Below are 57,671 nucleotides of genomic sequence, written 5' to 3'. Positions count from 1 at the left end.
TACGAGTCGACACGCTCGCGGCTCGGGCTCGCGACCTGGATGAGGGTTGCGTCCTCGACCGCGATGCGGCCGTCCTCCACCAGCTCGCCGAAGGCCTTGATGCGGTGGCGGATGCCCTTGGTGTAGTCGAGCCGGTCGACGCCGAGCAGCACCGTCTTCGGGTTGCCGAGGCTCTCGCGGATCTCGCGCGCACGCTCCTGCACCTCGGGCTTGCGGGCGATCGCCTCGAAGCTCTCGGCGTCGATCGAGATCGGGAAGTGCCTGGCCTCGACGTGGCGGACCGTGATGCCCTTGCGGCTGCGCGGGGCTGCCGGGTCGTCCACCGGGACGTCGATCGTGGTGCCCTTGGTCGTGTAGCCCTTGATGTGGCGGACCGCTCGGAGGAAGTCGCTGGCGTCGTCGTGGCGCTGGAAGCCGATGACGTCGGCGCCGAGCAGCCCGTCGAGGATCTGCGCACGCCACGGCAGCTGCGCGTAGATGCCGACCGGCGGGAACGGGATGTGGTTGAAGAAGCCGATCGTCAGGTCGGGGCGCTTGGCACGGAGCAGGGCCGGCACGAGCTGCAGCTGGTAGTCCTGCACCCAGACGATGCCGTCCTGCTCGACGATCTCGGCGATCTGCGCGGCGAAGCGCTCGTTCACGCGCTTGTACGCGTTCCACCAGTCGCGGTGGTAGCTCGGGTGCTCGATGACGTCGTGGTACAGCGGCCAGAGCGTGTCGTTGCTGAAGCCCTCGTAGTACTCCTCGACGTCGTCGTCGGAGAGCGGGACGGGGACGATGTGGATGCCCTCGTTGTCGAACGGCGCGACCTCGACCTCGGCCTGCCCCACCCAGCCGACCCAGGCTCCGTCGTTCGCGCGCATCACGGGTTCGAGGGCGGTCACGAGGCCACCCGGCGAGTGCCGCCAGCCCTCGTTGCCGTCCTGGTCGACGACGCGGTCCACCGGGAGTCGGTTGGAGGCGACGACGAACGAGTAGCGGGTCTGTTCGGTGCGGTCTGCAGGCATGGGGTGGTGTGATCTCCGTTCCGCCCGGCCGGGGCCGGGTGCGTCGGGTGCGACGGTGCGTCGGGTTCGACGGCCGGCGCGGTGCGCCGGGTGGTCCGGCGTGCTGCGCCGGGTGCGCTGCCGAAGTTACCAGCGTGGGGACAGCGCATTCACGGCGGATCGGCGGTTCCGCTACGCTGCAGGCACGTGTCGGGGGGACACGGGTGCTGGAGTGCGGCGCCGGCCTCCCGGTCGGAGAGGACCCCCAGCCGTGAGCGAGAACCCGCCCAACCAGCCCGTCCCGCCGTCGCAGCCCGGTCCGGGCCAGCCCGGTGCCGGCCAGCCCGGATCGGGCCAGCCCACTTCGGGCCAGCCCGCCTGGAACGGCCAGCCCGCCTGGCAGCAGCAGCCTGGAGGCCCGCAGCAGTGGTCGGGTCAGCCCGCCCCCGCCGCGCACCCGTCCGATGCGTTCGGTCGCTTCCTGCGGTCCGTGTCCGGTCGCGACTGGCTGGCGGCCGTGCTCGCCGCCGTCGGCGGCTGGGTCGCGGCGTACGTCGTCGCCGGGCTCTCGCTGCTCATCACCGTCGGACTGCTCGCGTCGGGCGGCAGCGGGTCGGCCGCTCCGGCCACCGGGTCCGGCACCGACCTCGGCGCGGGCTCGGCCCCCGACGTGGAGTCCCTGCTCTCCGGCGTGAGCGTCCTGCTCGGCGCGCCGGCGCAGCTCGTGGCCCTCGCCGACCTCGGCCGACTGCACCTGTCCGGGTCGATCGGGTTCCTCGGTTCCGGCTCGGGCTCGCTCGCCGTGGTGCCCGCGCTGGTGCTCGCCGCGCAGGTCGTCCTCGCCGTCGTGCTCACCCGCCGGATCCGCACGCGTGGCCTCGGCCGCACGCAGGTGCTCGTCACCGCGGTGGTCTCCGGCCTCGTCACCACCGTGCTCACGAACGTCGCCGCTGGCCTCTTCGCGATCCGGTTCCCGTCGGTGTCCGGTGCGGTCATCGAGCCGGTGCACGCCGTCGGCGCCGGCAGCATCATCGGCGCGTTCGTCATCGGGGCCCTGGCGGCACTCCTCGCCCGGCCCTCCGTCCTCGCCGGGCGCAACGTCTTCGCCGCCCGTCTGCTCGGCACGCTCCGGGTCGCCGCGTCGCAGCTGACGGTCCTCGTCGTGCTGGTCGCCCTCGTCGTCATCGTCGTCGCCCTGATCGCCCAGCCGTCCTACGGCTCCGCGTTGCCGCTCCTGCTCGGCAACGTCGCGATCGGGCTGACCGCGCTCGGGTTCTTCGGTGGTGTGGGGACGTCCGGCTTCGGGTCCGCCAGCGACACCGCCTCGGTGTTCGGCGGAGCCGGTGGCTGGACCTGGCTCGTCGTGCTGTTCGTCGTCGTCACCTCGGTCGCGGCCGGGCTCGCCCTCGCCGTCCGCCGCAACGACCGGATCCGCACCACGCTCGACTGGGTCGTCACGCCGCTGGTGTGGTTCGCACTCGGTCTGCTCTGCTTCGTCCTCGGCACCGGCGTCGTCTCGTACCAGGTGAGCAGCACGAGCTCCGTGGACGGCTCGGGGTCGATCGGCATCGCGCCGTGGACGCCGATCGTCTTCGCCCTGTGGGGCGGCGCGATCGAGGTCGTCGCCCGGTACCTCGCCCCGGTGCTCCTGCCCCGCCTCGGCGGAGCCGTGGTGCTCCGGACGTCCCGCCTGGTCGGAGCGGACCCCCGCCCCGTCGTGCCGCCGGCGTTCCCGGCCGGGCCCGCTGCCGGCCAGGGTGCTCCCGTCGCCGGTCAGGGCGCTCCCGTCGCGCCCACCGCGACGGTCGACCCGGCCGCGCCCGGTGCTCCCGTCGCGCCCGGCGCTCCCGTTGCGCCCGGCGCGCCTGTCGCCGCGGACGCGCCGGCTGCCGCCGCGTGGAACACTCCCCCGGCCGCTGACCAGCACGTGCCGTACCCGCCGGCCGGGCCTGCCCAGGAGCCCGCGTACGGCGTGCAGTCGATCTCCGGCACGCAGCCGGCTGCCGGGTCGCAGCCGCCCTACGGCACGCTGCCCCCGTACGGCGCACAACCGGCCGACGGGTCGCAGCCGTTCATCGGCGGTGGTGCCCCCGCTCCCGCACCGATGTCCCCGCGGGCCAAGAAGATCCTGGTCCGTTCCCTCATCGCCGGTGGCGCCGTGATCGTCGTCGTCATCGCCGGTGCGGTCACGACGAGCGTCCTCCGCGCCAACGTCTGGGGTCCGGCACCGACCGTGAAGTCCTACGTGCAGGCCATCGCCAGCGGTGACGCCGACACCGCCGCCGACCTGAGCGAGATCCCCGACGACGCGGCGATGCTCGACTCGAAGGTGCTCGGGAGCGCGAAGGACCGCCCGTCGGACATCCGCGTCGGCCGGGTCGCCCGGACCGGTGACACCGCCATCGCCACCCTGAGCTACACGCAGGACGGCAAGAACCGCTCCGGCCAGGTGTCGTTGCGGCGCACGGGCACCTCGTTCCTGGTGAAGGACGAGTGGCGTGTCACGCAGCCCCTCGCCCAGCAGGTCACCCTGACGGCCTCCGACGTGCTCGAGGGTGCACCCGTGACCGTCGGCGGCAAAGAGATCGGGGAGATCAGCGACGGCAAGTTCACGTCCCTCGCCTACCCCGGCACCTACCAGGTCTCGGTCGGCGGGACGAAGTACTTCACCGGCGGCACCGAGCAGGTCGCCGTGGGTGCGGTCACGTCGGGCTACGTCGACTTCGCGCCCAAGGCGACCAAGGCACTCGAGCAGGACGCCGAGCAGTACGTGACCGACCTCATCGACGACTGCGCCGAGAAGACCGAGCTCCGGGCCCTGAGCGGCTGCCCCTGGTACGGGCCCTACGACGCCGACGGCGGCGTGCAGTACGACGTCACGTCGATGCCCGAGCTGGAGGTCGAGGCGTCGCGCGCCGGCACCGTGATGGTGACGAGCACGAAGGACGGGAGCGTCTCGTACGGCTACACCTCGTACCTGGGCGACAAGAAGCGCGGCGAGGACTCGTTCAGCGTGAACCAGTACCTGAAGGTGCAGGACGGCAAGCTCGTCTCCGCCTACTGAGCAGGAGCCGACCGAGCGGCTCCGCAGCACCACGACGGCCGACCCGGATCTCCGGGTCGGCCGTCTCAGTAGGCTGACGAGCATGGTCAGGACACGGGCGTGGTGCAGGGGCGACACGGTCGAGCGGGACTTCCCCGTCGACCGGATCTCCGACCTCGTCGCCGATCCGGACACCTTCGTCTGGATCGACTACACGGACCCGACGTCGGCGGACCTCGAGCAGATCGAGGAGGAGCTCGGCATCCACGCGCTCGCGGTCGAGGACGCCGTCGAGCACGGACAGCGACCGAAGCTCGACCGGTACCGGGACAGTCTGTTCCTGGTCGTCTACGACGTGGGCGGCACGGACGACGAGGGTGACCTGATCACGCACGAGGTCAAGGCCTTCGTCACCGAACGGGCGCTCGTCACCATCCACGGGTCCGACGTCGACACCACCCCGATGGAACACCGGCTCACGGCGAACTCCGACATCGCCGAACACGGCGTGCCCTGGCTCGTCTGGGCGCTGCTCGACGCGGTCGTCGACCGGGCCACCGACACCGTCGAGGACCTCGAGCGGCAGATCGATGCGCTCGAGGACGACCTGTTCGAGCCGGGCGACCCCCGCGAGCAGCAGATCCAGCGGCGGTCGTTCCGGCTCCGCAAGACCCTCGGGGTGCTCCGGCGGCTGGTCGTCCCGACGCGGGACAGCGTCGCCTCGTTGCTGCACGGTGACGCGGAGACGATCTCGAACGGCATCCGGCCGTACTTCCGCGACGTCGAGGACCACCTGGTCTCGATCGCCGACTCCGTCGAACAACTCCGTGACGCCGTGTCGAGCGTGCTCGACACGACCCTGAACCTGGCGTCGAACCGCCAGAACACCGTCATGAAGAAGGTCACGAGCTGGGCGGCGATCATCGCGATCCCGACCGGTGTGACGAGCTTCTTCGGGCAGAACGTGGAGTTCCCGGGCGAGGGCGCCTGGAGTGGTCTCTGGGCCTCGCTCGCGATCATCACCGCGTCGTCGCTCGTGCTCTACCGCGTCTTCAAGACCCGCGACTGGCTCTGACCGCGCACGGCACCGGCACCGGCTCGGCACCGGGCTCCGCCGGCGTCAGAGCGCGAGCGCCAGGACCCCGGCGACGACGGTGAGCGGCGCGACGACGCACCCGAGCGCCATGTACCGACCCCACGACAGGTGCACGCCCTCGGCCGACAGCCGCGCGTGCCACAGGAGCGTCGCGAGCGAGGCCCACGGGGTGATGAGACAGCCGGCGTTCACGCCGATGAGCAGGGCCGCGTACCGCACGGCCTCGTGCCCGGCGGCAGGTTCGAGCACCAGGTACGCCGGCAGGTTGTCGATGCCGTTCGCCGCGACCGCGCCCGCACCGCCGAGCAGCAGCAGCGGACCGGTCCCGGTGCCGCCCTGCAGCGCGTGCACGATCGGGTCGGTGATGCCCGTCGTGTGCAGCGCCTCGACCACCACGAAGAGCCCGGCGGCGAACAGCAGGGTCGACCACGGCACGCGGGACACCCGGAGTTCTGACGGGGACCGGAACGCCGCGACCACGACGAGCACCACGGCGGCCAGGACCGCGGCGATCCACACGGTCACCCCGGCCGTCAGGGCGACGACGAGCGCGACGAGCACGGCGGAGGCCGCCCAGAAGAACACGGGGTCGCTCGGTGTGCGGACGGACACCGGCGAGTAGCGGCCGAACAGCTTGCCCCGGAACACCACGAGCAGGACGACGCACGGCACGACCACCCCGGCGACCGCGGGCCAGGCCATCAGCCCGGCGAACGGCAGCGGGCCGCCGAGCCCCATCCGGTCGACGGCGAGCAGGTTCGTCAGGTTCGACACCGGCAGCAGCATCGAGGCCGTGTTCGCGAGCCAGACCGTGGTCAGGGCGAACGGCATCGGGGGCAGTCCCACACGCCGTGCGAGCGAGATGACGATGGGGGTGAGGAGGACCGCGGTGGTGTCGATCGACAGGAAGACGGTGCAGAGCACGGCGAGCACGACGACCGCGCCCCAGAGGCCGATGGTGCGCCCGCCACCGACCCGGGCGGCGACGTCGGCGAGGCGGTCGAACACCCCGGCGTCCGCGGCGAGCTCGGCGACGACGGTCAGCCCGAGCACGAACCCGAGGACCGGCAGGACCCGGTCGGCGAGCACGGCGAGGTCGTCGAGGGGCAGCAGCCCGAACACGACGCAGACCGCGCCGACCACGAGCAGGGCCGCTCCGATGACCGCTTGACGCACGAACACTCCTCCGGCAGACACCGCGGCAGGGTGACCGGCGGCGCTCCAATGTACGGGCCGGTAGCGTTGTCAGCACGACGACAGGAGGCCTCTGTGCGCAAGTTCATGTTCAACGGTGCGGTGTGGAGTTCGCTCATCAGCGGCTACAGCGTGCTGCAGACCACCCGCCAGGGACCGCGTGACTGGCGGCTCGCGCTGACCTGGGTCGCGTGGATCGCCACGACGATCGTGGCGATCGGCACGGTCGTCGAGGACGACCGCGCCGTCAAGGCGCGCCAGCCGTAGGTCGCGAACGCGACCACCGAGATGACGGGAGGCCCGTGGCGGATCCGCCACGGGCCTCCCGTCCGTCGTCCGTCCCGTGCACGGCACGCGGTCACGTCACCGGGTCAACGCTCGGACTCCGGGATGCCGGACGTCTGGATCGGTCCGGTGAAGAGCGCGCCGCGCTCGTCGTCACCGAACAGCTGCGAGTCCCCCTCTGCCGGGCGTCCGCGGCGGCGCGGTACCGCCGCACCCGGCTCGGTGAGCTGCACCCGCTGGACCGGCAGGGCGTCCGGGTGGGTGCGCTGGATCCACTCGACCATCTCCTCGCGGACGTAGCAGCGGAGGTCGAACAGGCCTCCGGCGTCGGGTGCCGTCACGAGGATGCGGACCCGGACCAGTCCCCCGACGGCGTCCGTGACCTGGAGCACCTTGACCCGGCGGTCCCAGATCGTCGAGGTGTCGAGGATCCGGTCGAGCTCCGCCCGCATGTCGGCCGGGCTCACCCGCCAGTCGAGGTCGAACTCGACGGCACCGAGCAGTTCGCTGCCGGTCCGGGTCCAGTTCTCGAACGGCGTGCTCGTGAAGTACGTCGACGGCAGCACGAACCGACGGTCGTCCCACAGGTGCACGACGACGTAGGTCAGCGTGATCTCCTCGATCCGTCCCCACTGCTGCTCGACCACGACGACGTCGTCCACCCGGATCGACCCGGAGAACGCCAGCTGCATGCCGGCGAACACGTTGCCGAGCGTGGACTGCGCGGCGAGGCCCGCGACCACGGAGATGAGGCCGGCGCTGGCGAGCACGCTCGCGCCCGCGGCCTCGACCCCGTCGAAGGTCAGCAGGATCGCGCCGACCGCGATGATGACGAGCACGGCGACGGTGAGCCGCCGGATGATGAGCACCTGGGTGCGGATGCGACGCGCCTGCCGGTTGTCGGGCACGTCGATGCGGAAGCGGTGCAGCCCGAGGTCCTCGAGGAAGATCGCGACCTGGCACGCGAGCCAGCAACCGGTCGCGAGCGTGACGATCAGGAACGCGTGCGCGACCTCGTCGCGCCACGGGTAGGCGTCGGGGTTCCGCGGGATGCTCGACGTGAACGCGATCCAGAGCAGGACCACCAGCAGCACGGTGCGGAAGGGGTGCTTCGTCCGTCGCGAGAGCACGCCGGCCCAGCGTTCCCGGCGCGCGATCGCCCGGAGGACCAGGTGCAGGACGAGGGCGACGACGGCGGTGACGAGCAGGGCGAACCCGATCGCGACGAGGAGTCGGAGGAGGATGTCCATCCCTCCATGCAAGCAACGGACGACGGTCGTCGTTCAGGTTCGGGCCGCCGTCGGCTGTGCGGACGTTCAGTCGCCGCGGTTCGACCGAACCGGGTTTTGCGTGACGCCCCGGTCCGGTGCGCATGTAGGTTCTCTCGCATGACAGCGCAGAACGACACGGGTGGCAACCGAGCGCCGGCGAACGACTTCTCGCACGAGCAGGAGGGCTACCAGCACGGTCTGAAGCCCCGGCAACTGCAGATGATCGCGATCGGCGGCGCGATCGGCACCGGCCTCTTCCTCGGTGCCGGTGCACGCCTGCACACCGCGGGCCCCGCGCTCGCGCTGACCTACCTGGTCGCCGGGATCTTCGCCTTCTTCATCCTGCGGGCCCTGGGCGAGCTGGTGCTGCACCGCCCGTCCTCGGGATCGTTCATCTCGTACGCCCGCGAGTTCTACGGCGAGAAGTTCGCGTACGCCGCCGGCTGGATGTACTTCCTGAACTGGGCGATGACCTCGATCGTGGACACCACCGCGGTCGCGATCTACCTGCAGTACTGGTCGGCCTTCACCGCGGCGCCGCAGTGGCTGCTGGCGCTGATCGCCCTGATCGTCGTCCTCGCGGCGAACATGGTCGCCGTGAAGGTGTTCGGCGAGCTCGAGTTCTGGTTTGCCCTGATCAAGGTCGCCGCACTGGTGGCGTTCCTCGTCGTCGCGATCATCTGGCTCGTCTTCGCGTTCCCGGTCGAGGCCGGTGGCGAGGCCGTGCGCACCGGCTTCTCGATCTGGGGCGACAACGGCGGGCTGTTCCCGAACGGGCTGCTCCCCGCGGTCATCGTGATCCAGGGTGTCGTCTTCGCCTACGCCGCGATCGAGCTCGTCGGCACTGCATCGGGTGAGACGCAGAACGCCGAGAAGGTCATCCCGCGCGCGATCAACTCCGTCGTCTTCCGCATCGCGGTCTTCTACGTCGGGTCGATCGTCCTGCTCTCCCTGCTGCTGCCGTACACGGCCTACAAGGAGGGCGAGAGCCCCTTCGTGACGTTCTTCTCGTCGCTCGGCAACCCGCACGTCGGCGCGATCGTCGGCGGCATCATGAACTTCGTCGTGCTCACCGCCGCCCTGTCGTCGCTGAACGCCGGCCTGTACTCCACCGGACGCGCGCTCCACTCGATGGGCATGAACGGTTCGGCGCCGAAGTGGACCACGAAGATGTCGAAGGGCGGCGTCCCCTACGCCGGCATCCTGCTCACCGCGGCGTTCACCGTCGCGGGCGTCGTGCTGAACTACTTCGTCCCGAAGCAGGCGTTCGAGATCGCCCTGAACATCGCCAGCCTCGGCATCATCACCGCGTGGGGCACGATCATCCTGTGCCAGATGCGGCTGCGCCAGTGGGCCAAGCAGGGGCTCGCGAAGGAACCCTCGTTCAAGCTCCCCGGGGCGCCGGTCACGGCGTGGCTGACCCTGGCGTTCCTCGCCTCGGTCATCGTCCTGATGGCGATCGACTACCCCGTCGGCACGTACACCATCGCGTCCCTCGTCATCATCATCCCGCTGCTCGTCGTCGGCTGGTTCCTGCAGCGTGACCGCATCCTGCGCATCGCCGCCCTGCGCGAGGGCGTCACCGGCCCCTACCCGATCGGCGTCCGCGACCCCGCCGCCTCGGTGCGACGCGACGGCGACGGGAGCTAGCGCTCCGCTTGTCCCCGGAACGCAAGGCCCCAGCGCCGAACACGAGCGGTCCGGCACCCGTCGCTACCATCAGCGGGTGCCGGACCGCTCTCCTTCTCCCACCCTCGACCTGCAGCTCAGCTGGCGAGGTGCCTACGGACGCCTCCGGGTGTTCGCGGATCGTCTCGAAGCCGAGACCGACTACCAGCGCGAGACCCGCACCGTGGTGCCGATGGACGCGGTGCAGGGGTGGCGCCTCGGACCGTGCGACGAGGACGCCGTCTGCGTGGAGTTCCTCGCCGGGCAGGACACCTACCGGGTGCTGCTCGACACCCCGGACGAGCAGCTCGCTGCGCTGGCGATCCGGAAGGTGCTCGGCCCGCCGCTGGAGTCCTGAGGGCGCGGGCGCCGGGCCCCGGGTGCCCGGGTGCCCGGGTGCCCGGGTGCCCGGGTGCCCGGCTCAGTCGTCGGTGTCGACGCGGTCGGTGACGACGTCACCGGAGCCGGCGTCGATGCGCACGCTGTGCTTGGTGCCGGACGAGTCGAGCACGTCGCCCTCCCAGACGACCGTGCCGACGTGGTCGTCGAGGCCGAGCTCGGTCACGGTCCCCGCGTGCAGGTCCTGGAAGGCGTCGACGGCCTGCTTGACGCTCAGGTCGGCGGCGGCGACGAAGCGCTCGTGCTCGGCCTTGTCGTCCGCGTCGGCGGCCTCGGTCTGCGGGGTGCCGGCGACCGAGGTGCCGTCGGCGTTCGTGTGCACCTCGTGCTCGGTGCCGTCCTTCGTCACGACGAGGACCTCGTAGGCAGAGGCGCCCTGCTCCTGCTCGACCGACATGACGGTGCCCGAGCCGACCTCACCGCGTGCGGTCGCGACGGCGGCGAGCAGGGCCTTGTTCGAGCCGGAGGACGCCGAGCCGGACGATGACGCGCCGGTGCCGGTGCCGGTTGAGTCCGTCGCCGACGAACCGACCGAGCCGGAGCCGGCCGAGCCGGTGTCGTCGTCGGAGTCGTCGTTGGCGCACCCGGTGAGTGCGAGCGCCGCGACGATCGGCAGGGCGGCGAACGCGGCGATGCGGCGGGCGGAGGGCTTCTGGTGCTGGGTACGGGAGTTCATGTGGACGAGCATCGCGTCGGGGTGCTGAAGCAGCCCTGAAGCCGCCTGTTCAGCCGCCGAGTGCGATGCGGACGACGAACCGTGCGCCACCGAGCGGGGACGCGACCACGGTCGTGTCGCCGCCGTGCGCCCGCACGGCATCGCGGACGATGGCGAGGCCGAGCCCCGCACCGCCGGCGTCCCGGCTGCGGGCCTCGTCGAGACGGACGAACCGCTCGAAGACGCGCTCGCGCTCGTCCTCGGGGACGCCGGTGCCGTCGTCGTCGACCGTGAGCACCGCGGACCCGTCGTGCTCGGAGAGCGAGACGGCGACGCGTGTGCTCGCGTGCCGGACGGCGTTGTCGACGAGGTTCCGGACCACCCCCGCCAGCACGCGCTCGTCGCCGAGGACCCGCGCTGCCGAGATCGCCGAGCCGTCCACCCGCACCACCGGGGCGTCGCCGTGCCGCTCGGGCGCGACACCGTCCGTCGACCGTGCCCGCGCGCGGGCCACCGCGTCGAGCGCGAGGTCGTCGAGGTCGACGGGGCGCCGCGTGCGGATCCCGCCCTCGTCGAGGCGGGAGAGCTCGAGCAGTCCGGTGACCAGGTCCTGCAGGCGCACCGCCTCGGACCGGACGACGTCGGCGAGGTCAGCCACCTCGGTCCGCTCCGGGTGCGCGACCGCGACCTCGGCGTGCTGCCGGATCGACGCGATCGGTGAGCGGAGTTCGTGGGAGGCGTCGGACACGAAGCGCCGCTGGCTCTCGGCGGACCGTTCGAGGCGGTCGAGCATGGCGTTCATGGTGCTCGCGAGCCGTGCGACCTCGTCGCCGGTGTCCGGCACCTGGACCCGGGCGTCCGGACGGGCCGCCCGGATCGTCTCGACCTCGGTGCGCATCCGTTCCACCGGCCGCAGCGAGCGCCCGGTGACGGCCCAGGTCACCGCGACCAGCAGGAGCACCAGCACGGGCACCCCCACGGCGAGGAGCACGACGGCGGTGCGGACCGCGGTGTCGGCCTGGTCGAGCGTGGCGCCGTAGACGAGCGTCGCCTCACCGCCGCCGGGCAGGTCCACGTCGTCCGCCACGAGCAGCCAGCGTTCGCCGTCGTGCGTCCACCGGGACTCGTCGGCGGTCGGGAGGGCGTCCCCGTCGGCGTCCTCGCCGTGTGCGAGCACCGCCCCGCCGTCGCCGATCACCTGCACCAGGACGTCCTCGTAGCCGGTCACCGCGGCCGCACCGTCCGCCTCGACCCGGGAGGACACCTGCTCGAGACCGGCCTCGGCCGAGGTCCGCACGCCGTCGAGCAGCACGAGCCGCAGCACGACGACGAAGGCGACGGCACCGATCACCAGCGCAGCGAGGACGACGAGCCCGGCGCCGAGGGTGGTGCGGGCCCGGACCGACCGGGCGCGCCGTGGCCGGACCGGTGCGACTCCGCTCGCACCGGGCTTCGGCCGCTCAGCCACCGTCCGCCGCCAAGCGGTACCCGGCGCCACGGACCGTCTCGATCGCGGTACGCCCGAACGGTCGGTCGAGCTTCCGGCGGAGGTGTCCGACGTACACCTCGACGATGTTCGGGTCGCCCTCGAAGTCGACGTCCCAGACGTTCTCGATGACGTCGCGCTTCGACCGGACCTGTCCCGGGTGCCGTGCGAGGTACTCGAGCACGGCGAACTCGCGGCTGGTCAGCTCGACGGTGGTCTCACCGCGGGCCACGGTGCGCGCCGCAGGGTCGACCACCAGGTCGCCGAGCGTCAGCACGGTCGGCCGCTCACGGGCACCGCGTCGGACGAGCGCCCGCAACCGTGCGACGAGCACCGGGTGCGAGAACGGCTTGGTGACGTAGTCGTCGGCCCCCGCGTCGAGCGCCTCGACCTGGTCCCACTCACCGTCCTTGGCCGTCAGCATGAGCACGGGGGTCCAGTCGCCGTCGGCGCGGAGCTGCGCGCACACGGCCCAGCCGCTCAGGCCGGGCATCATCAGGTCGAGCACGATCGCGTCGTAGCGGAACTCACGCGCGTGCCACAGACCGTCCACGCCGTCGTTCGCGACGTCGACCGCCCATCCCTCGGCCTCGAGGCCGCGGCGCACGCCGTCGGCGAGCCGGACCTCGTCGTCGACCACCAGCACACGCATGGGGTCGATCCTGCCGTGCCCCGCTGAAGCAGGGCTGAAGCGGCCCGCCAGCGCGGCTCGCGACGGTGCCCGGGCGGACGGGAGGCCCGTGGCGGCGCCGCCACGGGCCTCCCGTCCGGCGGTGGTCCGGACCAGGGCCGCGCCGACCCGGCGGGCTCAGACCAGCAGCAGGATCCCGGCGATCACGGACGCGACGGCGATGGCGAGCGCGATGAGCAGGAGCACGAGGTGCACCGTGTAGAACGTCGTCGGCTTGCCGGCGGCGTCGCGGGCACGGGAATCCTTCGCGACACGCTGGAAGAAGCGCGGCCAGGTGACGACGTTGAAGACGGCGCCGATGAACAGGACGACTGCGGCGAAGACGAGCACGGGACGATCCTAGTGAACGTCGGCGACGACGATGCCGGGCGGGTGGTGCTCGGCCGCCCCCAACGCGGCCGAGTCCCGACCCGGCAGGCCACAGGATCTGTAGCACTTGCTACAGACTGTACACGGCCTGTCCGGCAGCGTCGAGGGACTACGCCGTCTCGAGCGCGGCCTCGGCGTCGGCGAGGGCGGCACGCTCGGCGTCGGTCAGGGACGCCCGTGCACCCCGGACGCCGTCGTTGATCTCGACGATGCGGCGGCTGAGCCGGGTCGCGGGGTCGTCGGTCGGCGGGTAGGCGTTGTCCACGCCGATCCGTTCGTGCAGCGGTGCCAGGCGGCGGAGCGCATCGTCCACACGGCGGGCACGGCGGCGGCGGGAGATCCGGTGCCCGACGACGAGCAGGAGCATGCCGGACGCCACGCACAGCACGGCCCCCGGCGTGGTGATGTCGTAGGGCAGCGAGAGCGCGTGCGTGACGTCCAGGTCGCCGGCGACGTGGGCGACGTCCATCACGACCACCACGACCATGCGGACGACCCCGAGCACCCCGCCGAGGACCAGGACCCACAGCCCCACCAGGTCGGTGGTCGTCCGGGCCTCGCGCAGCCGGAGCACGCATATGAACCCCGTGGCGCCGAGGGCCACGCCGAGGTACACGGTCTGCGCGATCGAGTAGACGGTGGCAGCCGGGTGCGAGCCGGCGTCGAGCATGAAGGTCGTCGTGGTCGCGGGCTTGTCGAGCACGGTGAACGCGACGACGACCACCACGACGACCGCGGCGAAGGACATCACGACCGCGTTCCGGAGCCAGGGCCGCGCCGCGCCGACCGCCTTCGCCACGCCCCACAGCAGCGTGCTCGTGCCGGCCACCATGAGGCAGTCGCTGATGACGGTCACGACGTTGAACCCACCGAGCAGCGGGTCGAGCCACCGGTACAGCGGGTCGACGTTCGTCACGATGGTGGCGGCGAAGAGCAGGAACGTGAACGCCAGGGTGCGGTCCTGCCCGCGTTGCAGGACCAACAGCACGATCGTCCCGACGATGAGCAGCACCGCCTGGACGACGGCGATGATCACCCGAAGACCCCGCGGAAGGCGCTCGGGCGGCCGCGGTGCTGGCGGATCACGGTGGCCAGGCGGTCGGCGAAGACCTCGGCCTCGTGCTCGTAGGTGTTCGAGAACATCCCCCGGGCCAGCGCACGCTCGACCTTGTACTCGGGCAGGTCGGGGATGACGTCACGGATGTAGGCGCTCTGCGGGGCGTGCTCCTGGTGCCGGTGCAGGACGTGTCCGAGCTCGTGCCCGATCACGAACGAGCGGAACGTCGGCGAGGTCGTCGGCGAGATCATCACCAGGTGCGCGTGCTCGAGGGTGGCCACGAAGCCACACACCGGTTCGGCGGCCAGGAACGACTCCTCGCGCACCACGATCGGCTTGCCGACGACGTCAGCGGCGGCGGCGACGGCCTGGTCGACGTCCGACCACCCCTCGGCGGCACCACGAGCCCAGAACGCCTCGACGAGGGCGTCGGTCATGCGACGCTCCCCCGCTGTGATTCCTCCTCGAGCACCTCGGCGATGCGCCGCAGCGCGTCGGGTGAGAGTTCACCGGGGAAGGTCCGGGCCGCGAAGCCGCTCACGCGGGCGGACCGCAGGGACCGGACGAGGGCGAGCTGGGCACCGATCCGTTCCGGTACCTCGCTGTCCTCGAGCAGGAAGCGTTCGTCGACCTCGAAGTACCCGGCCAGCAGGCGCAGGAGCTCGGTGTCGCGGTTGCGGCGGCCGTCGCCGGAGAGCATGTAGGTCCACTTCGCCCGCGACAGCGACCCGCCGTGCGCCGCGACGTACTCCTCGATCGAGGAGAACGGCACCGGAGCGCCACGCTGCGACTCCTCGAAGTCGAGGAGCAGGTTGAGGCGGCGCGCGAGCTCGGCGGCGTCGAGCGCCCCGCCCTTCAGATCACCCGTGTTCATCTCGGACTCCTCCCCAGCCGTGTCCGCGCGACCTGTGGGTCCGGCGCGTGGACGCCATGCTAGCGCGGGTGCCCGGCACGCGCGCCGCTACCCTCGTGGGCATGCCCCGCCGCTTCCCCGCCACCGTCGCGGCACCGGTCGAGCACGAGATCGTGATCACGAAGTCGCGGTTCATCACGACCGTCGCGCCGGTGTCCGGGGTCGAGGACGCCGACCGCGTCATCGCCGAGGTCCGCCGGCGGTACTGGGACGCCCGGCACAACTGCACGGCGATGGTCACCGGCGTGCTCGGCGACCAGGCCCGTTCCTCGGACGACGGGGAGCCCTCCGGCACCGCGGGCGTCCCGATGCTCGAGGTCCTGCGACGCCGCGGGCTGACCGACGTCGTCGCGGTCGTCACGCGGTACTTCGGCGGGGTGAAGCTCGGTGCCGGCGGACTGGTCCGGGCCTACTCGACCTCGGTGTCCGAGGCGCTCGACACGGCGGTCCTCGTCCGTCGCGAGGCCCTGACGCAGGTGCGCTTCGACGTCGACCACGCCGACGCCGGGCGGCTCGACAACGTGCTGCGCGACTGGGTCCGGCACCACCACGCGACGCTCGGCCCGACCGAGTACGGGCAGGCGGCGACCTTCGAGGTGTGGGTCCCCCACGAGGCGCTCGGCGCCCTGACCGCCGACCTCGCCGCCGCGTCGGCCGGTTCGCTCGCACCCGTCATCGGCGAGGAGCGGATCGTCGACGTCCGCGCCGGCTGACGTCCGCGCCGGCTGACGTCCCCGCGGACGCAATTCGCGGTTCCTGCACACCTCGGGCGTGTCTCCGCGTCGGCGTGGAAACCTGCCGGGAACGCACGAACGCCCCGACTCGATGAGCCGGGGCGTTCGTCCTGCGGTGCACCCCCTCGGACTTGAACCGAGAACCCACTGATTAAGAGTCAGTTGCTCTGCCAATTGAGCTAGAGGTGCATGTTCCGGCTTCCGTGCCGCAACGGGAATCAACAATAGCATGGGTTTTGCGCGCCCACGACCACTCGCGGGCGCACGACGCGAACAGGAGCACCATGACCGACCGTCTCGTCCCCGGCGACACCGCCCCCGACTTCACGCTGCCCGACCAGGACGGCGTCGAGCACTCCCTCGCTGCCCTCCGCGGCAAGAAGGTCATCGTGTACTTCTACCCGGCGGCGTCCACCCCGGGCTGCACCACCGAGGCCTGCGACTTCCGCGACAACATGTCCTCGCTGCAGGCCGCCGGCTACGAGGTCCTCGGCGTCTCGAAGGACGAGCAGGCGAAGCTCAAGACGTTCCAGCACGAGCAGGCGCTGACCTTCCCGCTGCTGAGCGACCCCGACCTCGCCGTGCACAAGGCCTACGCGGCCTGGGGCGAGAAGAACAACTACGGCAAGATCGTCACCGGCACGATCCGGTCCACGATCGTGGTCGACGAGGACGGCACCGTCCAGCTGCCGCTCTACAACGTCAAGGCCACCGGGCACGTGGCGAGCCTGCGGAAGAAGCTCGGCCTGGTCTGAGGGCCGGCCACGCACTGGAGGCCCGGTGCCGGTTCCGAGAACCGGCACCGGGCCTCCAGTGCGTGGCGGACCAGACCGTCTACTCGGCCGGACGCGCGAGCGCGGCCGTCACCGACCGCGACAGCACCAGCGTGATGCCGAGCAGGGCCGGGACGAGCAGCACCCAGCCGACCGCGGCGACGCGGAAGACGCCCTGGAACGCCCCGATCGCGATGGCGCCCTGCAGGACCTGCCAGACGATGATGCCGGAGCGCACCCACGCCCGGCCCTGCCACAGGCCGTTCAGCAGCGCGCCGAGCCAGAGCGCAGCGATGGCGACGAGGACCGTGAGGGCGATGCCGGAGGCGATGCTCGTGGCCGGGGCGACGACCAGTTCGACGACCAGGACGACGGTCACGACCACCAGCGCGAGGAACTCGAGGCCGACCACGGCGAGCAGCCCCAGCATCGCCGGCGACCGGCGCGCGACGGGTGCGGAGGGTTCGGTGTCGTTCGGGGTGTCGTCGTGCACAGTGATCCTCCAGCATCGGAACCCTTGATTTGGCCCTACCAGTATGGAACGATATTGGAGGTCGTTTGGACGGCACGATGTGGTGTGCGTCTCCCGTGGTTCATCGCTCCTCCCCCGAGCGTCTCGCGGGCGTCAGACACGCTTCCTGCGGACTCCTCCCCACAGTTGTCCCCTCCATGCCGCATGCATGGTCAGCGGTCCGATCCCCCGAACCACGGCCCCGGCCTGCCGTTCGAGCATCGACATCAAGGAGCACCACACATGGACTGGCGTGACAAGGCTGCCTGCCTCACCGCAGACCCCGAGCTCTTCTTCCCCGTCGGGAACACCGGGCCCGCCGTCGACCAGATCGAGAAGGCCAAGTCGGTCTGTGCGCGTTGCACGGTCACCGAGATGTGCCTGCAGTACGCACTCGAGAACAACCAGGACTCGGGTGTCTGGGGTGGTCTCAGCGAGGACGAGCGTCGTGCGCTGAAGCGTCGCGCCGCCCGCGCTCGCCGCGCGTCCTGACCCCGGTCGTCTGACACCACGACGCCCGTCGTCCCTTCGGGGGCGGCGGGCGTCGTCGTGCGTGCGGGCGGCGGTCCTGCAAGACACCGGTGTTCACGCGTCGAACACCGGAACGCGGGTGTTCGACCGGTGAACACCGGTGTTTTGCGATCTCGAACCGCCGGGCGGCGTCAGGCGGCGGGGGCGGTCAGCCAGCGGAACGGGATGGTGATCGTCACCTCGGTGCCGCTGCCCGTCAGGGTGTGCCAGTCGATGGTGCCGCCGAGCTCGCCCTGGATGAGCGTACGGACGATCTGCGTGCCGAGGCCCGAGCCGACCTTGCCCTCGGGGAGCCCCACGCCGTTGTCGCGGACCTCGATCTCCAGGTGGTCGTCGAAGCGGCGGGCGACGATCTCGACCTCGCCGTCGCGGCCGTCCAGCCCGTGCTCGACGGCGTTCGTCACGAGCTCGGTGAGGCCGAGGGCGAGCGGCGTCGCGGCCTCGGAGGGCAGCACCCCGAACTCGCCGGTCTTCTTCGGGTGCACGGTGGTGTTGTGCGACGCGGCGACCTCGGTGACGAGCTTGAGCACCGAGTCGAACACCTCGTCGAAGTCCACGGTCTGGCTGAGCCCGCTCGACAGGGTGTCGTGCACGACGGCGATGGCGGCGACGCGGCGCATGGCGTTCTGCAGCGAGGTCCGCGCCTCGTCCGAGTGCGTGCGACGCGCCTGGATCCGCAGCAGGGACGCCACGGTCTGCAGGTTGTTCTTCACGCGGTGGTGGATCTCGCGGATCGTGGCGTCCTTGGTGATGAGCTCGCGCTCCTGGTGCCGCAGCTCGGACACGTCGCGGCAGAGCACGATGGCACCGATGCGCTCACCGTGGTCGCGGAGCGGGATCGAGCGGAGCGACACCGTGACGCCCTTCGACTCGATGTCCGCCCGCCACGGTGCACGGCCGGTGACGACGAGCGGCAGGGACTCGTCGACGTCGAGCTGGGCGCCGATGAGCTCGGTGGTGACCTCGGCGAGGGACTTCCGCTCGAGCTCGCCCTCGAAGCCCATCCGGTTGAACGCGCTCAGGCCGTTCGGGCTCGCGAACGTGACGATGCCGGCGGTGTCGAGACGCAGCAGGCCGTCGCTGGCACGGGGCGCACCACGACGGGGGCCCGCCGGTGCACCGAGGTCGGGGAAGTCACCGGTGGCGATCATGCCGAACAGGTCGTTCGCGCTCGCGGTGAAGTTGAGTTCCTGACGGCTCGGGGTCCGCATCTCGTCCTGGTTGGAGTGCCGGGTGACGACGGCGATCGGTCGCTCGGTGGTCTCGGCGCTCTTCGCGCTCAGGCGGCGGAGCACCGGGATCGCGCGGACACGGGTCGGGGTGTCCTCGTACCAGTCCGGTTCGGCGGAGTCGACGACCCGGGACCCGGCGAAGCTCTCGGTCACCTGGCCGCGCCACTCCTCGCGGATCTCCTGGCCGACGATGTCCCGGTAGAACAGCGTCGCCGCGGAGCTCGGCCGGGCGTGGGCGACGGCCACGAACGAGCCGTCCTCGGCGGTCGGGACCCAGAGCACCATGTCGGCGAAGGACAGGTCGGCGAGGAGCTGCCAGTCCCCCACGAGCAGGTGGAGCCACTCCACGTCTGCTTCCGAGGAACGGCCTTGCGCGAGGACGAGGTCACTGAGGGTCGACACCCAGCCAGTCTAGGTCCGTCGCCTTGTGGAGAACGTCGCCCTCTCCACAGGGTAGACCGGTGTGTATTTCGTATGTCGCACGCCCCATACGCTCGCTCCAACGACGGAAGGGGCAGGGGTGGCAGAGCAGGCACGCCGCATCGATCACGAGACGACGACGGCGCACCCGCCGCCGCTGCGGATCGTCGAACCGGCACCGGAGCCCGCCGTGGCGACCGCTCCCCCGGACCCGGCGACGACCGCACGGGCGCTCGGGCTCTGCGTCGCGGAGGTGCTCACCGGCGCGCGGGAGGTCGACAGCATCGCCCGCTGGATCAGCGACGACGTGCAGCGCCACCTGCAGCAGCGCGCCGCGGTGGCAGCGCACGCCCGGGGCTCCGGTCGGCGGGCACGCGGACGCCCGGTGCTCCGGGTCGGCAGCGTGCTCGTCTGCCGCCCCGCGGCGGGCGTCGCCGAGGCGACGGTGATCGTGCACACGCGCAGTCACGCTCGAGCGGTCGCCATGCGGCTCGAAGAGCGACACGGACGGTGGCAGGCGACCGCGATCGGGGTCCTGTAGCCGGGGTGCGGACGGACGGGAGGCCCGGTGCCAGCTGGCACCGGGCCTCCCGTCCGTCGGCGGTCACGCTCGGTGAGCAGGAATGGTCGGGTCCCGACGTGGGACCCGACCATTCCTGCTCACGATTCGCTCGCGCGCGGACGCTAGTTCTTCTTGGCCGCCTGGCGACGCTCGGCACGGTTGCTCGCCGCGGCCTGACCGGAGGCGGTGGCCGCGTTGCCGAACGCGGAGCCCTGCTCGGGCTCGGCGGCCGCTTCGGCCTCGGCCTGGGCGCGCTGCGCACGAGCGGTCGCGGCCTGCTCGAGGCGACCCTTCTCGTCGCGGACCTCGACCTCGCCGTCGATCGACGGTGCCGAGTACTCGAGGCCGGAGACCTCGTCCTCGCCGAGACCCTTGGCCTCGATCACCGCGTTCTCGCCGTCGGACTGCACCTGGACCTCGAGGTTGAAGAGGTAGCCCACGGACTCCTCGCGGATCTGCCCCATCATCGTCTGGAACAGGGCGTAGCCCTCGCGCTGGTACTCGACCAGCGGGTCGCGCTGCGCCATCGCGCGGAGGCCGATGCCGTCCTTGAGGTAGTCCATCTCGTACAGGTGGTCGCGCCAGCGGCGGTCGATCACCGAGAGCACCACGCGACGCTCGAGCTCACGCATCGCCTCGTCGCCGAGGAGCTCCTCGCGCTGCTGGTAGGCCAGCTTGGCGTCGGAGAGGATCTCGCGGGCCAGGAAGTCACGCGATGCCTTGCCCTTCGAGCCGGCCTCGGTGATGACCTCGTCGATGGAGATCGAGATCGGGTAGAGCGTGCCGAGCTCGGTCCACATGGCGTCGAGGTCCCAGTCGTCCGGGGAGCCTTCGCCGGTGTGGCTGTCGATCACGTCGTCGATGACCGCCTTGAGGAACGACTGCGCGCGGTCGTGCAGGTCGTCGCCCTCGAGGATGTGGCGGCGGTCGCTGTAGATCGCCTCGCGCTGGCGGTTCAGGACGTCGTCGTACTTCAGGACGTTCTTGCGGATCTCGGCGTTGCGGCCCTCGACCTGCGCCTGGGCGGACCGGATCGCACGGCCGACGAGCTTGTTCTCGATCGCCAGGTCGTCCGGCACGTTCGAGCGGCCCATCAGGCTCTCGGCGGCACCGGAGTTGAACAGGCGCATCAGGTCGTCGGTCAGCGACAGGTAGAAGCGGCTCTCGCCCGGGTCACCCTGGCGGCCGGAACGACCACGCAGCTGGTTGTCGATGCGGCGTGACTCGTGGCGCTCGGTGCCGAGCACGTACAGGCCGCCGACGGCGCGGACCTTGTCGCCCTCTTCCTCGACCTCGGCCTTGACGCGGGCGAACACGTCGTCCCACTCGGCCTCGTACTCGTCGGGGGTCTCGGTCGGCGACAGGCCCTTGGCGTGCATCTCCTGCACGGCGAGGAACTCCGCGTTGCCACCGAGCATGATGTCGGTACCACGACCGGCCATGTTCGTCGCGACGGTCACGGCGCCGAAGCGACCGGCCTGGGCGACGATCGCGGCTTCACGTGCGTGGTTCTTCGCGTTGAGGACCTCGTGCTTGACGCCCTGCTTGGCGAGGAGCTTCGACAGGTACTCGGACTTCTCGACGCTCGTGGTGCCGACGAGGACGGGCTGGCCCTTCTCGTGGCGCTCCGCGATGTCCTCGGCGACCTGCTCGAACTTCGCCTTCTCGTTCTTGTAGACGAGGTCGGTCTGGTCGATGCGCTGCATCGGCTTGTTCGTCGGGATGGGGACGACGCCGAGCTTGTAGGTCGACATGAACTCGGCCGCCTCGGTCTCGGCGGTACCGGTCATGCCGGAGAGCTTCTGGTAGAGGCGGAAGTAGTTCTGCAGCGTGACGGTGGCGAGGGTCTGGTTCTCGGCCTTGACCTCGACACCTTCCTTCGCCTCGATCGCCTGGTGGATGCCCTCGTTGTAGCGGCGGCCCATCAGGATGCGGCCGGTGTGCTCGTCGACGATGAGCACCTCGCCGTTCATCACGACGTAGTCCTTGTCCTTCTTGAACAGGGCGACGGCCTTGATGGAGTTGTTCAGGAACGAGATGAGCGGGGTGTTCGCCGACTCGTACAGGTTCTCGATGCCGAGGTAGTCCTCGACCTTTTCGATGCCGGGCTCGAGGACACCGACGGTGCGCTTCTTCTCGTCGACCTCGTAGTCCTCGCCCGGGGTGAGGCGCTTGGCGATCGAGGCGAACTCGGTGAACCAGCGGTTGGCCTCGCCCGAGGACGGACCGGAGATGATGAGCGGCGTGCGGGCCTCGTCGATGAGGATCGAGTCGACCTCGTCCACCACGGCGAAGAAGTGGCCGCGCTGCACCATGTCAGACGCCTGCCACGCCATGTTGTCGCGCAGGTAGTCGAAGCCGAACTCATTGTTCGTGCCGTAGGTGATGTCGGCGGCGTACTGCTCGCGGCGCTCGGCCGGGGTCTGGTTCGCGATGATGCAGCCGGTGGTCATGCCCAGCGCGCGGAAGACGCGGCCCATGATCTCGGACTGGTACGACGCCAGGTAGTCGTTGACCGTGATGACGTGCACGCCGCGCGACGGGATCGCGTTGAGGTACGCGGCGGTCGTCGCGACGAGGGTCTTGCCCTCACCGGTCTTCATCTCGGCGATGTTGCCGAGGTGCAGTGCCGCGCCGCCCATGAGCTGCACGTCGAAGTGCCGCATGCCCAGGGTCCGCTTCGCGGCTTCACGCACGGCGGCGAACGCCTCGGGCAGGAGGTCGTCGAGGGTCTCGCCGTTGGCGTACCGCTCGCGCAGCTCCTTGGTCTCGTCGTGGAGTTCCTCGTCGGTGAGGCTCGAGAAGTCGTCCTCGAGGTCGTTGATGGCCGAGGCGTACGCCTTCAGCCGGCGGAGGGTTCGTCCTTCGCCGATGCGGAGGACCTTCTCCAGCACGTTTGCCACGTGAACTCCTTACGAGGTCGTCGCGCGCGACCTGCACGCCCGATCGACCAGTCATGCTAGCAACCCGCGAACCCACGGCGCTGTGAGCGGCGCGGCTGCCCGCGGACACGGGTGTGCGCGGCCCGCGAACGGACCGCGCACACGGTGCGGGACCGGAGGCCCCGAGTCGGATCAGGCGATCGCGGCTGCGCGCTCCGCGTCGGTGTCGACCGCGGCCGGCGCCTGGCCTGCGGGCACCTCGTCGATGCCGATCACGCCGTAGTCCCAGCCCTTGCGTCGGTAGACGACACTCGGACGGCGGGTCTCGGCGTCGAGGAACAGGTAGAAGTCGTGCCCGACGAGCTCCATGTAGTACAGGGCGTCGTCGACCGTCATCGGGGCGGCCTCGAAGACCTTGTGCCGGATGACGACCGGGCTGTAGACCTCGTTCTCGTCCTCGGCGGCCTCTTGGTCGACGACCGGGACGGCACCGGTCGCGACGTCCTCGATGAGCTTGCCGTCGGCCGGGACGACGCCCATGCCGTCGAACCCGCTGCCGGCGGCCTCGGCGACCGAGGTGGGGCGGTGCCGGCCGTGGTGCACCTTGCGGCGGTCACGCGCCCGACGGAGGCGTTCCATGATCCGCGCGAAGGCGAGGTCGAAGGCGGCGTACTTGTCCGACGCCGCGGACTCGGCCCGTACGAGCGGCCCCGGTCCGATCAGCGTGAGCTCCACGCGGTCCTCGCCCTGGCTGCCGCTCGACTTCTCGTGGTGGCGGCTGATGCGCACCTCGAAGGCGAGGGCGCGGTCGGCGAGCACGTCGATCTTCTCGGACTTCTGTTCGACGTAGGTGCGGAAACGGTCGGTGACCCCGACGTTCCGGCCCGTGATCGTCACGTCCATGTGGCGGCTCCCATCCAGTGTCGGCGCGTCGCCTCCGTCCGGCGACCCGAACGCCTTGTCGCGAGGCTAGACCCGGCGCACCCTCGGCGTCACGGGGAGGCGGCGAGTCCGTCGGACACTCACCGGACACACAGCGGCCACCGGGTGTTCACCGAGCATCAGTCGTCGACGCTCGCCACGGCGACGCAGCGCACCACCCGACCGCCCGCCGCCCGCACCGCTCGGACGCCCTCGGCCATCGTGACGCCCGTCGTCACGACGTCGTCGACGAGCACGACGTCGCGGCCGTCGACACCGGTCGCCCGCAGGCTCCCGACGGTCGCGGCGACGCGTTCCACCGCCGACCGCTCCTTCTGCCCCGGTCCGGATCGCCGTCGTCCGGCAGGGGTCCGGCCGAGGCGCCCCGTGTGCCGGACACCACCACGGGCGAGCAGCAGCACCACCGGGTCGAACCCACGGCGTCGGGCACCCGCGCGGGACGGCGGCACCCGGAGCACCACGGTGCCGTCCGGGGCCGCGGCGAGCGCCGCGCGGACGAGGACACCGAAGCGGACGCCGAGCGGACGGGCGACGTCGACCCGGCCCCGGAGCTTGAGTTCGAGCACCAGGGTGCGGACCAGCCCCTCGTACTCGAAGGCCGCGTCGAGCCGGACGCCGGCGACCAGCCGGACCCGCCGGGGCCGTGCGTCGAGCGCCGCGCGGCACGGTGGGCAGAGCGCGCGGTCCGGGCGGCCGCAGCCCAGGCAGGCGACCGGCAGGACGAGCCCGAGCACGGCGAGCAGGGCGTCACGCCACGGGGTGGGGGCGTCGTCAGGGGGCATGCCCCCGACTGTGGTGGTGACCGGACGACGGCGGTGGGCCGGCGTGCCGGACGGTGGACGGGCCTCCAGGCAGGGCGGGGTGTGGAGGACGGTGGCGTCAGCGCTGGACGCCGAGCACGTCGGCGGTGACGCCCGTCGAGTCCCAGCCGCCCCCGGTGGACTGCAGGACGTCGCCGCTCGACATCCGCAGCAGCAGCGCGCCGCCGCTGCCGCCGCTGATCGCGGTGGCGCGCCCGTCGGGCTTCGGCAGGGTGCTCGACTTGCCGCCGATGGTGGTGCGGACGATGTTCGGACCGGTCGGCGTCTGCCCGACCGAGGCGACGTCGGTGTCGTTCACCCACGTGGCGTCGACCGCGGTGCCGCTGGCGGCCTGCACCCGGACCGGGGCGCCGAACGAGGTCGGTGACCGGTCGGACCCGCGGATGATCGCCATCACGTACAGGCCGGGGCCGTCCGCGGTCTCGATGAGTGCGAGGGCCCTGGTGGAGTCGCGGGACACCTGGAACGACACGAGGTCGCCGCGCGGCAACGTGGTGCGCACCTGGTGGGGGTCGCCGCCGAGGCCGTACGCGGTGATGTGACGGGTGTCGGACTGCTGCCCCACCCAGACGAAGCCGAGGTCGTCGACGGCGGGGGCGACGAGGTCCTCGCGGGCGTCGACGCGCAGGCGGTCCTTGCCGCGCACGACGACGACGCCGTCCCGGTTGCCGACGGCGGCGGTGGTGCCGGACGCCGACAGGGCGATCGAGGTCGGGTCGAGGCCGGCGATCGCGGCCCCGACGCCGCTGCCGAGCTCGGCGACCTTGCCTGTGCCCGAGGCGGCGTAGCCGACGACGCCGTCCTCGTCGACCAGGGGGCGGGGGTCGACGTCGGGGTTCTGCTGGGCGTCCGCTCCCCCGGAGTCCGGCACCGACAGCGTCGCGCCCTCGATCGTCATCGACACCGACGAGATGGTGGCGACCGAGGCGAGGGACTTGCTGAGCTGTTCGCGCATCCGGACCTTGTCGACCGTGCTCGCACGCAGGGCGTCGCTCGACAGGTCGACCAGGGCGGTGCCGCTGTCGATCGTCACCGCGTTGAGGGACAGCTGGGTGCCCTCCGGGAACGACGAGACGACGGCGCCCTTCAGCCAGTCGGCGGGGCCGGCGAGCAGGGCGCTGGCGATGCGGGTGCTGGTGGAGGACCGAGCGAGGAACCAGCGCTGGTCGGGCACCAGGAAGCGGTAGGTCGGGTCGTAGAAGTACAGGGCGTGCGACTGGAACACCGACTCGAAGCTGACCGGCGACAGGATGATGCCGTCCGGGGCGTAGGCGATGCGCCACTCGCCGTCCTCGCGGACGAACTGGAACGTCAGCGTCGACGAGGTCGGGCGGACCGCCTGGGTGTACTCCCCGTCGGAGTCGACCGTGGCGCTGGCCGTCATCGTGTAGGTGAGCTCGCGGTCGTCGGCGCGCTCGACGGTGCCGCTGCCGTCCCGGATCGTGACGCCCTGCCGCGGGTTCCACCGCTGGGCGAAGTCGGCGGCCAGGAACTGCCGGGCGATCGCGTAGTTGTCCTGGGCACCGGTGGCGGCGGCGATGAACCCGCGGAGGATCGCCGTCTGGTCGGACCCGGTGATCGGCTTGTCCGGCCGGAAGTCGACGCCCGAGAGCGACTCGTCCTTGATCGTCTGCCCGGTGCGCACGGCACCGTCGGTCGGGATGGCCGCACAGGCGGTGACCGCGAGCAGGCTGACCGCGGCGAGCGCGACGGCGAGGACGTGGCGGATCCGGTGGCGCATCAGGACTCCTCTCGCACGGCGCGGGGGCCGTCGTACGACTCGTCGAGCTCGGGCAGCGGGATGGCCGAGGTGGCGGTGGTGCCCTGCTCGTTGCGGGGCAGGGTGAGCACGAACGTCGATCCCGCGCCCGGTCGGGACCACACGTCGATGCGCCCGCCGTGGAGCTTCGCGTCGCCGAGGCTGATCGCGAGGCCGAGGCCGGTGCCGCCGATGGTGCGCTTGCGGCTCGGGTCGGCCCGCCAGAAGCGGTCGAACACCCGTGCGGCGTCCTCCGGCGGCATGCCGACGCCCTGGTCGCGGACGGCGATGGCGACGGTGCGGGCGTCGCTGTCGACGACGACCTGCACGGGCTTCGCGTCGCCGTGCTCGATGGCGTTGCCGACGAGGTTGCGCAGGATCCGTCGGACCCGCTTGGCGTCGAGCCGCATCGTGGTGTGGCCGCCGGGGGTCGCGAGCTGCAGGTCGATGCCGGCGCGCTCGGCCAGCGGGCGGAACTCCTCGACGATGTCCGCGGCGAGGGAGGCCGGCACGACGGGTGCGGTGTCGAGCTGCACCGCCTGGGCGTCGTACCGGGAGATCTCGAGCAGGTCGGCGAGGAGCATCTCGAAGCGCTCCACCTGCGCGTGCAGGAGCTCGGCGGACCGGCCGACCGACGGTTCGAACGCGTGCCGGGAGTCGTAGAGCATGTCGCCGGCGAGCCGGATCGTGGTGAGCGGGGTACGGAGCTCGTGCGACACGTCGGAGACGAACCGCTGCTGCACGCGGGAGAGCTCGGCGAGCTGGGTGATCTGGCGGCTGACCGCCTCGGCCATCCCGTTGAAGCTCCGTGCCAGGGTCGCCAGGTCGTCCTGGCCGCGCACCGGGATGCGCTCGTCGAGGCGCCCCGCGGCGATCTTCCGGCTCGTCTCGGCGGCACCGCGGATCGGCACGACGACGAGCCGGACGACGAGCGAGGTGACCAGGGCGATGAGCACCATGAGCGCCACTCCGCCGATCGAGAGGGTCTGGGAGACGAAGTCCAGGGTCTGCTGCGCGTCGGAGAGGTCGTAGACCAGGTAGAGCTCGTACTGGCCGGCGCTCGGGATCTGCAGCGTGGAGCCGACGGCGAGGCCCGGCACCCGGCGCCCGTCGTCGTCGAGCTCCACGGGCTGCAGGCTGAGCCGACCGGTGTTCTGCGCGACCTCCTTGCGCAGGGCATCGGTGATCACCGCGTCCGGGAAGTCCTGGCTGGCGATGGTCTGCAGCGTCTGCGGCGTGGACTGGTCCGGGCTCCGCTCGATGGCGATGCTCGTGCCGCCCGGACTCGTCGTGTTCGACAGGATCGCCTGCTGCGCCTCGTTCTGCAGGGTCTCGAGCTCGGACTGGTTGTTGTCCTCGGCCGCCGTCGCCGCGTCGAAGATCCCCTGGGCGACGATGGTGGCCCGTGCGGACTCGGACTCGATCTGGTCACGTCGCTGCGAGTAGACGTTCGTCGAGATGCTCACCATGACCGCGGTGCCGATGATCCCCACCGCGAGCCCGGTCGTCATCACGGTGATGGCGACCGAGCGGAACATGAGCGAGCGCCGCCACAGGTAGGCGATCGGACGCCAGGCGCGTCGGAGCCAGCGCCGCATCCGGCGACGGCTGCGGTCGACGACGCCGATCGAGACGGTGGTGCTGCCGGCCCCGCCGGCACCGCCGGACCCACCGGCGCCGGTGGCCCGGCCGGCGCCGCCGACCCGGCCGGAGCGTGCCGAGCCCGGCGGGCGCGTCGAGGGCGGCACGGTGCTCAGGCTCCTCCGGCGCGGTACCCGACGCCGCGGACCGTGGTGACGGTCTTCGGGTTGTCCGGGTCGTGCTCGATCTTCGCGCGGAGCCGCTGCACGTGCACGTTGACCAGACGGGTGTCCGCCTTGTAGTGGTAGCCCCAGACCTGCTCGAGCAGCATCTCGCGGGTGAACACCTGGTTCGGCTTCTCGGCGAGCGCCCGGAGCAGGTCGAACTCGAGCGGCGTGAGCGCGATCACGGTGTCACCGCGGCGCACCTCGTGCCCGGCGACGTCGACCGTGACGTCGCCGACGTGCAGCACGGTGGCGTCGGACGCGCTCGGCCGCAGGCGGGTCCGGATGCGCGCGACGAGTTCCTTCGGGTTGAAGGGCTTCACGACGTAGTCGTCGGCACCGTTCTCGAGCCCGAGGACGACGTCGGCGGTGTCGCTCTTCGCCGTGAGCATGATGATCGGCGTGCCGCTCTCGGCACGGATGCGCTTGCACACCTCGATGCCGTCGATGCCGGGCAGCATGACGTCGAGCAGGACGAGGTCCGGCTTGGTGGCGTGGAACGCGTCGACGGCGTCGTTGCCGTCGGCGCTGAACTCGGGTTCGTACCCCTCGGAGCGGAGCACGATGCCGATCATCTCGGAGAGGGCCTGGTCGTCGTCGACGACGAGGATGCGCGGTGTCATGTGATCTGGACTCCGGGTGGCGTGCGGGTGCCGTGGTCGGCACGTGTCCCCACACGATAGCCGAGGCCCCGCCGCGCCGGGTTTTCCGCCAGGATGGGGGTGGACCGTGCATCGCTGGCTCGGTCCGACACGACGAGGGGGCTGGAGTCATGTCCGATTGGCACACACCGGGCGGTGGGCAGCAGGGTGCGCCGACGCCGCCGGCGTCCGGACCGGCGCAGGGACCAGGACCCCAGCCTGGAGGCCCGCCCCGCTTCTCCGTGCCGCCGCAGCCCGCCCCGGGGCCGGGTCCGGGGCGACCGGGCGGTCCGTCCGGTGGCTCGCGTCCGGTGATCCCGCTGCGCCCGCTCGGTCTCGGGGACATCCTGGCCGGGGCGTTCACGGTCTTCCGCCGGAACGCCCGCGTGCTGCTGCTCTGGAGCGTGCTGCTGAGCGGTGTGCTCGGCCTGCTCTCGACGCTGTCCAGCACCTTCGGGCAGCAGGCGCTGCAGTCGCGGATGTTCTCGGCCCTCGACGGCGGCAGCGGTGCCGACTCGGTGGTCGCTGGCACGCTGACGCTCACGGCACTGCTCTCGGTCGTGCTGCCGTTCCTCGCCTACCTCGGTCGCGGGTTCCTGGTGGCGCCGGTCGCCGCGGACACCGGGCAGCGGGTCCTCGGCCGTCGCGCCACGTTCCGGGGGCTGTGGGCGCTGCTCGCCGGCCGCCGGTGGTCCGTCGTCGCGTGGATGCTCGTGCAGATCGGGGCCGGTGCGGTCCTCGCGATCCTGGCCGGACTCGTGTTCTTCGGGGTGTTCGCGGCCATGGGCGCCGCCGACTCCGGCACCGGGTGGTTCGTGCTGGCGCTGGTGCTGTTCGTGCTCGGCATCGGTGTCGTCGTCGTGTGGCTCGCCACGCGCTTCGTGCTCACCGTCCCGACCATCGCGCTCGAGGGCCGGCCGGTCTTCGCCGCAGCCGCCCAGTCGTGGCGCCTGACCCGCGGGGCCTTCTGGCGGACCTTCGGCATCCTGCTGCTCGTGCAGCTGATGTTCGGGTTCGCGGCGTCCATCGCGTCGATCCCGCTCACCATCGGAGCCGTGCTCGTCGGGGGCACGTTCGACCCGCTCGGGCAGACGGGTGGCACGTCAGGAGCCGGCACCGGTGCCGTCATCGCCATCGTCGTCGGGAGCCTGCTCGCGATCGCGGTGCAGTGCGTCACCGACGTGCTGAGCGCCTCGATCACCACGTTCCTCGCCATCGACCGGCGGATCCGCACCGAGGCGCTCGACCAGCGGATCGCATCGCACCTGGACTCCGGGCAGCCGACCGACCCGTTCGCACCGTCCGAGCCCGTCGCACGCCCGCCGTGGCCGCCGCAGCAGCAGTGGGGTGGCCAGCAGTGGCAGGCGCAGCAGCAGCAGCCGTGGCCGGGGCAGCAGCAGTGGCAGCCGGCCCAGCAGCAGCCGTGGCAGCTCGGTCAGCAGCAGCAACCCTGGCAGCCCGGTCAGCAGCAGCCGCAGCAGCAGCCGTGGCAGCAGGGTCCGGGCCAGGCGCCGCCGAACGGCTCCGCGTGACGGCGGTCGACCCGGACGAAGCGCGTCGCCTGCTCGAGCGCGAACTCGAACGGTCCGCCTACGACGGTGCCCGGCCGACGTGGTGGGACCGTGCCTCGCGCTCCTTCCTCGACTGGCTCGGGTCGCTCCGCGCCGACGGCATCGACTCCCCCGCGGCGGCCCGCACCGCGCTGGTGATCGCGATCGTGGTGCTCGTCGCGGTCGTCGTGCTCGTCGTCGTCGCCCGCGGACTCCCCCGCCGGCGCGCGCGGGCCGGTGACGGTGACACCGGCGGGGTGTTCGACGCCGACGACCTGCGCTCCGCCCGGGAACTCCTCGAAGCGGCCCAGGCCGCCGTCCGTCGCGCCGACTGGTCGGCAGCGGTGCTCGACGGGTTCCGCGCGATCGCCAGGGGCCTCGGCGAGCGCGACCTGGTGCCCGACGTGCCCGGAGCCACCGCGCGGACGATCGCCGCACGGGGCGCCGTGCCGTTCCCCGCGTCGGCCGGTGCACTCGACGCGGCAGCGACCGCCTTCGACGCGGTCCGGTACCTCGGTGCCGAGGCCGACGAAGCCGCGGCCCTGCGCGTGCTCGACACCGAGCGGACCGTCCGGCAGGCCCGGCCCGCCCGGGCCGAGGGACCGGTGGTGCCGGCATGACGACCGACACCGCCACGCGGACGAGCGCCGGACCGACTCCTGCTCGGGCTCCGGCTCCGGCTCCGGCAGAGGGACGCCGGTTCCGCATCGGGTTCTGGGTCGCGATCGTCCTGGTCGGCGTCCTGCTCGCCGCGCTGACCGCCGTCGTCCAGGGCACCGACCCGGACGCACCGCGCGCACTCGACCCGACCTCGACGACGGCCAGTGGTTCGGCCGCGCTGGTCCGGGTGCTCGAACAGCGGGGCACCGCGGTCTCCGTCACCGACACCGTCGACGGCGTCGGCGGGATCGACGGCGGCACGGTGTTCATCGACGACGCCGACGGGGCGCTCGACCCCGCCGTCGCGGAACGCATCGCCCGCACGGCCCGGCACGTCGTGGTCGTCGGGACGAGCGGCGCCGGCCTCGACGCGCTGCTCGGGTTCCCGGTCGACCCGCCCGCCCAGATCGACGGTGACGCCACCGTCTCGACGGCCTCGTGCGGGATCCTGGCGGCGGCCTCGGCGGCGCGGGTGACGACCGCCGGCTCCGGGTACACCGTGCAGGACGCGACCGCCGAACGGTGTGCGCCGACCGGCGAGGGCGGCTCCCGGGTCTGGGGCCTCGTGCGCAGCACGACCCAGGGCGGCGACGTCACACTGCTCGGCACGACCTCGGCGTTCCGGAACGACACGATCGCCACCGCCGGGAACGCCGCACTCGCCCTCGGGCTGCTCGGCGCCGACGAGCGACTCGTCTGGTACACCCCGGCCGTCGGCACCCCCGACGCCGCACCGACCCTCGGCGAGCTCGCCCCGCCGTGGGTCCCGAGCGCCCTCGCACTGCTCGCCCTCGTCGCCGTGGCGGCCGGCGTCTGGCGGGGCCGACGGCTCGGCCCGCTCGTCGTCGAGCGGTTGCCCGTCGTCGTCCGTGCCGCGGAGACCACCGAGGGGCGTGCCCGGATGTACGCCCGCACCCGTGACCGCACCCACGCCCTCGACACCCTGCGCGTCGCCGCCGTCCGCCGCATCGGCCGGATGCTCGGACTTCCCCGATCGGCACACGTCGACGAGGTCGTCCGGACCGCGGCCCAGGCCACCGGCATCCCGCACACCCGTGTCGGCGCCGTGCTCGTCGGTGGGACCACCGACGACGACCGTGCGCTCGTCGACGGAACCGCCGCGCTCGACGACCTCGAACGCGCCGTCCGCCGGGCGACCTCCGGTGACCGACCGACCTCCGACCCCGACCGACCAGGAGCACGACCGTGACCGACCTGCCCCCTGCCACCACCGAGCACACCGCACCGGAGCACGACCCCACGACCGCGGCCGGCTCCGACCTGCGCGACGCGTTCGGCCGGGTCCGCACCGAGGTCGCCAAGGCCGTCGTCGGCCAGGAGGGCGCGGTCTCCGGCATGATCGTCGGACTCCTCGCACAGGGGCACGTGTTGCTCGAGGGCGTCCCCGGTGTCGCGAAGACCCTGCTCGTCCGCAGCCTCGCCGCCGCGATGACGCTCGACACGAAGCGCATCCAGTTCACACCGGACCTGATGCCCGGCGACGTCACCGGGTCGCTCGTCTACGACGCATCGACCGGCACGTTCCCGTTCCGCGAGGGCCCCGTCTTCACGAACGTCCTGCTCGCCGACGAGGTCAACCGCACGCCGCCGAAGACCCAGTCGGCCCTGCTCGAGGCGATGGAGGAACGCCAGGTGAGCGTCGACGGTGACGCCCGGGCGCTGCCGGATCCCTTCTTCGTCGCCGCGACGATGAACCCGATCGAGTTCGAGGGTACGTACACGCTGCCCGAGGCGCAGCTCGACCGGTTCCTGATGAAGCTGACGCTCGACATCCCGCCGCGCGACGTCGAGTGGCAGGTGCTCCGGCGCCACGCGGACGGGTTCGTCCCGCGCGACGTCCGGTCGGCCGGCATCACCCCGGTGGTCGGCGTCGACGAGGTCGTCCGTGCGCAACGTGCCGTCCGCGGCGTCGGGGCCCGCGACGACGTGCTCGCGTACATCGTCGACCTCGCCCGGGCCACCCGGCAGGCACCGTCCGTCCGCGTCGGGGTGAGCCCCCGCGGAGCGACGGCACTGCTCGCGGCCGCCAAGGCCTGGGCCTGGCTCACCGGCTACGACGCGATCACCCCGGACCACGTGCAGGCCATGGCCCTGCCGGTCTGGCGGCACCGCCTGCGGGTCGCCGCCGACGCCGAGCTCGAGGGCGTCGGCGCCGACGGCGTGCTCCAGCAGGTGCTCGAGCAGGTGCGGGTGCCGATCTAGTGGCGGTCTCCGGCCGGTTCGTCGCGCTCCTCGCCGTCGCCCTCGTGCCCACCGTGCTGCTCGGCAGCGGGTGGGCCGGTCTGGCGTGGGTCGGGGTGGTGCTGCTCGCCGCGGCGCTCGACGTCGTGCTCGCCGCCGACCTGCGACGGGTCCGCGTGGAGCGGCGGATGCCCCGGCTCGCTCGACGCGACAGCACCGCGGACGGCACCCTCGTGCTCGCCAACGACGGCTCCCGGACGGTCCGCGGTGTGGTCCGTGACATGTGGGAGCCGTCGGCCGGCCACCGTCCCCGTCGGATCCGGATGACGGTCCCCGCCGGGGAGCGACGGACGGCCCGGATGCGCTTCACACCGTTCCGTCGTGGTCGACGCCGCACCACCGGGGTCGCCCTGCGGTCCTTCGGTCCCCTGGGCCTCGCCGCACGGCAGCGGGTCGTCGCAGCACCGGGCGAACTCGTCGTGACGCCGCCGTTCCGCTCCCGGCGGCACCTGCCGTCACGGTTGGCACGGCTCCGCGAGCTCGACGGCGAGACCACGCTGCAGCTCCGCGGGCACGGCACCGAGTTCGACTCGCTGCGCGACTACGTGCGCGGCGACGACGTGCGGTCGATCGACTGGCGCGCCACCGCGCGGCGGCAGGACCTCGTCGTCCGCACCTGGCGTCCGGAACGCGACCGACGCGTGGTCGTCGTGGTCGACGCGGGCCGGGCGGGTGCCGGCCGCGTCGCCGACGAACCCCGACTCGACACGTTCATCGAGTCGGCGCTGCTCCTCGGTGCCCTCGCGGCAGCCGCCGGTGACCGCGTCGACCTGGTGGTCCTCGACGACACCGCACACGACCGCGTGCACGGCGCCACCCGCACCGACGTCGTGCAGCGCTTCGGCGAGGCACTCGCGATGGCCGAACCCGGGCTCGCCGCGACCGACTGGGCATCCGTGCCCGCACTCGTCGACTCGATCACGACCTCGCGCGCCATGGTCGTCCTCGCCTCGAGCCTCGACTCCGTCGGCGCCTCGGGCGACCTGCTCGCCGTGCTCCCCCGGCTGTCCCGACGGCACGCGGTCGTCGTGACGAGCATCGAGGACCCGGCCGTCCAGCGGATGACGCGCGGCGGGGTGGACCCGACCACGGCGATCCGCACGGCGCGGGGCGGAAAGGTGCCGGGCCTCCCGACCGGCGCGGAGCGCGACGTCTACCGACGCGCGGCCGCCGAACGCACCCTGCTCGACGCGGACGGTGCGGCCGACGTCGCACGGCGCTCCGGCGCCGAGGTCGTGCGCGGCGCACCGGCGGACGTCCCGCCGCTCGTCGCGGACGCCTACATCCGGGCGAAGGCCACCGGCCGGCTCTGAACCGGGACGGACGTCAGCCGGCCACCAGGGCGGTGGAGCCGCGCTCGAACTCCTCGAGGTCGCCGCGCTCCCCCGCTCGGTACGCGCGGCCGCCGAGCACCCACTGGTAGGCGAGCACCGCGACCAGGGCGAGGGTGCCGATGCCGATCTTGATCGGCCACGGCCAGTCCTGCCGCGTCACCACGCCCTCGACGATGCCGGACAGCAGCAGGGTCAGGGTCAGGCCGATCGCGATGGTGATGAGTGCACGGCCGTCCTCGGCGAGGGCCTGGGCGCGCGTGCGTCCGGGCCCCGGCGCCACCCACGACCAGAAGATCATCAGCCCCGCACCGCCCGCGAGGAACACCGAGTAGAGCTCGAGCTGCCCGTGCGGGGAGATGTAGAGGAAGAAGTCGGCCAGGCGCCCCTGGGAGTGCATGATCGCCGCGGAGACCCCGAGGCTGACGGCGTTCTGCATGATCGAGAACGGCACGAAGACCCCGGTGATGCCGAACGCCACCATCGTCGCGGCGATGTAGGCGTTGTTCGTCCAGACCTGCGCGGTGAAGGCCCCGAGGCCACGGTCGGAGTAGTAGTCGACGAAGTCCTGCGTGGCGTACCGGCGCAGGGCCTCCTCGCTGCCGAACGTCGCCGTCGCACCCGGCGTGGTGGTGATCCAGACGGCGACGATCGCCCCGATCGCCACCGTCGCGAGCGCGACCCAGATGGTCACCCAGCGGATCCGGTAGAGCGCCGCGGGCAGCTGGCGCGTGAAGAACAGGGCGACGGCGGTCAACGGGTCGACGGGCGTGCCGGTGAAGCGCAGGCGGGCGCGGAACAGCGTGAGCGAGAGCCGGTCGCCGGTCACTGTGCGCGGTGCGGCGCCCCGGATGCGGGCGAGGTCGGTCGCGGCCTCCTGGTAGCCGGCGACGAGCCGGTCGACGTCCGCGCCGGACCGGTGCCGGGCACGCGCCAGACGGTCGAGCTCCTGCCACCGGTCACGGTGCACCTCGGTGTAGGCATCCAGGTCCACGTGTTCCCCCTCAGGTCGCGCGATCTCCGACAGAATGATCCCATGCCGAAGCCCCGCACGCCGCGTGACCTCGCCGACGCCCGGTTCTCGCGCGACCTCGACGAGACCGCCGACGAGCTCGTGGTCGGCGAGGGCGTCGCGCTCGACGTCCAACCCGCCGGACTCGTGCTGCGGCTCGCGGCCGCGCTGCTGGACGGCCTGTGCGTCCTCGTCCTGTTCGTGCTCGCGCTGTTCGGCGTCTGGCGGCTCTGGCCGAGGGGACTCGAGCCGGCCTGGGGTGCTGCGCTCAACATCGTGCTGCTCGTCGTCGTGCTCGTGCTGGTCCCCGCGGCGGTCGAGACCGTGACGAAGGGGCGGAGCGTCGGACGGTTCGCCACCGGCACCCGCGTCGTCCGGCTCGACGGCGGCGCGATCGGGTTCCGGCACGCCTTCACCCGGTCGCTCGTCGGCCTGTTCGAGCTCTGGATGACGTTCGGCTCGGTCGCCCTGCTCGTCGCGCTGTTCGGCAGTCGGCCGCGGCGCCTCGGCGACCTGCTGGCGGGCACGATCGTGCAGCACGAGCGCCTGCCGAAGCAGCGGGACCCCGAGGTGCTGCTGCCCCCGGAGCTGACGGCCTGGGCCGGTGTCGCAGACGTCTCGGCGCTGCCGCAGCGGTTGGAGAACCGCCTCGGTGCGTTCTTCCGCGGGGCTGCACTGATGCGCCCCGAACTGCGCGAGGCGGCGGCGCAGAGCCTGGCGGCGGAGGTGTCCGCGTTCGCGCACCCGGTGCCGCCGGTCCCGCCCGAGGTCTTCCTGGCCGGGGTCGTGGTGCTGCGGCGCCGTCGGGACGTCCGGGCGCTGGGTGCCCGCGCCGAGCTGCTGACCGCCGCGGGGGCGACCGCGGCGGCGCCCCCGCCGGGCTTCCCGCGCTGACGCGCGGCGCCGGGCTGACTGCCCCCGCGCAACACTGCGAAACGGACACAGCACCGCGGAGATCCACGGTGCTGTGTCCGGAACCAGGTTCCGCCGGCCCCAGGCCGCCGCGCTCAGTAGCGGTAGTGGTCCGGCTTGAAGGGCCCCTCGACCGGGACACCGATGTACGCCGCCTGCTCCGGACGCAGCGACGTCAGCTGCACCCCGAGGGCGTCGAGGTGCAGGCGCGCGACCTTCTCGTCCAGGTGCTTCGGCAGCACGTACACGCCCGTCGGGTACTCCTCGCGCCGGGTGTGCAGCTCGATCTGCGCGAGCACCTGGTTCGTGAACGAGTTGCTCATCACGAACGACGGGTGCCCGGTCGCGTTGCCGAGGTTCATGAGCCGGCCCTCGGACAGCACCAGGATCGACCGCCCGGTCGGCAGCCGCCACTCGTGCACCTGCGGCTTGATCTCGACCTTCGAGACGCCGGGCAGCACCTCGAGCCCGGCCATGTCGATCTCGTTGTCGAAGTGCCCCACGTTCGCGACGATCGCCAGGTGCTTCAGCCCGAGCATCTCGTCGACCCCGACGACGCCCAGGTTGCCGGTGCACGTGATGACCATGTCGACGGTGTCGACGACGTCCGCCAGGCGCGCGACCTGGTAGCCGTCCATCGCCGCCTGCAGCGCGCAGATCGGGTCGACCTCGCTGACGATGACGCGGGCACCCTGCCCGCGGAGCGCCTCGGCCGCACCCTTGCCGACGTCGCCGTAGCCGACGACGAAGGCGACCTTGCCGCCGATGAGCACGTCGGTGGCCCGGTTCAGGCCGTCGGGCAGCGAGTGCCGGATGCCGTACTTGTTGTCGAACTTCGACTTCGTCACCGAGTCGTTCACGTTGATCGCCGGGAACTTCAGCTCGCCGTTCCGGAACAGCTCGTACAGGCGGTGGACGCCCGTGGTGGTCTCCTCGGTGACGCCCTGGATGTCGGCCGCGATGCGGGTCCAGCGGTCCGACGACGTCTCGAGCGACCGCGCGACGGTGTCGAGCACGATCTTCCACTCGGTGCTCGCGTCCGGCTCAGCGACCGGAGCGGCACCGGCCGCCTCGGCGTCGGCGCCGGTGTGCACGAGCATCGTGGCGTCGCCGCCATCGTCGAGGATCAGGTTCGGTCCGGTCCAGTCGGCACCCGCCGCGGCGGCCTCGTCGCTCCAGTCGAAGATCCGGCTGGTGCACCACCAGTACTCCTCGAGCGTCTCGCCCTTCCACGCGAACACCGGGACGCCGGCGGGGGCGTCCGGGCTGCCGGTGGGTCCGACGGCGACGGCGGCCGCCGCTTCGTCCTGGGTGGAGAAGATGTTGCAGCTGGCCCAGCGCACCTGCGCGCCGAGGGCGACGAGCGTCTCGATGAGCACCGCGGTCTGCACCGTCATGTGCAGGGACCCGGCGATGCGCGCGCCAGCGAGCGGCTGCGACGCGGCGAACTCGTCACGCAGGGACATCAGGCCCGGCATCTCGTTCTCGGCGAGGCGGATCTGGTGCCGGCCGGCCTCGGCGAGGGACAGGTCGGCGACGCGGAACGCAGCAGCGGTGCGGGTTTCGGTGGGCATGCCCACCAGTCTTCCATGCCGGGAGGCGCGGATCACCAGCCGATCCCGGTCACGTTCCCCGGGCCTCCAGACCGACCCCCGCACCCACGTCGCGGACGCGAGCCGTCAGTCGGCGTCGCGCGGGAGCGGCTCGCGCCGCACCACCTGCCAGCCGCGCGGGACGCGCAGGGCGGCAGCGTGCCGGGCGCAGAGGTCGTAGCCGTGCGGCTCGACCCGGGTCGACAGCGGACCGACGACCACCATGGAGTCGCCGTAGTCGTACGTCAGGGTCGACGAAGCGCTGTTGGCACACGCCACCTTGCTGCAGATCCGCACGTCCATCTCGACAGGGAGCCTAGCGGAGCGTCCGGCGCGCACCCGTCCCCGCGTACGATGTGGGGATGCGTCGGAAGCCTCGCCTCGTCACCCCGGTCGACCGCGGTCGGGGGCGCTCCCGGCACGGCCGCGGTGGGCGCTCGAGCGTGACCGGGCCCGAGCTCGCGCCGATCATCACCCGCGCCGAGGCGTTCGACCGGATCGTCGGCGACAGCGCACACTACCTGCTCGGTCTCTGGCCCGAGGAGCTCTCCGGCGTCGTGTTCCAGGTGGCGGACATGCCGAGCGACACGACCCTGCCGGACGAGATGCCGCGCTGGCGGATCGACCGCGACACCCGCCGCGTGACCGTCTTCCGGATCCCCGTCGAGCGGGTGAACCGGAGCCCCGAGAAGGACGACTCGGACCGCCGCATCATCATCGAGACCGCGGTGTTCCGCGCGGTCGGCGAGCTGATCGGCAAGGACCCCTGGGACCTGGCGCCGGACCGTTACCGGCACTGGTGAGCCGGGCGGCCCGCGCCGGGCGTCAGGGGTAGACGCGGACCGGGGTGGAGACGTCGGTCGCCGGACGCAACGGGAACCCGGCGATGCCGTCGGCCCCGCGGTAGGTCACGCCCGCGACGATGCCCTCCGTCCCGGTCAGCGTGAGCTGCTTCGCGGTCTGCACCGGGAGCGTCACGGTCGCGCCGGACAGGATCTTCAGCGTGCGCCGCTCGTCGCCCGACCGCACCGTGACGGAGCGGTCCTGGCGGGTGGGGTTCACGAAGTTCAGCCGCACGCCCTCGCCGGGGGCGATGGCGGTGATCGTCCGGTCGCCCAGCGGCTCGGCCGAGGCGAACCACCCGAGGTCGGTGCCGCTGCTGGCACCGTCGGTCGGCGTCGTGGTGCGTGCACCGGTGACGACCGGCTCGGTCGAGGTGACGGTGAACGAGTACCGGCCGTCCGGGAAGTCGTCGAGCGCGACGTCGGTGACGACCCCGGGCTCGGCGGTGGCGTTGACGGTCGTGCCGCCGCCGTCGGCCGTGCTGATGCCGAGGGTGACGCGGGCAGACTTGGTGCCGGGGACGAACAGCCGGACGATCGGCGCCGCGTCGGCCGTGTCGTCGCCGCGCTGGGCGGCCTGCGCATCGGCGAGGGCGACGGCGGGGATGACCTGCGAGCGGGACGGGGCAGCCCCACCGGAGACGATGTCGTAGCCGCCCGGGGTGAGGGTGCGGACGACGGACTCCTGCATGTGCGCGACGATCTGGCCGCCGGACGACGTGACGTGCACGACCGTCGAGGCGGCGTCGGACACGAAGCCCGACAGCGGGACGACCTTCTGCGTGTTCGGCGCGACGACGATGCCGGTGGTCCCGGGCGCGCTGACCGTCCCGGAGCCGTCGAAGATCGACAGGTCGACCGTGGCGTTCACGTCGGTCGGGTTCGAGAGCGTGACGAGGCTCGTCCGACCGGTCTCCGTCGAGCCGCCGACGAGCCACGTGGACTGGGTCGGGTCGTCGCACGAGGCAGCGCCCGCCCCCACCAGGTCGCCGCTCGAGACGCTCTGGAAGCTGCTGCCCGCGACCTGCGGCGTCGTCTCGCCGGCGGGGGCCGTCAGGAGTCGGGGGTCGCTGCCGCCGGTGGTCGAGGAGTCGAGCGAGGACCGCTCGACCGTCGAACCGGTCGTCGCGGTCGCGACGGTCGCGGTGCCGACGGTGCTCGCCTGCGTCGCGTCGTTGCCGGCGTCGTCGGACAGGCGCAGCGCACTGCCGGCGCAGACACGCTCGGCGGCGGCGGGGACCGGCGCGACGGTGCGCCCGGCCGGTCGACCCGGTTCGGACTCGGTGCCGATGGCGTGTGCCGCGGTGACGGCACCCGCGGCCACGACGACGGCGACGGCCGTGGCGGTGCCGCGGACGATCCAGCGCCGGACCGAGGAGGGGTTGGTGCTCATTCGTCGCGCTCCTCGTCGAAGGTGGTGGCGGGTTCCTCGGCCTCGATGACGTTCGAGGTGGCACGGCGGCGGCGCGGGGCCGTCGGGACCGCGAGGAGTGCTGCGGCGCCGAAGACCACGCCGAGCACGACGAGGTACAGCACGTGGGTGGCCTGGGTCGCCGCGGAGCCGGAGCGGGTTCGGTCGACCTCGCCCTCGTAGTGGAACAGCTGGCCGTTCGTGGTCTCGCCGATGCTCGTGAAGAGCGCGTTCTGACCGATCGCACCGGCGGCCCGGTCGTGCACCGTCTGCGCCTCGGGGTCGTCACCGGCGTCGTCGATGAGCACGAAGCTCACGCCGAGCTCGCGGAGCGCCGGCCGGGGGTCGTACCCGCTGCGGCTCGCCAGGTTGCCGGCGAGCGTCGTCAGCCGCGCGCCGGACTCGCTCAGCCGGAGTGCGGTGGCGTCGAGCGTCGACTGGTCGTCGAGGGTGGAACCCTGCCCGCGCTCGAGCGTGACGGCGAGCGAACCGTCGTCCTGCGGGACGACCACGAGCGTGCCGACGTCCGGGTTCGCCTGGGCCTCGGCGTTCACGTACGCGCTGAGCACCCGGCCGGTGGTCGGCTCGATCGTGGCGGTGCCGAGGTAGAACGCCGCGAAGGCCGGAGCCACGGCCACACCGGCGAGCACGGTCGCGACCAGCCCGGTGACCGGAGCGGCCTTCGGCAGCACGTCGATGCCGATGCAGGCTGCGACCACGAGGGCGAGCCAGTACACGGACAGACCGCTGCCGGGCCAGACGATGGTGGTGGTCGACCCGACACCGGTGACCGTGACGTGGGTGGCGGCGAAGGCCGTGGCGAAGCCGAGGAGCGCGATGACGAGCGCCGAGCCCGCGACCGCCCAGCGGTGGCCGAGCATCGCCCCGATCGCGGCGGCGGCCACGGGGAGCGCGAGGACGGCCATCACGATCGGCAGGACCGTGGCGACCAGCGCGAGTCCGGACGTCGCGGGGAGCCAGCCGCTCCAGTCGGGCAAGGGCTGGCCGATGGCCAGCTGGAGCGCGGACGGCGCCCGGGTCGCGGACGGCGCACCCGGGTCGGCGAACACCGCGAGCAGGTTGCCGCGTGCGGCCTGCGCCAAGATGAGCGGCAGGAAGAGCACCGCGGTCGGCACCGGGATGAACAGACGACGGTGGGCCCGGCGCCAGCCGACCAGGAGCGCGACGAGCCAGCCGACCAGCAGGACCGGCAGCAGCGACGGCGCCGAGGCGGCGACGACGGCGAACAGGAGCGACGCTCCCGAGGCCCAGGCCCACGAGCGGTGCGCCTCGAGCACGGCGACGAACAGCCACGGCAGCACCAGGTGCGCGATCACGGCGCCGAGGTGTCCGGTCGTCACCGCGCCGACGAGCGACGGGGCGATCGCGTAGAGCGACGCACCGATGACCGGCACCCAGGTGCGGGTCGTGACCTTGCGGACCGCGAACCAGGCCCCCAGTGCGGACAGCGGGAACGCGACGAGCATGACGAGCACGACCGCGGTGGACGGCGACCAGAACACGATCGAGCCGAGCACAGCGAGCACCGCGGCGAAGGGGTCCGACGGGCCGGTGAAGCCCGTGCCGAGCGAGTGGAAGCCGTACCCGACGTTCTGCCAGAGCTGCCCAGGGGTCGCGGACAGCGGCAGGAGTCCCCCGCCGGTCAGGGCCGGCGACCCGAGCAGCGGGTAGAGCGTCACGACGCTGAGGACCGCGGCGGCCAGGACCACCCAGATGCCGCCGTCGCTCAGGAACGACGCCCGGGCGATCGGGGCGTCCTCGGCCCGGGCGAGTTCGACGTCCCGCGAGGTGGTGCGGTGCTCGTGCACCCGACGCCAGCTCACACGGAGCGGTTCGACGGCGGCCCAGCCGAGCTTCTTCGTGCGGGCGAGGTTCTTGCGCGCCCGCCCCGTGCCGCCGCCGAACGCGACGGCGAACGCGGCGGAGAGCTCGGGGACCACGGCGGCGGGGTGCTTCGCGACGAGGTGTCCGAGCGCGCGGCCGATCGCGAACGGCACGAGCGTGAGCCAGTGCAGCCAGACCAGCGCGGCGGGCGCGTAGGTCATCCGGCGGTGCAGCTGCGCCTGCCGGTGCATCCGGACGCGCCGCGCCTCGGACACGCGCTTGCGGCCGAACTCCTCGATCGGTCCGGCGCTGGTGACCTTGGCCTCCGGCACGAGGGCGACACGGTGTCCGGCGAGGCGGACCCGCACCGAGAAGTCGAGGGCCGCGTCGACGTCCGGCAGCGCCGGGTCGAAGCCGCCGAGTTCGTTCCAGACGGAGCGGCGCACGAGCATGCCGCCCGCGGCGACACCGAGGACGTCGGTGTTGCGGTCGTGCTGGCCCTGGTCGAGCTCGTCCTGCACCAGCACGATCGACCGGCCGAAGCGGGTCATGCTCTCCCCGAAGGCGCGGATGAGCGAGGGGTCGTCGTCGGCGACGAGCTTCGGACCGGCGACGACGACCGAGGGCGCGATCTCGACGGCGGACAGCAGGTCGGCGAGCGCGGTCGGTGCCGGCGCGTTGTCGTGGCCGAGGACCCACAGCCACTCGTCGACCGGCTCGTCGGTCGCGGCGGGCGGCGCGCTGCGCTCGCCCTGGCGGACGGCGTCACCGAACGCGGTACCGGCTGGAAGCCGGACGAGCTGCGCGGACCCGCCGAAGGACAGTTCGGCGGTCGATCCGTCGGTCGTGCCGACGTCGACGACCACCAGGTTCTCGGGGTGGCGGGTCTGGGCGGCGAGCGCGTCCAGGGTCCGGTCGAGGTGGGCCGCCCCGTTGGCGGCGACGAGGATCGCGGTGACTCTGGGCTGCATGACGGGCGTCACTCTACGGTCTGGAGGCGCGGTGTCGGCTGCGGACGGCGGCGCGCCGTGAACCTTTGGATGCGCTCACTGCGCGGTGCGGGACGGGCGGAGGTGGTCGCCTTCCGGCGCCTTCGTCGCAGGCTCCTCAGGGGCGCAGTCGCACGGCGCTGGCGCGCCGTGAACGCTCCTACGCCCGTTTCCGCAACTTGCGGCGTTCCCGCTCGGAGAGGCCACCCCAGATGCCGAAGCGTTCGTCGTTCTCGAGCGCGTACTCGAGGCACTGTGCCCGGACCTCGCACGAGGTGCAGATCTTCTTCGCCTCGCGCGTGGAGCCGCCCTTCTCGGGGAAGAACGCCTCGGGGTCGGTCTGCGCGCAGAGCGAGTCGACCTGCCAGGCGAGCGGGTTCTCCTCGTCGTCGGTCTCCGGACGTCGGACACCCGGGACGCCGAGCGCCACGGGATCGACGTGCCAGTCCTCCGGAACTCCGGCGTGGAACTCGGAACCGTTCACCCTGATCACCCCTGCCGCCTCGACAACGAACCCCAACTCTTGCGGCCGTTGCCTGTAATTACAGCGGTGTCATTCGCCTGAGTCAAGTCGCGGATCATAGAAGGCACTGACCGCTCCAGCGTGTCATGTCCCCCGTTTGGGCGTGTCGCACCGCTCGGGTGGGCCTTCCGGGGGACAACTGACTCGTCCTCAGGCGCTCAGGAGGCGCTGCGACGGGCCTCCCAGGCGCTCGACACCATCTCGTCCAGGGAGTGCCGCATGGCCCACTCGAGGTCACGGGCGGCGGCTTCGCCGGTCGCGACGATGCGGGCCGGGTCGCCGGGGCGCCGCGGTGCGATCTCGGGGTCGAAGGCGATCCCGGTGCCCGACGCCATCGCGTCCATGATCTGCCGGACGCTCACGCCGTCGCCGCTGCCGAGGTTGTAGGCACGCTCGAGCGGCTCCCCCGCCTCGAGCTTCCGCGCGGCCACCGCGTGCGAGTGCGCCAGGTCGGCCACGTGCACGTAGTCGCGGACGCAGGTGCCGTCCGGGGTGGCGTAGTCGTCGCCGTTGATCCGCGGGGTCCGGCCGGCGAGCAGCGCGTCGAAGACCAGCGGGAACAGGTTGTGCGGGCTGGCGTCGTACAGGTCGGGCTCCCCGGAACCGACGACGTTGAAGTACCGGAGCGACGTGGTGGTGAAGCCCGCGGCGACCTCCATGTCGCGCAGCAGCCACTCGCCGATGAGCTTCGACTCGCCGTACGGCGACTCCGGGTTCTTCGGGGTGGACTCGACCACGGTCTCGACGTCCGGCGTGCCGTAGACCGCCGCGCTGGACGAGAAGACCGCCTTGGTGACGCCGGTCTCGGCCATCGCGCGCAGCAGGGTCGCCATGCCGGTGACGTTCTGCTCGTAGGTGTGCAGCGGGCGCTCGACCGAGACGCCGGCGTACTTGAACCCCGCGACGTGGACCACGCCGGTGACCTCGTGCTCGCGCAGCGTGCGTGCGACGAGCTCGCCGTCGAGGATCGTGCCTTCGACGAACGGCACGTCGTCCGGGACGAACGCGCGGAAGCCGCTCGACAGATCGTCGAACGCGACCGTGTCGATGCCGGCCGAGCGCAGCGCTCGGACGACGTGGGACCCGATGTACCCGGCACCGCCGGTGACCAGCCAACTCATGGTCGCCACGCTAGCGGACGTCGGCGACGCCCCGGTGGCGGTGTGCGGGTCCACGCCACGGCGTGCGGCCCCGCGCCGGTCCCGGAGCCGGTCCGCGCCCCTAGGCGCCGGTGGCGATGAACACGGTCGACGTGATGCCGTCGGAGGAGTCCGCCTCGACCGTCACGTCGCCCTCGTCCGGGGTGATGAAGCACGACTCGCCCTTGCGGAGCAGGGTCGCCGACTGCGCGCCGACGAGCGTGACGACGCCCTCGGTGCAGATCGCGATCGACGGCCCCACGAGCGGGGCGACCCCGCCGGTGCTCAGGCCCACCGGGCGACCGTCGCCGTCCACCCGCAGCAGCGCGAAGCCGACGCCGTCCGGCGCGAACCGGTCGACGCCCGGGGCGAGGCGCTCGGGCTCGAGGACCGGTGCCGGGTACGCGGTGAAGTCGAGCACCCGCAGGAGCTCCGGCACGTCGACGTGCTTCGGCGTGAGCCCGCCGCGCAGCACGTTGTCCGACGGCGCCATCAGCTCGATGCCGAGCCCGTCGAGGTACGCGTGGATGTTGCCGGCGGGCAGGTACATGGCCTGCCCCGCGGTGAGCGTCACCCGGTGCATGAGCAGGGAGACGACGATGCCGGGGTCGCCGGGCCAGCTGGTCGCCAGGTCGCGGACGGTCGCGGTGTTCGGGGTGAGCAGGTCGTCGTCGAGCGAGACGGCCAGGTCGCTCGCGGCCTGCACCACGGCGAGCGCGGACTCGTCGGCGGTCTCGAGCCAGCGGACGGTGTCCTCGAGCCCGTGCAGCAGGTGCACTTCGAGCGGACCGAGGCGTCCGGTGCCGGCGTCGAGAACGCGGACCTCGGCCAGGGTCTCCTCGACCGGGCGGAAGCCGCTCAGCGCCTCGAACCGCTCGCTCAGCGCGACGACGAGCTCGGGCTTCGGGAACGGGTCCTTGTAGTTGCGGGACGGGTCGTCGAGCGGGATCCCCTCGCGCTCCTCGCGGGCGAAGCCCGCTTCTGCCTGCTGCGGGGTCGGGTGCGCCTGCAGCGAGAGCGGTGCCGCAGCGGCGAGCACCTTGAGCAGGAAGGGCAGGCCGGTGCGGTCCGGACCGAGTGCGGTCTCCGGCTCGTCGGCGATCCAGTCGCGGAGGGTGTCGGCCCCGCCGACCATGGCCGGGTTGACGACGACACTGGGGCTGCCGGCGTGGGCGCCGAGCCAGAGCTCCGCCTGCGGGGCACCCGTGACGGTGCGGCCGAGGAGCTCCGGGATCGCGGTGACCGAGCCCCAGGCGTAGTCGCGGGGGGTGTTCGTGATGCCGAGGAACATGGGCCAGAGCCTACCGGCGCTGCCGGTGGAGTCCTACGGACGGCGACCGGCCGGTAGCCTGGCGTCGTGACGAACACCTGGCCGCTGGCGCGCGGGACCGTACCGGAGCGCGAGGCGTTCGCCTTCGGGGCGACGACCCTGTTCGTGCTGTTCGCGGGCGACGCCGTGCCGAACACCCTGACCTGGGTCGGGGCCGGCGTCCTCTGGGCCCTCGTCGCGGCGTGGGGCATCACCATCCTGGTCCGGGCGAAGCCACCGCTCGTCCGCACCCCCTGGGCACTCTGGGCGTTCCTCGGCTGGTGCCTGGTGACCCTGGTGTGGTCGCACTGGCGCTTCGCGACGATCTCGAGCCTGACCGTGCAGGTGATCTGCGCGGCCGTCGCGTTCACGATCGCCTCGACCCTGACGTGGCGCCGGATCACCGATGCCCTGAGCCTCGCGCTCCGCTGGGTCCTCATGCTCTCGCTCCTGTTCGAGGCCGCCGTCGCGGTGTTCGTCCGGCACCCGATCGCCCCGATCTGGACGGACTACGGCGACCGCGACGTCCCCGACGCCTTCTACTTCTCGCGCGCCGAGCTCTTCACCGGGGGCCGGATCCAGGGGCTGCCCGGCAACGCCAACCTGCTCGCGATGGTGGCCCTGCTGGTCGCGATCGTGGTCGCCGTGCAGTTCGCCGAGGGCCGGATCCGCCGGAACCAGGCGATCGGCTGGCTCGTCGTCGCGGCGCTCGGCTTCGTCCTCACCCGCTCGTCGACGGTCATCGCCGCCGCACTCGTGGTCGCCGTGGTCGCACTGGCCGCCGTCTGGATGCGCCGTGTCCCGACGGAGCGCCGCACCCCGCGCTACCTGCTGCTGGCCGTGGGTGCCGTCGTCGTCGCCGTCGCCGCGTTCGTGCTGCGCGGCCCGGTGTCCGAACTGCTCGGCAAGGGCTCGGACGCCACCGGACGCGGGGAGATCTGGGCCAAGGTGCTCGGCCTGATCGACCAGCACCCCGTGGGCGGCTGGGGCTGGATCGGGTACTGGTGGCCGGGCATCCCGACGCTCGCCGACCTGGCGCAGCGCAAGGGCGTCACGTACCTGCAGGCCCACGACGCCTACCTGGACGTCTGGATGCAGACCGGCATCATCGGCCTGGTGCTCTTCGCGATCTACGTGGTCACGACGCTGTCCCGCTCGTGGGCCTGCGCGACCCGCATCGGGTACGACGCCGCGCTGCGTCCGCGGTCGTTCGACCCGGTGTCGCTCCTGCCGCTCGTGGTCGTCGTCGCCCTGCTCGTGCAGTCCGTCGCCGAGTCCCGCCTGCTCTACCAGGGGAACTGGGTGCTCTTCGCCCTGCTCGCCATCAAGACGCGCATCGTGCTGACCGGCGAGGAACCGGTGTCCACCGGCGACGGTCCGCGCACGCCACCCGCCAAGCGCGAGTTCCGCTGGGCCGGCACGCTCTGACCCGCACGCTCCCTCAGCGCGACAGCCACGAGCACGACACCGGGGACGACCACGGGTTCGACTTCACCCGGGCGACCTCGAGCGTCGGGTCCGCGTCGCACGCCGCCACCGCCGCCGGCAGCTGCCCCGCCCACACCGGGCCGCCGCTCCGCCGCGTGTCCGTCGGCGCGACGTGCAGGACCGCCGACGCGACGACGGCGGTGACCACGCACCAACCGGCCAGCGCGCCGACGAGGCGACCAGGGCCTCCCGTCCGTCCGGCAGCACGCGACCAGCTGCCGGCGTCCACGAGCGCGGCTGCGGCGACCACCGCGGCGCTCACCAGCAGCAGGCCGGCGGCCGCGGCGTAGCGCTGCGGCGGCACGGCGGCCATCGCGGCGACCGGCGCCGACCAGCGGAGACCGTCACCGCCGTTGGCGAGCAGGGCCACCCACCACACCGCGACGGAGCCGACGGCGAGGGCTGTGACCATCCACCGGGTGCGGGCCGGCCCGACCACGACGGCCGCCACCAGGACGACGAGCAGCAGGGCTGCGGGCACCACGACCACCGCCCAGCCGCGCTCGACCACCGCCGTCAGCACAGCACCGAGGTCCGGGTCCCAGGCACCCGCCACGGGACGCAGCAGGTACCCCGCGAGCACGTCGCGCACCGCTGGCGACCCCGTGGCGAGGGCCCGCGGACTCGTCAGGGTCGTCACGCCCTGCACCGCCAGGGCGACGACCACGACGAGCGTGACCGGCAGCGCGGTCCACCGGCCGGCCGGTCCGGGCGTCCGGCCACGGGGCGTCCAGGCGAGGAGCAGCAGGGGCGCGAACAGCGCGGTGAGCGGTTCGGTGAGCACGGCCGCACCCGCGACCACGGCGAGTGCCCCGGCCGCCCACCACGACCGCGCACGCCACGCGAAGACCCACGGCACCAGGACGAGCAGGAACCAGTGCAGGTTCGCCGCGTTGCCGCTGATCTCGTACGGGGCGAGCGGCAGGACGACGGGGACGGCGGCGAGCACCAGCCGCAACGGCCACGGGCCGACGACGTCGCGGGACAGCACGAACACCAGGGCGCAGGCCCCGCCGACGAGCGCGCACGCGGCGAGCGCCACCACCTGCGCGTACCGCTCAGGCGGCAGCGCGTACCCGAGGTCGACGATGAGGCGCGGCAGCAGGTGCACGTACCCGGCGTAGGGGTGCAGCAGGGTGTCGACGGGACCCATCGCGATCCGTTCGCGCAGGAACACGCCACCGTCCTCGGCCCAGACGGTGTTCCGCGGCACCGGGCCGAGCCGGTACCAGGCCAGGGCGGTCGTGAGCAGGCCGACGACGACCGCGACGAGGGGGACGCCGGCGACCCTGCGCGCGAGGTCCATCCGGTGAGGATAGTTCGGTCATCGCGCATCGTCGATACAGCCACACCGCGATGCGGTGTGCTCGTCACAAGGTCGTGCGCCAAGATGGACGCGTGACGGACGGCCGGGTGAGCAGACAGGTGCTCGGGCGCCGGTACCTCTCCGCCTGGATCGGCTTCTCGGCCGGTGGACGGTTCAGCCAGGCGCTCGCGACGGTCATCGTGCTGTTCGGGTTCGGCCAGCCCACCGTCGAGGCCCTCGTCGGCCGGGCGGGGACCTGGGCGGTGCTCGTGACGCTGTTCGTGCTCGCGGGGCTGAGCCTGCTCGGCCAGCGCTACCGGATCGAGTGGCACGGGGTCCTCCCCCTCTCGCTGCTGGCCTTCGTCGGGTACTGCGCGTTGAGCGTGCTCTGGAGCGAGTACTCCTGGGTGGCGCTCCGCGGACTGGTGCAGACCGTGTGCTTCATCGGCCTCGGGCTGTACCTGGCCCTCGGCCGCGACCTGGTGCAGGTGATCCGGGCCTCGGGCGACGCCTTCCGGATCCTGCTCGTGACGGCGCTCGGACTCGAGGTCCTGTCCGGCCTGGTCCTCGACGTCCCGTTCTCGGCGTTCGGCATCCGCGGCGACATCGCGTACGGCGGCCCGATCCAGGGCATCGGCGGCACGCGCAACTTCATGGGCTTCATCGCCGCGATGGCCCTGGTCACCTTCGTGGTCGAGTTCCTCACCCGGTCGGTCACGGTCTGGCGCGCGATCGCCTCGACCTCGCTCGCCGTCATCGCCCTGATGCTCGTGCAGTCCCCCATCACCGGGCTCGCGATGATCGCGCTCGCCGTCACCGCACTGGCGCTCTGGTCACTCCGGCACGCACGACCGGCGACCAGACCGGTGGTCAACGGCGTCCTCGGCGCGGTCGTCCTGCTGACGCTCGCCGTCGGGGTTATCGCCCGGCACCGTCTGCTCGCCGAGATCGGGGCGGCCGGCGGCACGGCCACCCGGACGGACCTGTGGTCGCAGATCCGGGTCCTGGTGGAGCGCTACCCGATCCAGGGCTGGGGCTGGGTGGGCACGTGGCCGACCGAGCCCGTCGTGCCCTACGTCACGCTCATCGACCCCGCCGGCGTCCGGTTCACCTCGGGCCTGAACGCCTTCGTGGACGCCTGGCTGCAGATCGGGTTCGCGGGCACGCTCATCCTCGGCATCACCGCGTTGCTCGCGTTCGCGCGCGCCTGGGTCACGGCGACGACGTTCCCCGGGGTGGCGTACGTGTGGCCGGCCGCCGTGCTCGTGCTGCTCGCCGTCACCAGCACGGCGGAGAGCTACCTGCTGCACGGCGCGGGGCTGATGTTCTTCGTGACGGTCCTCGTGATCGCCGCGCGGCGCCGCTCGTGGCGCCGGCACCTGCCGCGCGTGTAGCGCGGGCGGCGCGACCCACCGCCGGACGGGAGGCCCGTGGCGGCCCCGCACCGCGCCTCCAGGCCGTCGCGCCAGCGTTCCGGGCGCGCGCGCTACGGGCGCGTGCGGCGACCGAGGCGGCGCTGCACGCCCCACTGGGTGACGCGGAGCATCGCCTCGAGGACGATGGACCGGCTCATCTTGGAGACGCCGTGCACGCGGTCGCGGAAGCGGATGGGCACCTCGACGATGCGGCCACCGAGGGCATCCACGCGCAGCGTCATGTCCACCTGGAAGCAGTACCCCTTCGAGTCCACCGACCCGAGGTCCATCCGCGCGATCGCCGACGAGCGGTACACGCGGTAGCCGGCGGTGATGTCCCGCACGTCGAGCCCGAGCACCAGGCGGGCGTAGGTGTTGGCCCCGCGGCTGAGCGCCTGGCGCCGGAGCGGCCAGTCGACCACCGACCCACCGGGGACCCAGCGGGACCCGATGGCGAGCAGGACGTCGTCGGACGCGGTCACGGCGTCGACCAGGGCCGGCAACCGGTCGGCCGGGTGCGAGCCGTCGGCGTCCATCTCGACCAGCAGCGGGTACCCGCGCTCCAGACCCCACCGGAACCCGGCGACGTACGCCGTGCCGAGCCCGAGCTTGCCGGAGCGCTGCAGCAGGTGCACCCGGTCGTCCGCGGCCGCCAGGGACCGCACGATGTCCCCGGTGCCGTCCGGGCTGCCGTCGTCGACGACGAGCAGGTGGGCACCGGGCACCGCCGCCAGCACGGCGGCGGTGATCGTACGGATGTTCTCGGCCTCGTCGTACGTCGGGACGATGACGAGGGCGGTGGTCTCCCCCGGGGTCACCGGTTCAGGCGCCGCTTCACCTTGCCGGCGACGCTGCGGGGGCCCTCGGTGCGCAGGTAGTGCACGGCACGGCCGAGGTCGTAGCGGACGCCGGAGAGCTTCTTGCGCTCCGGGACGCGGACGCGCATCTTGTGCGGCTCGATCGACGACGCGGTGTCGCGCACCGACTTGTCCGCAGCGCGGATCGGGTTCCGGCAGAACTCGACGAGCGGGGCCAGGACGTTCTCCCACGTGAACTGCTCGCGCACGCGGTCGACGTTGCCGATGAACTCGGTGCGGGCCTTCTTGTCGAAGAGCGCCGTCTCGAGCGCGGTGGCCAGACCGTCGATGTCCTGCTCGTGCACCGCGATGCCGAGCTTCTCTTCTGCGACGAGGTCACCGAACGAGTCGCCGGCCGTCGTGACGATCGGCAGCCGTGCCCACAGGTAGTCGAGGATGCGGGTCCGGAACGAGAAGGTGGTCTCGAGGTGCTCGTAGTGCGTCGAGACGCCGGCGTCGGCCTCGAGCAGGTAGGCGCCGCGCTCCTCGTACGGGATCCACTGGTCGTTGAAGAACACGTGCTTCCCGGTGAGACCGAGGGCGTCGGCCTCGGCGCGGACCTTCGCGACGATGTCCATCTCGGGGACGTCGGGGTTCGGGTGCTGCACGCCCATGAAGAAGAGCTTCACCGACGGGCGGCGCTCGGCGAGCTGGGCGATCGAGCGGACCAGGGTGATCGGGTCGAACCAGTCGTAGATCCCACCGCCCCAGACGACGAGCTTGTCGTTCTTGCCGATGCCCGGCACGACGCCCTTGACGCGCTGCTGGTCGTGGACCGGCGGCGTCGAGGACAGGCCGAACGGCACGACGCCGATGAGCGAGCGCAGGTCGGCGTCGCGCGAGTACGTGCGGGCGTTCACGCGGCCGGAGCCGGCGAGCTGCCCGAGCCAGAACATCCGCTGGCGCTCCGAGGCGCAGATGAAGTAGTCGCCGAGCTCGAGCTGGTGGTTCAGCGTGTCCGAGGCGTCGAGGATCTGGCGGTTCCACTTGTCGACGTCGTCGCTGCGGCCCTGTTCGAGCTGCTCGAGGTGCAACGGGTCGTAGACGTCGACGACCAGGATCTTGCTGGTCGACTCGAGCACCGGGAACAGCCGGAGCGCGTGGCCCTGCACGATGATGACGTCGGCCCAGCCCTCGTGCTCGACCATCTGGCGCGGGTGGCGGTGCGGGACCGTGACGACCTCGTACGACGGGTCGATCGGCGACGAGCGGGTCAGGCTGACCACGCGGACGTCGTGCTCGGACGCCAGCTGCTTGGCCATCTGGGTGGCCCGGATCGCCGGACCGGCCATCTTCGCGCCGATCGAGTCGCCCGTGATGATGAGGACGCGGCGGCGGGTGCCGACCTCGAGCACGCCGAGGGAGTGCACGATCTTGTCGTAGCCGGCCAGGTAGTTCTCGATCGGGTACGCGGGCTCGTCGCGGTTGCCGAACAGGCGGAGGAGCTCACGGTCGGACCGGACGCGGGTCGCCTGGATCTGGCGGCGGGACTCGGTCATCGACGGCAGCTGCTCGACGAACTGGTCGACGCCGTAGATGCCCGCCATGCTCGTCTTCGGCACCGGGATCGTCGGGACGCTGTCGTCGCCGGGGTTGCGCAGGTCGAGCTCGGTGGAGTCGAGCTCCCCGCGGCCCACGGCACGGCGGACGGCGAGCGCCAGGGAACCGGGCAGCGCCGCGGCGAGCTGCTCGTCACCGAGGTTCTTGTAGAGCGTGAACAGTGCGTTCCGCTCGAGCAGGTAGGTCTCGCGGAAGTCGCCGAACTTGTTCATCGACGCGTGGTGCTTGTGGAACGCGACCGACTTCGGCTGGTACCGGAAGCGCCAGCCGAGCAGGTTGAGCCGCCAGCCGAGGTCGACGTCCTCGTAGAACATGAAGTAGCGGTCGTCGAAGCCGTCGAGCTGCTCGAAGAGCTCGGCGCGGATGAACATCGCGGCGCCGGTGCCGAACAGGACGTCGGTCTCGCTCTCCCACCGGCCGGTGTCCGGCGACCCGGCGAAGGGCTTGTAGCCCATGCCGTACCAGGTCATCGCGGCCTCGGTGAAGTCGACGTTGACGCCTTCCCAGTCGAGGACCTTCGAGGCGACGGCGCCGATGTCGGCACCGGAGGCGAAGGTGGCCATCGCCTCGCGCACCCAACCGGTGTCCGGGCGGGCGTCGTTGTTGAGGAACGCCACGACCTCGCCGGAGGACTTCTCGACGCCGAGGTTGCACCCCCCGGTGAACCCGAGGTTCGCGCCAGCGTCGATCAGGGTGAAGTCGAGGCTCGAGGCCTTCAGACGCCCGAGGTGCTCGGGGCCCGAACCGTTCTCGACGACGATCACCTCGAGCTTGTCCTGCGGCCAGTCCTGCTTGCGGAGTTCCGCGATGCTCGTCAGGGTGTCGTCCGTGCCCTTGTAGTTCACGAGGATGACGGACACGACTCCCGGCTTGCGCTCTGTCACGCGAGTTCCTCCAGCAGCTGCCGCGCACCGGGCGCGGGTCGATGGGTCGGCCGACGGGGTGCCGCGGGCCGATGACACCCTACAAGGCGCGCCCAGCGACTCCCTGCCGCCGCTGCGGATTCGTGCAGAATGGCGTGCGTGACCGCAGTGATCCCGAGCACCCCCATGTCCTCTCCCCTCCGCGAGGACTACGCGGCCCTCGCGGCCGACGAGCACGCCGAGGGCCCCCGCGGCACGATCCGCTTCGCGGTGTCGACCGCCGACCCGGCCGAGGGCAAGGGCGACCTGTTCGTCGCGCTCGGGCTGGCACGAGCGCTCCGGGCCGAGGGCTGGGGCGTCGCGATGTGGCCGCTCGAGCGCTGGGGCGAGGAGCTCCCCGCCGACACCGCCGTCGTGGTCAGCATGATCGAGTCCTTCGTGCCCGGGTACGTCCCCGCCGGCACCGCCCTGGTGGCGTGGGTGCGGAACTGGACCGCCAAGTGGGCAGCCCTGCCCTACCTCGACGAGTTCGACGCGGTCTGGACGTCGTCGGGGATCGCCCGCGACGCGATCGCGGCCGCGTACTCCGGCCCCGTCGAGGTGGTGCCGATCGGCGTCGACACCGAGCTGTTCACGACCGACGCCCCCGCACCGCGCGAGCGCACGGACCGCGCCGTGACCACCGTCAACTTCTGGGGCGTCCGCCGCCGTGTGCAGGACGTCCTCGCCGAGGTCGCCCCGGCCGAACCGATCGTCTGGTTCGCCGCGAACGTCGACCACGTCGAGGCCTCCGCGGGCGTCGAGCTCCGCCCGGCCGTGTCCTACTTCGCCCTGCCCGAGGTCTACCGCGCCGCCGGTTTCGTCGTCGACGACGTCATCGAGCCGGCCGCCGAGTACGGCACCCTGAACTCCCGCCTGTACGAGTCGCTCGCGTCCGGGGCGCTGCCGGTCACCGACTGCGCGCTCGGGCTCGACGAGCTCGGCCTGTCCGACGTGCCGGTGTTCGACGACGCCGACTCGCTCGAGCGCGTGCTCGCGATGCCCCGCGACGAGCGCACCGCCCTGGTCGCCCGGCTCCGCGCCGTCGTGGTCGAGCGGCACTCGTTCCGCAGCCGCGCCGAGCAGGTCGGTCCGTCGCTCGACGCCGCCGTCGCCGCCGCCTCGGGCCGGAGCGGCGAGCGTGGCGCGTTCCTGCGGTGGGCCACCGCCCAGCGCGAGACGCTCCGGCAGACCGAGCACGACCGCGACGTCCACCTGGCCGGCGTGCACGACATCAACGCGCGCCTGGTCGAGTCGGAGCAGAAGGTCGGCGCGTACGACACCGCCCGCCGCCTGGCCGAGGCGGAGCGCGACCAGATCGCGGCCCGCTTCGAGGGCCTCACGCGCTCCCCCGAGTACCGGCTGCTGCACGGCGTGGGCCTGATGGCGCGGCGCGTGCGCCGCTGACGGCGGTCGACGCGACCCACGACGGACGGGAGGCCCGGTACCAGCTGGTACCGGGCCTCCCGTCCGTCATCTGGTGACCGTCTACTGCACGGTGACGGTCTTCGTACCGAAGCTCTTGTAGGTGCCGCTCGGCAGGTCCTGGAAGTAGACGCGCACGGTGTGCGTGCCCTTCTTCACCCCGGTGAGCTTCCGCGACAGCCCGACGTCCGAACCCCAGTCCGGGTGCACGGCCTGCACGTCGGTGCGGGTCGCGTTGACCGTTCCGGGCGAGACGGCCACGCCGTCCAGGTGGATCTTGTACTTGACCGGGTCCCAGACGTCCGGGTCGATCGCCCAGCCGGCCACGGTGATGGTGCCTGTTCCGCCGGTGACGGACTCGTACAGGCCCTTGACCGAGCCGGTCTTGCCCGTCTTGCCGGTGGTCGGCGGGTCGGTGACCGTCACGCTCTTCGTGCCGAAGCTCTTGTACGTGCCGCTCGGCAGCTCCCGGAAGTACACGCGCACGGTGTGCGTGCCGGCGGTCAGCCCGGGGATCTTCAGCGAGAGGCCGACGTCGGAGCCCCACGCGGGGTGCACGGCCTCGACGTCGGTCCGCTTCGCGTTCGCGGTCCCGGGGGCGATGGCGACACCGTCGACGTGGATCTTGTAGGCGACGGGGTCCCAGACGTCGGGGTCGATCGCCCAGCCGCGCACCGTGGCGCTGTTCACGCCACCGACCACGGACTCGAACGCACCCTTGAGCGAACCGGTCTTGCCCGTCTTGCCGGTCGTCCCCGACGCGTCGGGTTCGGCGGTCGACGCGGCGGTCACGGTCACGGACTTGGTGCCGAAGCTGACGTACTTGCCGCCCTGCAGGTCCTGGAAGTAGACGCGCACGGTGTGCTTGCCCGCCTTCAGGCCGGTGAGCCGGAGCGTCAGACCGACGTCGGAGCCCCACGTCGGGTGCGTCGCCTCGACGTCGGTGCGGGTGGCGTCCGCGACCCCGCTGTTCGTGCTCACGCCGTCGACGTGGATCTTGTACTTGACCGGGTCCCACACGTCCGGGTCGATCGCCCAGCCCCGCACGGTGGCCGTGCCGACGCCGCCGGTGACGGAGTCGTACGAGCCGCGCACGGCACCGGTCTTGCCGGTCTTGCCGGTGGTCGGGGCGTCCACGACGACCGACTTCGACGCGACCTTCACGTACTTCGTACCGGGCTTGTCCATCACGTACAGCGTCACGGCGCGCGTGCCCGCGCTGATGCCGCCGATCGTCTTCGAGAAGCCGAGGGTGCTGCCGACGCCCGGGTAGACCTTCGCCACGTCGGTGCGGGTCTTGTCCGCCGTGCCGGTGGCCTTGCTCACGCCGTCGACGAGGATCTTCCACGAGCCGGGCTTGGACGAGTCGGGGTCGAGGACCCAGCCGGTGGCCGAGATCGTGCCGACGCCACCGGTCACCGAGTCGAGGACGCCCTTGGGTGCCGCGCTCGTGATGGTGCGGGTGTAGCAGCCGAGCAGGGTGTTCGCCCCGCGACCCTGGTTGATGGCGTAGCTGCAGACGGAGTGCTTGCCGAGGCTCAGCCCGGTCAGTTCGGCCGAGAACCCGTGCCGGGTGTTGTTCGCGCCGAGGGTGCCGGCGAGGTCGCTCCGGGTCGTGTCCGCCGTGACGGTCTTCGCGCCGGCGCCGTCGACGTAGAACGCGACGCGCAGGGCGTTGGTGGTGTCCGGGTCGGCCGCCCAGCCGGTGACCGTGATCGACGAGGTGGAGGTCGCGGTCACGGAGTCGACGTCGCCGTAGGGGTTGCCGCCGCCGGCCGCAGCACCGAACCAGTCGGTGTACATGCGCCAGAAGTTGCGGTTGCCGTAGGCGGAGCAGCTGTCACCGGAACCGTAGAGGTTCGACATGGCCGCGGCGTTCGGGGTGTACGGGGTGTAGATGTACAGGCTCGCGGTGGCCTGGTTCTGGATGTAGACGGACTTCCGACCGCAGGCCGCGTTCGGGTTGAGCAGGATCGAGTTCGTCCGGCCCGCCTGGTACGCCCACGAGGTCGGCGACGCCTGGTACCGCTTGAACTGCAGGGCCGCTGCGTAGACCTGCTGGCCGAAGCCGAAGTACGCCGGGTCGCACGGGGCGGTGTCCGGGCACGCGAAGCCGGTGGCGTGCAGGTACATGTAGGACGTCGGCGAAGACGTCGTGACGATGCCCTGCTCCTTCTGCAGGAGCACGAGGAGCACCTTCTGGCTGATGCCGCACGCGGCACCGACCTGGGCGATCATCGTCGCGGCCGACTTGGTGCCACCAGCGATGGCCGCGCACCGGCCGGAGACGGCACCGATCGAGCTCATCTTCTGCGAGAAGTCCTTCAGGCAGGCGGGTCCGCTCGACGACTTCCGGCAGTTCGGCGCGACGCTCGTCAGGAACGACTGCACGGCGGCGGCGTTCATCGCCGAGCCGTTGTAGAAGTTCGCGTCGCTGATGATGTTGCCCGGGTCGAAGTCCGACGCGACCGCGGCCGAGGCCGACTGGGTCGTCGTCTGCTCCGCGAGCACCGTGCCGAAGGTCAGGCCGCTCACCGCGACGGCGAAGGCCGCCACCAGGGCGAGGGAGCTCCGGAGGGAACGGCGGGAGCGGGCTGCTCGGGGGGAACGGGGGG

49 protein-coding genes and 1 tRNA gene (1 of these 50 running past the window's edge) are annotated in these 57,671 nt (G+C 72.2%); 19 read left to right on the top strand and 31 right to left on the bottom strand.

Going from position 1 to position 57,671, the window contains the following annotated elements; genetic code table 11:
* Positions 1–1,007, bottom strand: the 5' portion of a protein-coding gene (gene otsA, locus DEJ01_RS14995) for an alpha,alpha-trehalose-phosphate synthase (UDP-forming) (protein WP_071405817.1). Its footprint begins 586 nt before the window's first position; only the first 1,007 of its 1,593 coding nucleotides appear in the window; the start codon lies at positions 1,005–1,007; its stop codon lies beyond the left edge, outside the window.
* Between the two features lie 250 nt (positions 1,008–1,257).
* Here otsA and DEJ01_RS14990 point away from each other — a divergent pair, with 250 nt between their 5' ends.
* Complete coding sequence (locus DEJ01_RS14990) at positions 1,258–4,050, top strand: hypothetical protein (RefSeq protein WP_111055290.1); 2,793 nt, start codon at positions 1,258–1,260, stop codon at positions 4,048–4,050.
* 82 nt (positions 4,051–4,132) lie between these two features.
* Positions 4,133–5,104 carry a magnesium transporter CorA family protein gene (locus tag DEJ01_RS14985; protein ID WP_111055289.1) on the top strand — a complete coding sequence of 324 codons (972 nt, stop codon included), beginning with the start codon at positions 4,133–4,135 and terminating at the stop codon, positions 5,102–5,104.
* A 45-nt stretch (positions 5,105–5,149) separates the two neighbouring features.
* Here DEJ01_RS14985 and DEJ01_RS14980 read toward each other — a convergent pair whose 3' ends face one another.
* Positions 5,150–6,301 carry an SLC13 family permease gene (locus DEJ01_RS14980; protein WP_111093461.1) on the bottom strand — a complete coding sequence of 384 codons (1,152 nt, stop codon included), beginning with the start codon at positions 6,299–6,301 and terminating at the stop codon, positions 5,150–5,152.
* 93 nt (positions 6,302–6,394) lie between these two features.
* On the opposite strand from DEJ01_RS14980, the gene DEJ01_RS14975 reads away from it, so the two are divergent.
* The gene (locus DEJ01_RS14975) at positions 6,395–6,586 is read left to right on the top strand and encodes a hypothetical protein (protein WP_111085947.1); all 192 of its coding nucleotides are present in this window, start codon (positions 6,395–6,397) and stop codon (positions 6,584–6,586) included.
* Positions 6,587–6,690: 104 nt separating this feature from the next.
* Here the strand turns inward: DEJ01_RS14975 and DEJ01_RS14970 are convergent, their stop codons facing one another.
* On the bottom strand, positions 6,691–7,854 hold the full coding sequence (locus DEJ01_RS14970; RefSeq protein WP_111093456.1) for a mechanosensitive ion channel family protein: 1,164 nt from the start codon (positions 7,852–7,854) through the stop codon (positions 6,691–6,693).
* Between the two features lie 138 nt (positions 7,855–7,992).
* Here DEJ01_RS14970 and DEJ01_RS14965 point away from each other — a divergent pair, with 138 nt between their 5' ends.
* Complete coding sequence (locus DEJ01_RS14965; protein ID WP_111029500.1) at positions 7,993–9,525, top strand: amino acid permease; 1,533 nt, start codon at positions 7,993–7,995, stop codon at positions 9,523–9,525.
* Between the two features lie 76 nt (positions 9,526–9,601).
* Positions 9,602–9,901 (top strand): hypothetical protein, encoded by a 300-nt coding sequence (locus tag DEJ01_RS17945; RefSeq protein WP_146237762.1) that lies wholly within the window; start codon positions 9,602–9,604, stop codon positions 9,899–9,901.
* A 63-nt stretch (positions 9,902–9,964) separates the two neighbouring features.
* On the opposite strand, the gene DEJ01_RS18540 is transcribed toward DEJ01_RS17945, so the two are convergent.
* The 7 genes from DEJ01_RS18540 to DEJ01_RS14925 all read right to left on the bottom strand — a co-directional run bounded on the left by DEJ01_RS18540 (position 9,965) and on the right by DEJ01_RS14925 (position 15,074).
* Complete coding sequence (locus DEJ01_RS18540; RefSeq protein ID WP_146247636.1) at positions 9,965–10,618, bottom strand: PepSY domain-containing protein; 654 nt, start codon at positions 10,616–10,618, stop codon at positions 9,965–9,967.
* A 49-nt stretch (positions 10,619–10,667) separates the two neighbouring features.
* A complete protein-coding gene (locus DEJ01_RS14950; protein WP_111093453.1) occupies positions 10,668–12,065 on the bottom strand; it encodes a cell wall metabolism sensor histidine kinase WalK in 1,398 nt (465 codons plus the stop codon).
* On the bottom strand, positions 12,058–12,735 hold the full coding sequence (locus tag DEJ01_RS14945; RefSeq protein WP_111093452.1) for a response regulator transcription factor: 678 nt from the start codon (positions 12,733–12,735) through the stop codon (positions 12,058–12,060). Before DEJ01_RS14945 ends, DEJ01_RS14950 begins: the two co-directional genes overlap by 8 nt.
* 156 nt (positions 12,736–12,891) lie before the next feature.
* Positions 12,892–13,104 carry an SCO4848 family membrane protein gene (locus tag DEJ01_RS14940; protein ID WP_027466517.1) on the bottom strand — a complete coding sequence of 71 codons (213 nt, stop codon included), beginning with the start codon at positions 13,102–13,104 and terminating at the stop codon, positions 12,892–12,894.
* Positions 13,105–13,252: 148 nt separating this feature from the next.
* Entirely contained in the window at positions 13,253–14,179 is a 927-nt protein-coding gene (locus tag DEJ01_RS14935; protein WP_111093451.1) for a hypothetical protein, read from the bottom strand.
* Positions 14,176–14,637, bottom strand: coding sequence for an ImmA/IrrE family metallo-endopeptidase (locus tag DEJ01_RS14930; protein WP_071405780.1), 462 nt, complete (start codon positions 14,635–14,637; stop codon positions 14,176–14,178). Before DEJ01_RS14930 ends, DEJ01_RS14935 begins: the two co-directional genes overlap by 4 nt.
* Positions 14,634–15,074: a hypothetical protein gene (locus tag DEJ01_RS14925; RefSeq protein ID WP_111093450.1), complete on the bottom strand. Its 441-nt coding sequence runs from the start codon at positions 15,072–15,074 to the stop codon at positions 14,634–14,636. The genes DEJ01_RS14930 and DEJ01_RS14925 overlap by 4 nt, the downstream gene beginning before the upstream one ends.
* Positions 15,075–15,175: 101 nt before the next feature.
* Between DEJ01_RS14925 and DEJ01_RS14920 the strand changes: the two genes are divergently transcribed.
* Entirely contained in the window at positions 15,176–15,826 is a 651-nt protein-coding gene (locus tag DEJ01_RS14920; protein WP_276546273.1) for a YigZ family protein, read from the top strand.
* 137 nt (positions 15,827–15,963) lie between these two features.
* Here DEJ01_RS14920 and DEJ01_RS14915 read toward each other — a convergent pair.
* Positions 15,964–16,036: transfer RNA gene (locus tag DEJ01_RS14915), tRNA-Lys, on the bottom strand.
* Positions 16,037–16,131: 95 nt separating this feature from the next.
* Here DEJ01_RS14915 and bcp point away from each other — a divergent pair.
* On the top strand, positions 16,132–16,602 hold the full coding sequence (gene bcp, locus DEJ01_RS14910) for a thioredoxin-dependent thiol peroxidase (protein ID WP_027466512.1): 471 nt from the start codon (positions 16,132–16,134) through the stop codon (positions 16,600–16,602).
* Between the two features lie 79 nt (positions 16,603–16,681).
* On the opposite strand, the gene DEJ01_RS14905 is transcribed toward bcp, so the two are convergent.
* Positions 16,682–17,113, bottom strand: coding sequence for a hypothetical protein (locus DEJ01_RS14905; RefSeq protein WP_084741237.1), 432 nt, complete (start codon positions 17,111–17,113; stop codon positions 16,682–16,684).
* A 261-nt stretch (positions 17,114–17,374) separates the two neighbouring features.
* Between DEJ01_RS14905 and DEJ01_RS14900 the strand changes: the two genes are divergently transcribed.
* Positions 17,375–17,623, top strand: a complete 249-nt coding sequence (locus DEJ01_RS14900) for a WhiB family transcriptional regulator (RefSeq protein ID WP_017888820.1) — start codon at positions 17,375–17,377, stop codon at positions 17,621–17,623.
* A 170-nt stretch (positions 17,624–17,793) separates the two neighbouring features.
* Here the strand turns inward: DEJ01_RS14900 and DEJ01_RS14895 are convergent, their stop codons facing one another.
* Complete coding sequence (locus DEJ01_RS14895) at positions 17,794–19,296, bottom strand: sensor histidine kinase (RefSeq protein ID WP_110865382.1); 1,503 nt, start codon at positions 19,294–19,296, stop codon at positions 17,794–17,796.
* A gap of 118 nt (positions 19,297–19,414) precedes the next feature.
* On the opposite strand from DEJ01_RS14895, the gene DEJ01_RS14890 reads away from it, so the two are divergent.
* Positions 19,415–19,855 (top strand): Rv3235 family protein, encoded by a 441-nt coding sequence (locus DEJ01_RS14890; protein WP_111093449.1) that lies wholly within the window; start codon positions 19,415–19,417, stop codon positions 19,853–19,855.
* A gap of 143 nt (positions 19,856–19,998) precedes the next feature.
* Here the strand turns inward: DEJ01_RS14890 and secA are convergent, their stop codons facing one another.
* From secA to mtrA, 6 genes are all read right to left on the bottom strand, one after another.
* On the bottom strand, positions 19,999–22,779 hold the full coding sequence (gene secA, locus DEJ01_RS14885; RefSeq protein ID WP_111024364.1) for a preprotein translocase subunit SecA: 2,781 nt from the start codon (positions 22,777–22,779) through the stop codon (positions 19,999–20,001).
* A 171-nt stretch (positions 22,780–22,950) separates the two neighbouring features.
* A complete protein-coding gene (hpf, locus tag DEJ01_RS14880; RefSeq protein ID WP_071405776.1) occupies positions 22,951–23,661 on the bottom strand; it encodes a ribosome hibernation-promoting factor, HPF/YfiA family in 711 nt (236 codons plus the stop codon).
* A gap of 158 nt (positions 23,662–23,819) precedes the next feature.
* Positions 23,820–24,482 carry a ComF family protein gene (locus tag DEJ01_RS14875; protein WP_111093448.1) on the bottom strand — a complete coding sequence of 221 codons (663 nt, stop codon included), beginning with the start codon at positions 24,480–24,482 and terminating at the stop codon, positions 23,820–23,822.
* A 97-nt stretch (positions 24,483–24,579) separates the two neighbouring features.
* A complete protein-coding gene (locus DEJ01_RS14870; protein WP_111047600.1) occupies positions 24,580–26,262 on the bottom strand; it encodes a GerMN domain-containing protein in 1,683 nt (560 codons plus the stop codon).
* Positions 26,262–28,028 carry an MtrAB system histidine kinase MtrB gene (mtrB, locus tag DEJ01_RS14865; protein WP_253183753.1) on the bottom strand — a complete coding sequence of 589 codons (1,767 nt, stop codon included), beginning with the start codon at positions 28,026–28,028 and terminating at the stop codon, positions 26,262–26,264. Before mtrB ends, DEJ01_RS14870 begins: the two co-directional genes overlap by 1 nt.
* 5 nt (positions 28,029–28,033) lie before the next feature.
* A complete protein-coding gene (gene mtrA / locus DEJ01_RS14860) occupies positions 28,034–28,708 on the bottom strand; it encodes an MtrAB system response regulator MtrA (RefSeq protein WP_017888813.1) in 675 nt (224 codons plus the stop codon).
* A 329-nt stretch (positions 28,709–29,037) separates the two neighbouring features.
* On the opposite strand from mtrA, the gene DEJ01_RS14855 reads away from it, so the two are divergent.
* The 5 genes from DEJ01_RS14855 to DEJ01_RS14835 are packed head-to-tail and all read left to right on the top strand — an operon-like array spanning position 29,038 to position 34,511.
* On the top strand, positions 29,038–30,258 hold the full coding sequence (locus DEJ01_RS14855) for a glycerophosphoryl diester phosphodiesterase membrane domain-containing protein (protein WP_111093447.1): 1,221 nt from the start codon (positions 29,038–29,040) through the stop codon (positions 30,256–30,258).
* Positions 30,213–30,896 (top strand): DUF4129 domain-containing protein, encoded by a 684-nt coding sequence (locus tag DEJ01_RS14850; protein WP_111233796.1) that lies wholly within the window; start codon positions 30,213–30,215, stop codon positions 30,894–30,896. The genes DEJ01_RS14855 and DEJ01_RS14850 overlap by 46 nt, the downstream gene beginning before the upstream one ends.
* Positions 30,893–32,146 carry a DUF4350 domain-containing protein gene (locus DEJ01_RS14845; RefSeq protein ID WP_111093445.1) on the top strand — a complete coding sequence of 418 codons (1,254 nt, stop codon included), beginning with the start codon at positions 30,893–30,895 and terminating at the stop codon, positions 32,144–32,146. Before DEJ01_RS14850 ends, DEJ01_RS14845 begins: the two co-directional genes overlap by 4 nt.
* A gap of 5 nt (positions 32,147–32,151) precedes the next feature.
* Entirely contained in the window at positions 32,152–33,159 is a 1,008-nt protein-coding gene (locus DEJ01_RS14840) for an AAA family ATPase (protein WP_372440167.1), read from the top strand.
* Positions 33,159–34,511, top strand: coding sequence for a DUF58 domain-containing protein (locus tag DEJ01_RS14835; RefSeq protein WP_111093444.1), 1,353 nt, complete (start codon positions 33,159–33,161; stop codon positions 34,509–34,511). Before DEJ01_RS14840 ends, DEJ01_RS14835 begins: the two co-directional genes overlap by 1 nt.
* 13 nt (positions 34,512–34,524) lie before the next feature.
* Here DEJ01_RS14835 and DEJ01_RS14830 read toward each other — a convergent pair whose 3' ends face one another.
* The gene (locus DEJ01_RS14830; RefSeq protein ID WP_111055276.1) at positions 34,525–35,523 is read right to left on the bottom strand and encodes a stage II sporulation protein M; all 999 of its coding nucleotides are present in this window, start codon (positions 35,521–35,523) and stop codon (positions 34,525–34,527) included.
* 42 nt (positions 35,524–35,565) lie between these two features.
* Between DEJ01_RS14830 and DEJ01_RS14825 the strand changes: the two genes are divergently transcribed.
* Entirely contained in the window at positions 35,566–36,435 is an 870-nt protein-coding gene (locus tag DEJ01_RS14825; protein ID WP_111093443.1) for an RDD family protein, read from the top strand.
* A 113-nt stretch (positions 36,436–36,548) separates the two neighbouring features.
* Here the strand turns inward: DEJ01_RS14825 and ahcY are convergent, their stop codons facing one another.
* Together ahcY and DEJ01_RS14815 are read right to left on the bottom strand one after the other, a co-directional pair.
* Positions 36,549–38,027 (bottom strand): adenosylhomocysteinase, encoded by a 1,479-nt coding sequence (gene ahcY / locus DEJ01_RS14820; protein WP_111093459.1) that lies wholly within the window; start codon positions 38,025–38,027, stop codon positions 36,549–36,551.
* A 105-nt stretch (positions 38,028–38,132) separates the two neighbouring features.
* Positions 38,133–38,348: a DUF3499 family protein gene (locus DEJ01_RS14815; RefSeq protein WP_111039893.1), complete on the bottom strand. Its 216-nt coding sequence runs from the start codon at positions 38,346–38,348 to the stop codon at positions 38,133–38,135.
* A gap of 59 nt (positions 38,349–38,407) precedes the next feature.
* Between DEJ01_RS14815 and DEJ01_RS14810 the strand changes: the two genes are divergently transcribed.
* Positions 38,408–38,848: a metallopeptidase family protein gene (locus tag DEJ01_RS14810; protein WP_071405768.1), complete on the top strand. Its 441-nt coding sequence runs from the start codon at positions 38,408–38,410 to the stop codon at positions 38,846–38,848.
* A gap of 22 nt (positions 38,849–38,870) precedes the next feature.
* Here the strand turns inward: DEJ01_RS14810 and DEJ01_RS14805 are convergent, their stop codons facing one another.
* The 5 genes from DEJ01_RS14805 to manA form a co-directional block, all read right to left on the bottom strand.
* Positions 38,871–40,280 carry a DUF5719 family protein gene (locus DEJ01_RS14805; RefSeq protein ID WP_111093442.1) on the bottom strand — a complete coding sequence of 470 codons (1,410 nt, stop codon included), beginning with the start codon at positions 40,278–40,280 and terminating at the stop codon, positions 38,871–38,873.
* Positions 40,277–43,114, bottom strand: coding sequence for a glycosyltransferase family 2 protein (locus DEJ01_RS14800; protein WP_111039892.1), 2,838 nt, complete (start codon positions 43,112–43,114; stop codon positions 40,277–40,279). Before DEJ01_RS14800 ends, DEJ01_RS14805 begins: the two co-directional genes overlap by 4 nt.
* Before the next feature lie 178 nt (positions 43,115–43,292).
* On the bottom strand, positions 43,293–43,625 hold the full coding sequence (locus tag DEJ01_RS14795) for a WhiB family transcriptional regulator (protein WP_081827389.1): 333 nt from the start codon (positions 43,623–43,625) through the stop codon (positions 43,293–43,295).
* A gap of 188 nt (positions 43,626–43,813) precedes the next feature.
* On the bottom strand, positions 43,814–44,776 hold the full coding sequence (gene galE, locus DEJ01_RS14790) for a UDP-glucose 4-epimerase GalE (RefSeq protein ID WP_071405789.1): 963 nt from the start codon (positions 44,774–44,776) through the stop codon (positions 43,814–43,816).
* 100 nt (positions 44,777–44,876) lie between these two features.
* Complete coding sequence (manA, locus tag DEJ01_RS14785; RefSeq protein WP_111093441.1) at positions 44,877–46,085, bottom strand: mannose-6-phosphate isomerase, class I; 1,209 nt, start codon at positions 46,083–46,085, stop codon at positions 44,877–44,879.
* Positions 46,086–46,151: 66 nt separating this feature from the next.
* Here manA and DEJ01_RS14780 point away from each other — a divergent pair, with 66 nt between their 5' ends.
* Positions 46,152–47,531, top strand: a complete 1,380-nt coding sequence (locus tag DEJ01_RS14780) for an O-antigen ligase (protein ID WP_111093440.1) — start codon at positions 46,152–46,154, stop codon at positions 47,529–47,531.
* Between the two features lie 13 nt (positions 47,532–47,544).
* Here the strand turns inward: DEJ01_RS14780 and DEJ01_RS14775 are convergent, their stop codons facing one another.
* Positions 47,545–48,897, bottom strand: coding sequence for a hypothetical protein (locus DEJ01_RS14775; RefSeq protein WP_111093439.1), 1,353 nt, complete (start codon positions 48,895–48,897; stop codon positions 47,545–47,547).
* Between the two features lie 92 nt (positions 48,898–48,989).
* On the opposite strand from DEJ01_RS14775, the gene DEJ01_RS14770 reads away from it, so the two are divergent.
* Entirely contained in the window at positions 48,990–50,291 is a 1,302-nt protein-coding gene (locus tag DEJ01_RS14770) for an O-antigen ligase (RefSeq protein WP_146247634.1), read from the top strand.
* A gap of 92 nt (positions 50,292–50,383) precedes the next feature.
* Here DEJ01_RS14770 and DEJ01_RS14765 read toward each other — a convergent pair whose 3' ends face one another.
* Positions 50,384–51,130, bottom strand: coding sequence for a polyprenol monophosphomannose synthase (locus DEJ01_RS14765; protein WP_111093437.1), 747 nt, complete (start codon positions 51,128–51,130; stop codon positions 50,384–50,386).
* Complete coding sequence (locus DEJ01_RS14760) at positions 51,127–53,613, bottom strand: glycosyltransferase (RefSeq protein ID WP_071405761.1); 2,487 nt, start codon at positions 53,611–53,613, stop codon at positions 51,127–51,129. The genes DEJ01_RS14765 and DEJ01_RS14760 overlap by 4 nt, the downstream gene beginning before the upstream one ends.
* A 138-nt stretch (positions 53,614–53,751) precedes the next feature.
* On the opposite strand from DEJ01_RS14760, the gene DEJ01_RS14755 reads away from it, so the two are divergent.
* Positions 53,752–55,038 carry a glycosyltransferase gene (locus DEJ01_RS14755; protein WP_181438467.1) on the top strand — a complete coding sequence of 429 codons (1,287 nt, stop codon included), beginning with the start codon at positions 53,752–53,754 and terminating at the stop codon, positions 55,036–55,038.
* 81 nt (positions 55,039–55,119) lie between these two features.
* Here the strand turns inward: DEJ01_RS14755 and DEJ01_RS14750 are convergent.
* Positions 55,120–57,671 (bottom strand): hypothetical protein (locus DEJ01_RS14750; RefSeq protein WP_220038697.1); only part of this gene is annotated, 2,552 nt, incomplete at its 5' end.

Origin of the sequence: Curtobacterium sp. MCLR17_040, assembly GCF_003234735.1 — a bacterium.
GTDB classification, from domain to species: Bacteria; Actinomycetota; Actinomycetes; order Actinomycetales; family Microbacteriaceae; genus Curtobacterium; species Curtobacterium flaccumfaciens.
The sequence above is the reverse complement of the archived record's forward strand: the minus strand, read 5'-3'. Positions and strand labels throughout refer to the sequence as shown.

Coding starts and splice junctions, on each gene's coding strand:
- DEJ01_RS14985 (WP_111055289.1), top strand. CDS start 4,133: ATGGTCAGGACACGGGCGTGGTGCAGGGGCGACACGGTCGAGCGGGAC.
- DEJ01_RS14970 (WP_111093456.1), bottom strand. CDS start 7,854: ATGGACATCCTCCTCCGACTCCTCGTCGCGATCGGGTTCGCCCTGCTC.
- DEJ01_RS14965 (WP_111029500.1), top strand. CDS start 7,993: ATGACAGCGCAGAACGACACGGGTGGCAACCGAGCGCCGGCGAACGAC.
- DEJ01_RS18540 (WP_146247636.1), bottom strand. CDS start 10,618: ATGAACTCCCGTACCCAGCACCAGAAGCCCTCCGCCCGCCGCATCGCC.
- DEJ01_RS14945 (WP_111093452.1), bottom strand. CDS start 12,735: ATGCGTGTGCTGGTGGTCGACGACGAGGTCCGGCTCGCCGACGGCGTG.
- DEJ01_RS14930 (WP_071405780.1), bottom strand. CDS start 14,637: ATGACCGACGCCCTCGTCGAGGCGTTCTGGGCTCGTGGTGCCGCCGAG.
- DEJ01_RS14925 (WP_111093450.1), bottom strand. CDS start 15,074: ATGAACACGGGTGATCTGAAGGGCGGGGCGCTCGACGCCGCCGAGCTC.
- DEJ01_RS14920 (WP_276546273.1), top strand. CDS start 15,176: ATGCCCCGCCGCTTCCCCGCCACCGTCGCGGCACCGGTCGAGCACGAG.
- bcp (WP_027466512.1), top strand. CDS start 16,132: ATGACCGACCGTCTCGTCCCCGGCGACACCGCCCCCGACTTCACGCTG.
- DEJ01_RS14900 (WP_017888820.1), top strand. CDS start 17,375: ATGGACTGGCGTGACAAGGCTGCCTGCCTCACCGCAGACCCCGAGCTC.
- hpf (WP_071405776.1), bottom strand. CDS start 23,661: ATGGACGTGACGATCACGGGCCGGAACGTCGGGGTCACCGACCGTTTC.
- DEJ01_RS14875 (WP_111093448.1), bottom strand. CDS start 24,482: ATGCCCCCTGACGACGCCCCCACCCCGTGGCGTGACGCCCTGCTCGCC.
- DEJ01_RS14870 (WP_111047600.1), bottom strand. CDS start 26,262: ATGCGCCACCGGATCCGCCACGTCCTCGCCGTCGCGCTCGCCGCGGTC.
- mtrA (WP_017888813.1), bottom strand. CDS start 28,708: ATGACACCGCGCATCCTCGTCGTCGACGACGACCAGGCCCTCTCCGAG.
- DEJ01_RS14845 (WP_111093445.1), top strand. CDS start 30,893: ATGACGACCGACACCGCCACGCGGACGAGCGCCGGACCGACTCCTGCT.
- DEJ01_RS14825 (WP_111093443.1), top strand. CDS start 35,566: ATGCCGAAGCCCCGCACGCCGCGTGACCTCGCCGACGCCCGGTTCTCG.
- ahcY (WP_111093459.1), bottom strand. CDS start 38,027: ATGCCCACCGAAACCCGCACCGCTGCTGCGTTCCGCGTCGCCGACCTG.
- DEJ01_RS14815 (WP_111039893.1), bottom strand. CDS start 38,348: ATGGACGTGCGGATCTGCAGCAAGGTGGCGTGTGCCAACAGCGCTTCG.
- DEJ01_RS14810 (WP_071405768.1), top strand. CDS start 38,408: ATGCGTCGGAAGCCTCGCCTCGTCACCCCGGTCGACCGCGGTCGGGGG.
- DEJ01_RS14805 (WP_111093442.1), bottom strand. CDS start 40,280: ATGAGCACCAACCCCTCCTCGGTCCGGCGCTGGATCGTCCGCGGCACC.
- DEJ01_RS14800 (WP_111039892.1), bottom strand. CDS start 43,114: ATGCAGCCCAGAGTCACCGCGATCCTCGTCGCCGCCAACGGGGCGGCC.
- galE (WP_071405789.1), bottom strand. CDS start 44,776: ATGAGTTGGCTGGTCACCGGCGGTGCCGGGTACATCGGGTCCCACGTC.
- manA (WP_111093441.1), bottom strand. CDS start 46,085: ATGTTCCTCGGCATCACGAACACCCCCCGCGACTACGCCTGGGGCTCG.
- DEJ01_RS14775 (WP_111093439.1), bottom strand. CDS start 48,897: ATGGACCTCGCGCGCAGGGTCGCCGGCGTCCCCCTCGTCGCGGTCGTC.